General features: G+C 69.3%; 54 protein-coding genes, 1 tRNA gene and 1 pseudogene (1 of these 56 cut by a window edge). 16 read left to right on the forward strand and 40 right to left on the reverse strand.

The window, feature by feature from the left end:
* Positions 1 to 320 precede the first annotated feature (320 nt).
* From MKK75_RS19310 to MKK75_RS19325, 4 genes are all read right to left on the reverse strand, one after another.
* The gene (locus MKK75_RS19310) at positions 321 to 1,859 is read right to left on the reverse strand and encodes an aldehyde dehydrogenase family protein (protein ID WP_244044146.1); all 1,539 of its coding nucleotides are present in this window, start codon (positions 1,857 to 1,859) and stop codon (positions 321 to 323) included.
* Positions 1,859 to 2,743 (reverse strand): NAD(P)-dependent oxidoreductase, encoded by an 885-nt coding sequence (locus MKK75_RS19315; RefSeq protein ID WP_244044147.1) that lies wholly within the window; start codon positions 2,741 to 2,743, stop codon positions 1,859 to 1,861. Before MKK75_RS19315 ends, MKK75_RS19310 begins: the two co-directional genes overlap by 1 nt.
* Positions 2,744 to 2,845: 102 nt before the next feature.
* Complete coding sequence (locus MKK75_RS19320) at positions 2,846 to 3,757, reverse strand: LysR family transcriptional regulator (RefSeq protein ID WP_244044148.1); 912 nt, start codon at positions 3,755 to 3,757, stop codon at positions 2,846 to 2,848.
* Positions 3,754 to 4,992 carry an amidohydrolase gene (locus tag MKK75_RS19325; RefSeq protein WP_244044149.1) on the reverse strand — a complete coding sequence of 413 codons (1,239 nt, stop codon included), beginning with the start codon at positions 4,990 to 4,992 and terminating at the stop codon, positions 3,754 to 3,756. Before MKK75_RS19325 ends, MKK75_RS19320 begins: the two co-directional genes overlap by 4 nt.
* Before the next feature lie 649 nt (positions 4,993 to 5,641).
* Between MKK75_RS19325 and MKK75_RS19330 the strand changes: the two genes are divergently transcribed.
* From MKK75_RS19330 to MKK75_RS19350, 5 genes are all read left to right on the forward strand, one after another.
* A complete protein-coding gene (locus tag MKK75_RS19330; RefSeq protein WP_244044150.1) occupies positions 5,642 to 6,784 on the forward strand; it encodes a carboxylate-amine ligase in 1,143 nt (380 codons plus the stop codon).
* Positions 6,785 to 7,223: 439 nt separating this feature from the next.
* Positions 7,224 to 8,132: an amino acid ABC transporter substrate-binding protein gene (locus MKK75_RS19335; RefSeq protein ID WP_244044151.1), complete on the forward strand. Its 909-nt coding sequence runs from the start codon at positions 7,224 to 7,226 to the stop codon at positions 8,130 to 8,132.
* A gap of 266 nt (positions 8,133 to 8,398) precedes the next feature.
* Positions 8,399 to 8,677 carry a DUF485 domain-containing protein gene (locus tag MKK75_RS19340; RefSeq protein WP_244044152.1) on the forward strand — a complete coding sequence of 93 codons (279 nt, stop codon included), beginning with the start codon at positions 8,399 to 8,401 and terminating at the stop codon, positions 8,675 to 8,677.
* Positions 8,674 to 10,215, forward strand: coding sequence for a cation/acetate symporter ActP (gene actP / locus MKK75_RS19345; RefSeq protein WP_244044153.1), 1,542 nt, complete (start codon positions 8,674 to 8,676; stop codon positions 10,213 to 10,215). The genes MKK75_RS19340 and actP overlap by 4 nt, the downstream gene beginning before the upstream one ends.
* 16 nt (positions 10,216 to 10,231) lie before the next feature.
* A complete protein-coding gene (locus MKK75_RS19350) occupies positions 10,232 to 10,864 on the forward strand; it encodes a glutathione S-transferase N-terminal domain-containing protein (protein WP_244044154.1) in 633 nt (210 codons plus the stop codon).
* Positions 10,865 to 10,936: 72 nt separating this feature from the next.
* On the opposite strand, the pseudogene MKK75_RS19355 reads toward MKK75_RS19350, so the two are convergent.
* The 3 genes and pseudogenes from MKK75_RS19355 to MKK75_RS19365 form a co-directional block, all read right to left on the reverse strand.
* Positions 10,937 to 11,079, reverse strand: a pseudogene (locus MKK75_RS19355) (IS5/IS1182 family transposase); the annotation flags it as partial.
* A gap of 38 nt (positions 11,080 to 11,117) precedes the next feature.
* Positions 11,118 to 11,282 carry a hypothetical protein gene (locus MKK75_RS19360; RefSeq protein ID WP_244044155.1) on the reverse strand — a complete coding sequence of 55 codons (165 nt, stop codon included), beginning with the start codon at positions 11,280 to 11,282 and terminating at the stop codon, positions 11,118 to 11,120.
* A gap of 20 nt (positions 11,283 to 11,302) precedes the next feature.
* Positions 11,303 to 11,851 carry a GlcG/HbpS family heme-binding protein gene (locus MKK75_RS19365; protein ID WP_244044156.1) on the reverse strand — a complete coding sequence of 183 codons (549 nt, stop codon included), beginning with the start codon at positions 11,849 to 11,851 and terminating at the stop codon, positions 11,303 to 11,305.
* Positions 11,852 to 12,154: 303 nt separating this feature from the next.
* Here MKK75_RS19365 and MKK75_RS19370 point away from each other — a divergent pair, with 303 nt between their 5' ends.
* Positions 12,155 to 12,409 (forward strand): hypothetical protein, encoded by a 255-nt coding sequence (locus MKK75_RS19370; RefSeq protein ID WP_244044157.1) that lies wholly within the window; start codon positions 12,155 to 12,157, stop codon positions 12,407 to 12,409.
* Positions 12,410 to 12,718: 309 nt separating this feature from the next.
* Here MKK75_RS19370 and parC read toward each other — a convergent pair whose 3' ends face one another.
* Together parC and recO are read right to left on the reverse strand one after the other, a co-directional pair.
* On the reverse strand, positions 12,719 to 14,965 hold the full coding sequence (gene parC, locus MKK75_RS19375; protein WP_244044158.1) for a DNA topoisomerase IV subunit A: 2,247 nt from the start codon (positions 14,963 to 14,965) through the stop codon (positions 12,719 to 12,721).
* Between the two features lie 107 nt (positions 14,966 to 15,072).
* Complete coding sequence (gene recO / locus MKK75_RS19380; protein WP_244044159.1) at positions 15,073 to 15,792, reverse strand: DNA repair protein RecO; 720 nt, start codon at positions 15,790 to 15,792, stop codon at positions 15,073 to 15,075.
* A gap of 116 nt (positions 15,793 to 15,908) precedes the next feature.
* Here recO and MKK75_RS19385 point away from each other — a divergent pair, with 116 nt between their 5' ends.
* Both MKK75_RS19385 and MKK75_RS19390 read left to right on the forward strand, forming a co-directional pair.
* Positions 15,909 to 16,310, forward strand: a complete 402-nt coding sequence (locus MKK75_RS19385; RefSeq protein WP_244044160.1) for a hypothetical protein — start codon at positions 15,909 to 15,911, stop codon at positions 16,308 to 16,310.
* A 20-nt stretch (positions 16,311 to 16,330) separates the two neighbouring features.
* The gene (locus MKK75_RS19390; RefSeq protein ID WP_244044161.1) at positions 16,331 to 17,032 is read left to right on the forward strand and encodes a gamma-glutamylcyclotransferase; all 702 of its coding nucleotides are present in this window, start codon (positions 16,331 to 16,333) and stop codon (positions 17,030 to 17,032) included.
* Between the two features lie 173 nt (positions 17,033 to 17,205).
* Here MKK75_RS19390 and MKK75_RS19395 read toward each other — a convergent pair whose 3' ends face one another.
* Positions 17,206 to 17,349 carry a hypothetical protein gene (locus tag MKK75_RS19395; protein ID WP_244044162.1) on the reverse strand — a complete coding sequence of 48 codons (144 nt, stop codon included), beginning with the start codon at positions 17,347 to 17,349 and terminating at the stop codon, positions 17,206 to 17,208.
* A gap of 174 nt (positions 17,350 to 17,523) precedes the next feature.
* Here MKK75_RS19395 and MKK75_RS19400 point away from each other — a divergent pair, with 174 nt between their 5' ends.
* Positions 17,524 to 18,144, forward strand: a complete 621-nt coding sequence (locus tag MKK75_RS19400; protein WP_244044163.1) for a hypothetical protein — start codon at positions 17,524 to 17,526, stop codon at positions 18,142 to 18,144.
* Here the strand turns inward: MKK75_RS19400 and dnaE are convergent.
* A complete protein-coding gene (dnaE, locus tag MKK75_RS19405; protein ID WP_244044164.1) occupies positions 18,141 to 21,659 on the reverse strand; it encodes a DNA polymerase III subunit alpha in 3,519 nt (1,172 codons plus the stop codon). The two genes, MKK75_RS19400 and dnaE, sit on opposite strands and share 4 nt — an antisense overlap.
* A gap of 537 nt (positions 21,660 to 22,196) precedes the next feature.
* On the opposite strand from dnaE, the gene MKK75_RS19410 reads away from it, so the two are divergent.
* On the forward strand, positions 22,197 to 23,444 hold the full coding sequence (locus MKK75_RS19410) for a glycosyltransferase (RefSeq protein ID WP_244044165.1): 1,248 nt from the start codon (positions 22,197 to 22,199) through the stop codon (positions 23,442 to 23,444).
* 191 nt (positions 23,445 to 23,635) lie between these two features.
* On the opposite strand, the gene MKK75_RS19415 is transcribed toward MKK75_RS19410, so the two are convergent.
* The 4 genes from MKK75_RS19415 to proS all read right to left on the reverse strand — a co-directional run bounded on the left by MKK75_RS19415 (position 23,636) and on the right by proS (position 27,492).
* On the reverse strand, positions 23,636 to 23,896 hold the full coding sequence (locus tag MKK75_RS19415; RefSeq protein WP_244044166.1) for a hypothetical protein: 261 nt from the start codon (positions 23,894 to 23,896) through the stop codon (positions 23,636 to 23,638).
* A 232-nt stretch (positions 23,897 to 24,128) separates the two neighbouring features.
* On the reverse strand, positions 24,129 to 24,842 hold the full coding sequence (locus MKK75_RS19420) for an ABC transporter ATP-binding protein (protein WP_244044167.1): 714 nt from the start codon (positions 24,840 to 24,842) through the stop codon (positions 24,129 to 24,131).
* Between the two features lie 14 nt (positions 24,843 to 24,856).
* Positions 24,857 to 26,155, reverse strand: coding sequence for a lipoprotein-releasing ABC transporter permease subunit (locus MKK75_RS19425; protein ID WP_244044168.1), 1,299 nt, complete (start codon positions 26,153 to 26,155; stop codon positions 24,857 to 24,859).
* Between the two features lie 11 nt (positions 26,156 to 26,166).
* Positions 26,167 to 27,492 (reverse strand): proline--tRNA ligase, encoded by a 1,326-nt coding sequence (gene proS, locus MKK75_RS19430; protein ID WP_244044169.1) that lies wholly within the window; start codon positions 27,490 to 27,492, stop codon positions 26,167 to 26,169.
* 556 nt (positions 27,493 to 28,048) lie between these two features.
* On the opposite strand from proS, the gene MKK75_RS19435 reads away from it, so the two are divergent.
* On the forward strand, positions 28,049 to 28,246 hold the full coding sequence (locus MKK75_RS19435; RefSeq protein WP_244044170.1) for a hypothetical protein: 198 nt from the start codon (positions 28,049 to 28,051) through the stop codon (positions 28,244 to 28,246).
* 6 nt (positions 28,247 to 28,252) lie between these two features.
* On the opposite strand, the gene MKK75_RS19440 is transcribed toward MKK75_RS19435, so the two are convergent.
* The 21 genes from MKK75_RS19440 to MKK75_RS19540 form a co-directional block, all read right to left on the reverse strand.
* The gene (locus MKK75_RS19440; RefSeq protein ID WP_244044171.1) at positions 28,253 to 28,579 is read right to left on the reverse strand and encodes a DUF1467 family protein; all 327 of its coding nucleotides are present in this window, start codon (positions 28,577 to 28,579) and stop codon (positions 28,253 to 28,255) included.
* A 4-nt stretch (positions 28,580 to 28,583) separates the two neighbouring features.
* A complete protein-coding gene (gene mce, locus MKK75_RS19445; protein ID WP_244044172.1) occupies positions 28,584 to 28,988 on the reverse strand; it encodes a methylmalonyl-CoA epimerase in 405 nt (134 codons plus the stop codon).
* Positions 28,989 to 29,197: 209 nt separating this feature from the next.
* Positions 29,198 to 30,871, reverse strand: a complete 1,674-nt coding sequence (locus tag MKK75_RS19450) for a ribonuclease J (RefSeq protein WP_244044173.1) — start codon at positions 30,869 to 30,871, stop codon at positions 29,198 to 29,200.
* Between the two features lie 16 nt (positions 30,872 to 30,887).
* Positions 30,888 to 31,691, reverse strand: a complete 804-nt coding sequence (locus tag MKK75_RS19455) for a biotin--[acetyl-CoA-carboxylase] ligase (protein ID WP_244044174.1) — start codon at positions 31,689 to 31,691, stop codon at positions 30,888 to 30,890.
* 7 nt (positions 31,692 to 31,698) lie between these two features.
* On the reverse strand, positions 31,699 to 33,144 hold the full coding sequence (gene nuoN, locus MKK75_RS19460) for an NADH-quinone oxidoreductase subunit NuoN (protein WP_244044175.1): 1,446 nt from the start codon (positions 33,142 to 33,144) through the stop codon (positions 31,699 to 31,701).
* Between the two features lie 10 nt (positions 33,145 to 33,154).
* Positions 33,155 to 34,675 carry an NADH-quinone oxidoreductase subunit M gene (locus tag MKK75_RS19465; RefSeq protein WP_244044176.1) on the reverse strand — a complete coding sequence of 507 codons (1,521 nt, stop codon included), beginning with the start codon at positions 34,673 to 34,675 and terminating at the stop codon, positions 33,155 to 33,157.
* Between the two features lies 1 nt (position 34,676).
* The gene (gene nuoL, locus MKK75_RS19470; protein WP_244044177.1) at positions 34,677 to 36,776 is read right to left on the reverse strand and encodes an NADH-quinone oxidoreductase subunit L; all 2,100 of its coding nucleotides are present in this window, start codon (positions 36,774 to 36,776) and stop codon (positions 34,677 to 34,679) included.
* A gap of 82 nt (positions 36,777 to 36,858) precedes the next feature.
* A complete protein-coding gene (nuoK, locus tag MKK75_RS19475; RefSeq protein ID WP_010686008.1) occupies positions 36,859 to 37,164 on the reverse strand; it encodes an NADH-quinone oxidoreductase subunit NuoK in 306 nt (101 codons plus the stop codon).
* A gap of 34 nt (positions 37,165 to 37,198) precedes the next feature.
* Entirely contained in the window at positions 37,199 to 37,819 is a 621-nt protein-coding gene (locus tag MKK75_RS19480; protein WP_091715436.1) for an NADH-quinone oxidoreductase subunit J, read from the reverse strand.
* A 119-nt stretch (positions 37,820 to 37,938) separates the two neighbouring features.
* Positions 37,939 to 38,427: an NADH-quinone oxidoreductase subunit NuoI gene (nuoI, locus tag MKK75_RS19485; RefSeq protein ID WP_007560744.1), complete on the reverse strand. Its 489-nt coding sequence runs from the start codon at positions 38,425 to 38,427 to the stop codon at positions 37,939 to 37,941.
* A gap of 25 nt (positions 38,428 to 38,452) precedes the next feature.
* Positions 38,453 to 39,475, reverse strand: coding sequence for an NADH-quinone oxidoreductase subunit NuoH (gene nuoH, locus MKK75_RS19490; protein WP_007560745.1), 1,023 nt, complete (start codon positions 39,473 to 39,475; stop codon positions 38,453 to 38,455).
* 14 nt (positions 39,476 to 39,489) lie between these two features.
* Positions 39,490 to 41,571 (reverse strand): NADH-quinone oxidoreductase subunit NuoG, encoded by a 2,082-nt coding sequence (nuoG, locus tag MKK75_RS19495; protein WP_244044178.1) that lies wholly within the window; start codon positions 41,569 to 41,571, stop codon positions 39,490 to 39,492.
* Between the two features lie 10 nt (positions 41,572 to 41,581).
* A complete protein-coding gene (locus MKK75_RS19500) occupies positions 41,582 to 41,791 on the reverse strand; it encodes a hypothetical protein (RefSeq protein WP_244044179.1) in 210 nt (69 codons plus the stop codon).
* A gap of 4 nt (positions 41,792 to 41,795) precedes the next feature.
* Positions 41,796 to 43,097, reverse strand: a complete 1,302-nt coding sequence (nuoF, locus tag MKK75_RS19505; RefSeq protein ID WP_244044180.1) for an NADH-quinone oxidoreductase subunit NuoF — start codon at positions 43,095 to 43,097, stop codon at positions 41,796 to 41,798.
* A 13-nt stretch (positions 43,098 to 43,110) separates the two neighbouring features.
* Entirely contained in the window at positions 43,111 to 43,365 is a 255-nt protein-coding gene (locus tag MKK75_RS19510; protein ID WP_244044181.1) for a hypothetical protein, read from the reverse strand.
* 5 nt (positions 43,366 to 43,370) lie between these two features.
* On the reverse strand, positions 43,371 to 44,732 hold the full coding sequence (gene nuoE, locus MKK75_RS19515) for an NADH-quinone oxidoreductase subunit NuoE (RefSeq protein ID WP_244044182.1): 1,362 nt from the start codon (positions 44,730 to 44,732) through the stop codon (positions 43,371 to 43,373).
* 10 nt (positions 44,733 to 44,742) lie between these two features.
* Positions 44,743 to 45,933: an NADH-quinone oxidoreductase subunit D gene (locus MKK75_RS19520; protein ID WP_244044183.1), complete on the reverse strand. Its 1,191-nt coding sequence runs from the start codon at positions 45,931 to 45,933 to the stop codon at positions 44,743 to 44,745.
* 71 nt (positions 45,934 to 46,004) lie between these two features.
* On the reverse strand, positions 46,005 to 46,388 hold the full coding sequence (locus tag MKK75_RS19525; protein WP_313901876.1) for a four helix bundle protein: 384 nt from the start codon (positions 46,386 to 46,388) through the stop codon (positions 46,005 to 46,007).
* 40 nt (positions 46,389 to 46,428) lie between these two features.
* On the reverse strand, positions 46,429 to 47,076 hold the full coding sequence (locus MKK75_RS19530) for an NADH-quinone oxidoreductase subunit C (RefSeq protein WP_244044185.1): 648 nt from the start codon (positions 47,074 to 47,076) through the stop codon (positions 46,429 to 46,431).
* A gap of 9 nt (positions 47,077 to 47,085) precedes the next feature.
* A complete protein-coding gene (locus MKK75_RS19535; RefSeq protein ID WP_161393000.1) occupies positions 47,086 to 47,673 on the reverse strand; it encodes a NuoB/complex I 20 kDa subunit family protein in 588 nt (195 codons plus the stop codon).
* Positions 47,674 to 47,717: 44 nt separating this feature from the next.
* Complete coding sequence (locus MKK75_RS19540) at positions 47,718 to 48,083, reverse strand: NADH-quinone oxidoreductase subunit A (RefSeq protein ID WP_007560754.1); 366 nt, start codon at positions 48,081 to 48,083, stop codon at positions 47,718 to 47,720.
* 326 nt (positions 48,084 to 48,409) lie between these two features.
* On the opposite strand from MKK75_RS19540, the gene MKK75_RS19545 reads away from it, so the two are divergent.
* Positions 48,410 to 48,486: transfer RNA gene (locus MKK75_RS19545), tRNA-Asp, on the forward strand.
* 278 nt (positions 48,487 to 48,764) lie between these two features.
* On the opposite strand, the gene MKK75_RS19550 is transcribed toward MKK75_RS19545, so the two are convergent.
* Together MKK75_RS19550 and MKK75_RS19555 are read right to left on the reverse strand one after the other, a co-directional pair.
* Positions 48,765 to 49,151: a RidA family protein gene (locus MKK75_RS19550; protein WP_244044186.1), complete on the reverse strand. Its 387-nt coding sequence runs from the start codon at positions 49,149 to 49,151 to the stop codon at positions 48,765 to 48,767.
* Between the two features lie 57 nt (positions 49,152 to 49,208).
* Positions 49,209 to 49,502, reverse strand: coding sequence for a DUF1127 domain-containing protein (locus tag MKK75_RS19555; protein WP_244044187.1), 294 nt, complete (start codon positions 49,500 to 49,502; stop codon positions 49,209 to 49,211).
* Positions 49,503 to 49,615: 113 nt separating this feature from the next.
* Between MKK75_RS19555 and MKK75_RS19560 the strand changes: the two genes are divergently transcribed.
* Positions 49,616 to 51,007, forward strand: a complete 1,392-nt coding sequence (locus tag MKK75_RS19560; RefSeq protein ID WP_244044188.1) for a PLP-dependent aminotransferase family protein — start codon at positions 49,616 to 49,618, stop codon at positions 51,005 to 51,007.
* A 141-nt stretch (positions 51,008 to 51,148) separates the two neighbouring features.
* Here MKK75_RS19560 and MKK75_RS19565 read toward each other — a convergent pair whose 3' ends face one another.
* Positions 51,149 to 52,492, reverse strand: a complete 1,344-nt coding sequence (locus MKK75_RS19565) for a sensor histidine kinase (protein ID WP_244044189.1) — start codon at positions 52,490 to 52,492, stop codon at positions 51,149 to 51,151.
* Positions 52,492 to 53,157: a response regulator transcription factor gene (locus MKK75_RS19570; RefSeq protein ID WP_244044207.1), complete on the reverse strand. Its 666-nt coding sequence runs from the start codon at positions 53,155 to 53,157 to the stop codon at positions 52,492 to 52,494. The genes MKK75_RS19565 and MKK75_RS19570 overlap by 1 nt, the downstream gene beginning before the upstream one ends.
* Positions 53,158 to 53,420: 263 nt before the next feature.
* Here MKK75_RS19570 and MKK75_RS19575 point away from each other — a divergent pair, with 263 nt between their 5' ends.
* The 3 genes from MKK75_RS19575 to MKK75_RS19585 all read left to right on the forward strand — a co-directional run.
* Positions 53,421 to 54,101, forward strand: coding sequence for a DNA-binding protein (locus MKK75_RS19575; RefSeq protein ID WP_244044190.1), 681 nt, complete (start codon positions 53,421 to 53,423; stop codon positions 54,099 to 54,101).
* A gap of 100 nt (positions 54,102 to 54,201) precedes the next feature.
* A complete protein-coding gene (locus tag MKK75_RS19580) occupies positions 54,202 to 54,492 on the forward strand; it encodes a hypothetical protein (protein WP_244044208.1) in 291 nt (96 codons plus the stop codon).
* Between the two features lie 79 nt (positions 54,493 to 54,571).
* Positions 54,572 to 54,748: the 5' end (the start) of an ABC transporter ATP-binding protein gene (locus MKK75_RS19585; protein ID WP_244044191.1), read on the forward strand. Its footprint extends 1,575 nt past the window's final position; only the first 177 of its 1,752 coding nucleotides appear in the window; its start codon is at positions 54,572 to 54,574; its stop codon lies beyond the right edge, outside the window.

Raw genomic sequence — 54,748 nt, forward strand, 5'->3', positions numbered from 1 at the left:
CCGCCGGCAACCCCAAGGCCGAGCCCGTAGTCACGGGCGACCGCAAGCGCCTCACCACCCTCAACGCCATGATCCGGGACAAAAACACATGGCAAACCGCTTAACCCGAAACACCGTCGCTGAGGTGCCGGGGCGCAGAGGAGGCCTCGAAGGAACCCCCCACGAACCGGCACGATCCCTGGAACTCTCCGTCGAGGCCCGCTGACGCGGGCAACTCAGGATGAGGGGGTGGGTTGGATGAGGGGCGTGCACAGAGATCCGCCGGAGGCTTCGTACGATGTCGTCCCTGGTCGATCGCCGGTTCTCGTCGCGAGACCGGCCTAGCCCACGTAGCCGAAGGCCACGGCCGGCGCGGCGGCGGTCTCGACCCAGACGCTCTTGGTCTGGGTGTAGGCCATCAGCGCCTCGCGGCCCGAGGAGCGGCCGAAGCCCGAGCGGCCGAATCCGCCGAACGGCGAGGCCACGTTGATGGTCTTGTAGCCGTTGACCCAGACGGTCCCGGCCCGCAGAGCCGCCGCAACCCGGTGGCCGCGCCCGCCGTCGCGGGTCCAGACCGCGCCGGCGAGGCCGTAGGGCGTGCCGTTGGCCAGCGCGACCGCCTCGTCCTCGCCGTCGAACGGCAGGACCGCCAGGACAGGGCCGAACACCTCCTCCCGGGCGATCGCCGCGTCCGGCGCGACGCCGTCCACGATGGTCGGGCCGTAGTAGAAGCCGCCCGTGTCCCGCAGGGCGGCGGGGCAGGCCCCGCCGGTCGCGATCGTGGCGCCTGCTCCCGCGGCGGCCTCGACCATCGCGGCGATCTTGTCCCGCTGGCGCCGATTGTTGATCGGCCCGATCTGCGTCGCCGTGTCGGTCGGCGCGCCCACCGGGATGCGCGCGGCGGCGTGGGACAGGCGCGCGACGAAGGCGGCGTGGATCGAGCGGTGCACGAGGAGCCGGGAGCCCGCCACGCAGCTCTGCCCGGCGCCGCCGAAGATCGCGGCCTGCGCGCCGACCAGCGCCCGGTCGAGGTCGGCATCGGCGAACACGATGTTGGCCGACTTGCCGCCGAGTTCCAGCACGCTCGGCACGATGGCGCGGGCCGCCGCGGCGGCGATCTGCGCGCCGGCCTCGGCCGAGCCGACGAACACGACGAGCCGGGTCTCAGGATGGGCCACCGCGGCGGCGCCTGTGGTCGGGCCGGCGCCCGCCAGCACCGAGACGAGGCCGCGCGGCATCCCCTCGGCGCGGTCGCAGAGCACGCCCAGCGCCAGCGAGGTCAGGGGCGTCAGCTCGGAGGGCTTCAGCACAACGGCGTTGCCGGCGCAGATCGCCGGCGCGATCTGCCAGCCCGCCGTGAAGATCGGCGCGTTCCAGGGGGTGATCTGCACCACGGTGCCGAAGGGCTCGTGGCTTGTGTAGTTCAGGTGCGAGGTCGGGACCGGGATGACGTCGCCGTGCAGCTTGTCGCACCAGCCGGCGTAGTACTCGAACATCTCGGCGACCTTGGCGACCTCGCCGCGCGTGTCGCGGATCGGCTTGCCGGCCGAGAGGGTCTCCAGCTCCGCCAGAGCCGCGGCGTGCTGCCGGACCAGGGCGGCCACGGCCCAGAGCGCCCGGCCGCGGGCGGCGGCGCTCATCCCCCACCACGCGCGCTGGGCGTCGCGGGCCGCCGCCATGGCGGCCTCGACCACGGACGGACCGGCATCGGCGAAGCTTGCGAGCACGCATCCGTCGGCGGGGTTGACGAGATCGAGGGCGGCGCCGGTCCCGGCGAGGATTGCGCCGGCCACGACGCTGCCGATGCGGCCGCCCGGCAGCAGGTCGGCCAGGAGGGTGGCGACCCGGTCGGCGGCGGGCGCGTGCGGCGTGCCGGACATCAGTTTGCTCCCTTGCGATCGCGGTAATCGGCCATGCGGGTGAAGTCGGCCGCGTCGGGGATGGCGGCCTGCGTCGCCTGCCAGATCCGCCTCACCTCGGCGGAGAGCGGCAGCTCGATCCCGCATTCGGCGGCGAGTTCGAGGGCGAGGCGCACGTCCTTGCGCATCAGGCCGGCCGAGAAGCCGCTGTCGAAGGTGCCGGACTGGACCCAGCGTGGGACCATGACCTCGCTGATCGCGCTGCGGCCGGTCGCGGTGTTGACGACCTTGACCGCCTCCTCGGCCGAGAGGCCCGCCGCCTCGGATAGGCGCAGGGCCTCGCCGGTGGTCACGAGATGGGCCGCCACCAGGAGGTTGTTCACGAGCTTGACGATGTTGCCGGCGCCCGACGGCCCGACATGCGGCGCCCGGGCCGACATCGCCTCCAGGACCGGCCGGGCAAGCGCGTAATCCGCCTCCGCCCCGCCGACCATCATGGTCAGGGTGCCCTCGGCGGCACCGGACGGCCCGCCGCTCACCGGCGCGTCGAGGAGCGCGTGACCGGCCGCGGCGAGGCGCTCGGCGAGGCGCCTAGTCGTGCCGGGATCCGAGGTCGAGGTGTCGATGACGACCACCTTCCGGTCGGTCCGGGATAGGAGGCCGCCCTCGGCGGTGACGACCGCCTCCACGTCCCGCGCCAGCGGCAGCGAGAAGACCAGGGCGTCGGCCCGGCGCAGCACGTCGTCGAGGGCGTCGCGGGTGGTCACGCCGGCCGCCTCGGCGGCGGGACGCCGGGCCGGATCGAGGTCGTAGCCCAGGACCGCGAAGCCCTTGCGGGCCAGGGTCGCGGCCATGCCCAGACCCATGTTGCCGAGCCCGACGACCCCTACCATTGCGATGGTCATGCCGATCCGTCCCCACGAAGCGGCACGAGAGTTCCGGCAAACGAGCGTTGCGACAATCGCTGATTTCCGCACATCATGTGCGGGAATTCAGAACGGTACCGGTCAGCCCGGCGGCGGCCGGAACGCCACCATGTGGTCGGCCAGCCAGCCGAGCAGCCGCGCCGCGCCCTCGGGCAGCCGCCGTCCGGCGCGGATGACGAGATGGGCGCTCGCCTCGGACAGGATGGCGTCGCGCAGCGGCACCGCCGCGAGGAGACCGTCGCGCAGCTCGGCCGCGACCACGAAACGGGGCAGGAACGCGACACCCATCGCCGCCATGACGAAGCGGCGGTGCAGCTCGAAGGCGGCCGTCTCCAGCCGCGGCACCAGCCGGAAGCCGCCATCCGCCTCGACGCGGCCGAGGAGCTGGCGCACGCCGTGGTCGGGCGGCAGGAGGACGGCGGGCTCGGTGGCGAAGCTGCGCAGGGGGACGGGCGCCGCCCCGTCGGCAAGGGGAAGCCCTTTCGGCAGGATGGCGAGCAGCGGCTGCCGGGCCGAGACGATTCCGCGGACATCCGGATGCGCGGGCGGGTTGTAGACGAGGCCGATATCCGCGTCCCCCCGGGCGATCGCCGCGAGGATCCCGTCGGTGGTGCCGATCTCGACCTGATAGGCGATGCCCGGATGGTCCTGCGCGAACCCCGCCAGCGCGTTGTCGAGGAGATCGATCAGGAAGCCGGCGCCGCAGCGCAGGCTGACCGTGCCCCGCTGCACGCCGCGCAGGCGCTTCAGCTGATCCTCCAGCAGGGCCGCCTCGTCGGCCTGCCGCTGCGCGTGCGCGGCGACCAGACGGCCGGCCTCGGTGGGGACTACGCCCCGGGGCAGGCGTTCGAGCAGGGTCTCGCCGATCTGCGCCTCAAGCTCGATGATCTGCCGGCTCACCGCCGAGGCGGCGACGTTCAGGCCCTCGGCGGCGGCCCGGACCGAGCCCGCGCGTACGACGGCGAGGAGGTAGCGCAGCGCACGGTCGTTCACGGCGCGGGCACCGTGCTGGCGGCGCGCCGGTCGATCGCGACGGCGCCCCGCGCGACGACGAGCATGGGCTCCTGGCGCTCCACGATCACCTGCGGCACGCCGCCGGCCACGAAGGCGATCAGGTCGGCCCGCGCGCCGGGCGCAATCACGCCTGGGCCGAGGCCGAGAACCCGTGCCGGGGTGACGGTGATCGGGTCGAGGAGCCGCGCGAGATCGGCGTCGCCGCGCAGATCGAACCGGTAGGCGGCTAGCTGGGCGCGGGCCATCATGCTGGTGACCGTGGCGGGGTTCCAGCAGTCGCGGACGTTGTCGGTGCCGAAGCAGACCGGGACGCCGAGGTCCCGCAGCCGCGGGATCGGCGGACATCGGCGCCCGCCCGGGACGCTGCTGAGGATGGCGACGCCGGCCCGGTTCAGGGCCTCCGCGAGCCGGCCGAGGTCCAGGTCGTCGGCCTCCGCGAGGGCGAAGGCGTGGCTGATCGTGACCTGCCCGCCGAGCCCAGCCGCTTCCGTGCGGGAAGCGATCGCCGCGATCGTGTCGAGGCCGGCGGCGCCGCCGTCGTGGAGATGAATGTCGATGCCCCTTCCGTGCCGCTCGGCCAGGGCGAAGACCACGTCCAGGTGACCGTCGCGGTCGCCGTCGATGCCGACGGGGTCGAGACCGCCGACGAGGTCCGCGCCCATCCGCAGGGCCGCGTCCAGGTCGGCGGCGACTGGCGGGCAGCCCAGGATCCCGCTCTGTGGGAAGGCGACGACCTGAATCTGCAGCCGGTCGGCCCAGCGCGCCCGCAGGTCGAGGATCTGGGCGAGGTGGTCGAGCCGCGTGACGTCGTCGATGTCGACATGGGTCCGCAGGCTCGTCGTGCCGCCGCCGAGCATGCGTTCGAGCAGCGCCTCCGCACCCTGCGCGGCGAGCGGGATCCGCGCGGCCCGGCGGAACGCCTTCTCGTCCGCGATGATCGCGCGGACGGACCCCGCCGCCGCGTGCGGGCGCCACGGGAGGCCGAGCAGGCACTTGTCGAGATGGACGTGCCCGTCCGAGAGGCCCGGCAGCACCAGGGCGCCGCCGAGATCGATCGTGCGGCCGGCGGGCGGCCGCGGCGCGCCGGGATCCCGCAGGGCCGCCACGCGGTCGCCCAGGATGTCGACGATCGCCCGGCTCCCGTCGGCGAGCGTGGCGTCGGACAGGCGCAGGTCGCAGGGGGCGCCCGCGTGGGGTTCTGTACGCGGCGTCATGGGGGCTCTCCTCGGATCCGTATCCGCGCCGCTCAGAGAGGCCGGGCCGCCGCCACGACGGTCCGGCCCCCGGAGATCACGCGAGCCGGCGCTCGATCGCTACGCCGCGCGCGCCGGCTCGTGTGATCGACCGGACATGCTGCCGTGCCGCTTACCGTGAAAGGCTGCAAACGTCCGCCGTTTCGTATCGCTGGTTCCGCGTCGCGGTTCCAACCGGCTCGGGCACATCGTCGGCCGTTCCTCGGCGACCGGGTGCCGATCCCGGAGCCACGGGGACCGAGGACGCTCCCCGATCCACGGGTTCTTCGACGGCGACACCAGTCACGGACGCGCCGCCTGCCACCGGGCAGGATGGACGGCTCCGACCCTCAACCCTGCTGCACGATCGGGCGAAGCCGCGTCCTCAGGCGTCGCGCCGATCCGGATACCGCAGGAGCCGACGGGGCGTCCCGTCGGCTGAGACCGCGCGTGCCAGCGCCTGCCGGCTGACAAACGCGCCGGGCGTCGCGCGTTGGCGAACGCGCGTCGACGCGTTTTGGCGCAGATCGCGCATGCTGAGGTTGAAACTGCGCTTCACCGCGTCAGAGGGCACAGGGACGCCCCCGGCGGACAGGTCGGCCGCGGCACCTCCGGGGATCGGAAACACATCATGGCGCGGCAATCGGGACACGACTACAAGTTCGGGATCGAGGAAGAGTTCTTCCTGGCCAGCGCCCGCTCGCGGGGGGCACCGCGCAGCGCGATCCACGGCTTCCACGATGCGGCCAAGCGCCTGGGTTCGGTCGAGCGGGAACTCCTGGAAAACGAAGTCGAGATCTGCTCGAAGCCGACCGCCAGCGTCGACGAAGCGCGCTCGGCGCTCGGCGCTCTGCGCGGCAAGCTCCAGGCGACCGCCCGCACGCACGGTCTCAAGCTCTTTGCCGCCGGGACGCATCCCACCGCCGTCTGGTCCGCACAGAAGGAGACCGAGAAGCCGCGCTACCGCGGGATGATGGATGACCTGCAGATCACGGGCCGTCGCTCCGTGGTCGCCGGCATGCACGTCCATGTCGAGGTGCCGCGACCCGAGAGGCGGGTCGACATCATGCGGCGAATCTACCCTTTCCTGCCGCTGCTGCTCGCCCTCTCGACATCCTCGCCGTTCTACGATCGGCGCCGGACTGGCCTGCACGGCTATCGCCTGCGCGCCTACGCCGAGCTGCCGCGGACCGGCCTTCCGGAATTGTTCGACGATGCCGACGACTATGCCCGGTATGTGCGGGTGATGACCGCGGCCGGCGCCGTGCCCGATCCGACCTATTTCTGGTGGCATATCCGGCCCTCGATCCGGTACCCGACCCTGGAACTGCGCGTCGCCGACAGCTGCACGCGGCTGGACGACACCCTGACCATCGCCCAGCTCTACCGCTGCCTCGTCCGCCTGATCGACCGCCGCCCGGACATCCATGCCGGCCTGACCGGCGCCTCCCGGGGATTCGTGATGGAGAACCTGTGGCGGGCCGAGCGCAACGGCACGGGCGCCTCCCTGATCGACGAGGCGTCCGAGCGCGCCGTGCCCGTGGCCGAGGCCGTCGATGCCCTACTCGATCTCATCGCCGAGGATGCGGCCGCGCTGGGCTGCACCTCCCAGATCGCGCACGCCAAGGTGATTGCGCACACCGGATCGAGCGCGGCCCACCAGCTGTCTGCCTACGCGGCCGCCATAGACAGAGGCGCGACCGACGGCACGGCGCTGAAGGCGGTCATCGATTGGCTCGCGGGGGAGACGAGCCCGGCAGCCGAGTCGATCTGACGATCCCCGTCTGCACGCCGGATCCATCCTTCACCGTCTGGGGCAGCGTGGTGCAGCGGGCCACCGGCCGGGCCACGAGGGCGGCTGGACTGTGTTCGGCTCGTCCTGGGGTGGCGACTTCTGGGGTGGCGCCTCCTGGGGTGGCGACGCCCTGCCGAACCGGGCAGGTCACCGGCTCCTCCGCGGCACCGGACCGGAGGGTTGGAACGGCTGGCCAACGGACGCGCCGCTTGCTCTGCCGCGTCAATCGCGGATCGACGCGGCTGCGCAAGCCCGGCGGCGCGTCATCGGCCGGGCTTGTTGATCGCCATGCAAGATCGGGAACGGCGCAGAACTTGCCCCGGGTCATTCACCCGCTGCCGTGCCGTATCGGAGCGGCCGCAATGTCCGTCCCGGACTCGCCCGGAAGCGCGGCACCCTGTGTGGCTGGAGGATCTTTATGTCGCGCAAGTCCTGGCTGATCCTGTCGGCGATCCTCCTCCTCGGTACTCACGCCGCCGGGGCCGAAGAACTCACCGGTACGCTGAAGAAGGTGAAGGACAGCGGCGAGATCGCGATCGGCTATCGGGATGCGTCGATCCCCTTCTCCTATCTCGACGGTGATCAGAAGCCGGTCGGGTTCGCGATGGACATCTGCTACAGGATCACGGATGCGGTCAAAGCCGAGCTGAAGCTGCCGAAGCTGGCGGTCAAGCTGGTCCCGGTGACCGCTTCAACGCGCATTCCGCTGATGGCCAACGGCACGATCGACCTCGAATGCGGCTCGACCACGAACAACGCGGATCGACAGAAGCAAGTCTGGTTCACGAACACCCACTTTCTCACCGCGACGCGGTTCGCCTCGAAGAAATCGGCGCAGATCGACAAGATCGACGACCTGAAGGGCAAGACCGTCGTGTCGATCCCGGGTTCGACGAACATCCTTCAGACCCTTGAGGTCAACACCGCGAGAAACCTCGGGATGACGGTCCTGCAGGCCAAGGACCACGGCGAGGCGTGGTTGATGGTCGAGAACGGCCGTGCCGCCGCCTACATCATGGACGACGTGCTGCTCGCCTCGCTGATCGCCTCCTCGAAGGAGCCGGGCGCCTACCGGATCTCGTCGGACGCCCTCTCCCGTCCCGAGCCCTACGGGATCATGGTGCGCAAGGACGATCCGGCGTTCAAGAAGGTGGCGGATGCCGCGACCGCCAAGCTCTACACCAGCCCGGAGGGCAAGGTGCTCTACGACAAGTGGTTCACCAAGCCGATCCCGCCGCGCGGGATCAACCTCAACTTCCCAATGAACGCGGCCATGAGCAAGACCATGATGCATCCGAGCGACAGCCCGGACCCGGCAATGTACTGAAGAGCCCTGTCGGACATGGCGCGGCCGGACAGAGCGCCGCCGTCCGAGCGGCCTGCCCGCGCCACGATCGGTAGCCCATGCCGTCCGGCCGATGGTGCGCCACAGGCCGCATTGTCCCCGCCCGGCCGGTCCGGCGGACACGGCCGGGCCGCTTCGGGAAACGCCTCCGGCTTGGAACAGGGACGCGCCGAACGGCACAGCTCTCGGACCGGGACTGGCACGAGCCGTGCAATCGGCTCAGGGCGAACGAGGGACCGGAATCTGCTGTGAGCTCCGAACCGTCCACGACAGAGCCGCTCGGTCTCGGCCTCCTCCTGCTGGGCCTGCTCGCCGCCGCGTTCTTCGGCTTCATCGGGCTCTGCGCCTTCGCGCCGGCCTGGAGCGCCGCGCCCCTCGTCCGGGGGGGCAGCGTCAACGTCGCCTTCGTCCTCGGGCTGGGCGTGATCGGGCTCGGGGTCGCCCTCACCGGCCTTTACGTCGTGGTCGCGAACCGTGCCGAGGCGCGGGCCATCCGCGCCCGCACCGGACCCGGGATACGACGATGAACCGCGTGGCGATCGGCCTCTTCCTCGTCTTCGTGGCACTCACCCTAGGGATCACGTGGTGGGCCGCGCAGCGCACCCGCTCGGCCGAGGATTTCTACGCCGCGGGCGGACGCATCACGGGTTTTCAGAACGGACTCGCCATCGCCGGCGACTTCATGTCGGCCGGCGCTTTCCTCGGTCTGACCGGACTCGTCCTCGCCAACGGCTTCGACGGTCTGATCTACGCGGTGGGCTACACCACCGGCATGCCGATCGTGGTGTTCCTGCTGGCCGAGCGACTGCGCCGGCTCGGCCGCTTCACCTTCACCGACGTGGTCTGCACCCGCCTTGCCGAGCGGCCCATCCGGGTGTTCGCGGCCTGCGCCTCCCTCGTGGTGGTGGCGTTCTACCTCATCGCTCAGATGGTCGGCGCCGGTCAGCTGATCCAGCTTCTGTTCGGCCTCGACTACCTCTACGCCGAGTTCGTCGTCGGCGTGCTGATGGTCTGCTACGTCATGTTCGGCGGCATGGTGGCGACCACCTGGGTGCAGATCGTCAAGGCGGTGCTGCTCCTGATCGCCGGCTTCGCGATCGGCGGCCTGCTGCTCGCCCGCTTCGGTTTCGACCTCAACGCCCTTCTGGCGCGGGCTGCCGCCGTTCACCCGAAGGGCGCCGCGATCCTCGCGCCGCAGTTTCCGGCCAAGGATCCGCTCTCGGCCTTCTCGCTCGGCCTCGCGCTGATGCTGGGCACGGCTGGGCTGCCGCACATCCTGATGCGCTTCTTCACCGTGCCGGATGCCCGCTCCGCGCGCCTCTCGGTGTTCTGGGCGGCGACCTTCATGAACGCCTTCTTCGCCCTGATCTTCGTGCTCGGCTTCGGCGCCGTGGCGCTGACGGTCGGCAATCCCGCCTATGTCGATGCGGCCGGGATGCTGCGGGGCGGCGGCAACATGGCTGCGATCCATCTCAGCCACGCGGTGGGGGGCGACGCCATGATGGGCTTCGTCTCGGCCGTGGCCTTCGCCACCATCCTGGCGGTCGTGGCCGGGCTGACGCTCGCCGGTGCCAGCGCGGTCAGCCACGATCTCTACGCCAGCGTGGTTCGACGCGGGCACGTCGATGAACGCCGGGAGGTGCAGGTCTCGCGCATCGCGACCTTCGTCCTCGGCCTCGTGGCGATCGGACTGGGCATCGCCTTCAAGGGGCAGAACGTCGCCTACATGGTCAGCCTCGCCTTCGCGGTCGCCTGCTCGTCGACCTTTCCGGTTCTGATCCTGGCGTTGTACTGGCGCGGGCTGACGACGCTCGGCGCCGTCGCCGGCGGGACAGCCGGCTTGGTGAGCGCGTTGGTCCTCACGGTGGTCGGCCCGGCGGTTTGGGTGAAGGTGCTGGGGCATGCCGCCCCGCTCTTCCCGCTCGATCCGCCGGCCCTCGTGACCTTGCCGCTCGCCTTCGGAACCTGCTGGCTGGTCTCGCGCCTGGATCGCAGTCGGCAGGGCGCCACCGATCGGGCGCGATTCGATGCGCAGCACCGCCTCGACGCCGTGCCGGCCGAGTGATCCCAGAGCCTCGACGATGTTCAAGCTGATCAGCGCGACCCCGAGCCCCTACGCCCGCAAGGTGCGCATTGCCCTCGCCGAGAAGGGCCTGCCCTTCGAGTTGCTGACCGAGGTGCCGTGGGATTCCACCACGAGCCTGCCGCGCCACAACCCTCTGGAGAAGCTGCCCGTGCTGCTGCTGCCCGATGGCGGCAGCGTCTACGAATCAAGCTACATCCTGCAGTACCTCGAACTCATGCACCCCGAGACGCCGATGCTGCCCGACGATATCGCCGGCACGCTCGCGGCGCGCAAGCTCGAAGTCCTGTGTGACGGCGTCTGCGACGCCCTGGTGCTCACCTTCTTCGAGCGCCAGCGCGGCGAGCACGCGAGTGCCCCCTGGTTGGCGCGCCAGCGCCGCAAGATCGAGGGCGGCCTGGCCGAGATCGCCCGCCTTGCCGGCAACCGCGAATGGGCGGTGGGCGACCGCTTCAGCCTCGGCGACATCGCGGCCGGCACGGCGGTGGGCTATCTCTCGGTCCGCTTCGCGGAACTGCCCTGGCGGGACCTCCACCCGAACCTTGCGGCACTCAGCGACCGCCTGGAGCAGCGGCCCTCGTTCCGAGACTCGGTGCCCTACGCCCAGACCATCGCCGACCGTGTGATGTAGGCCGGTCGCACTGCTCGCCGCCGATGGCCTGGTGCCCTCGCAGGTGCCCTCCAAGGTGTTGGGCCGTCCCGCAAGGACCACGATGATGCGGGCCGGCGCCGCCCGGTCCGACGCACGCGGCCGACCCCCCTTCGGCTTCGCCGGCCTGGGGGCAGACGCGGCGCGATCGCTGCCCAGAGGTCATCGGGTACGCGGGCGCCTGGGAGGGCGTCCATGCCCCGTCAATTTCCCCCACCCAGGTCCTGTCCCGCGCTCAGGGCGCCTCGATCTCCGCGTCCGTCATCTCGGACTTGCGGCGCAGGTCGCCGACGCTCCGGCTGTCCTCGGCCATGGCGGAGAGCCCCCCTGCCCCGTCCATCGCGGCGCGCCAGGCTGCCGCAGCTTCGCGACCCGCCGGGCTCTTCCAGCGGAGACGCACCCGCCACATCGGGTTGTCGCCTACTTCAATGCCTCGGCCCCCGCCTGACAGATCGTTGCATCCTGATCCCCGGTGCCGCCACTACAGCCGATCGCGCCGATGACCTTGCCGTCCACGATCAACGGGATGCCGCCCGGCGAGGCTGCCAGATCCGGATCGAGGGTGCCGTAGTAGGTCGAACCTGCAGCATAGAAGTTGAAGAATACCCGGCTCTCGCGCCGCCAGCGTGCGGCCGTGCGCGCCTTGTTCTGGGAGATGCGGATCGAGGCCAGTTGCGCGCCATCAAGCCGGGCGAAGTGCACGAGTTCGCCGTGGGTGTCGACCACCGCGATATTCATCGGCCATCCGCGCTTCTTCGCCTCCGCTTCCGCCGCTGCCAGGATCGTTTTGGCCTGCTCGTAGGTGACCGGGGCACCGTACGGGAGCCCGAAAGGGATTTTCTCCGGCGTTCCTCCGGCCGGCGCCTGGGGGGGACCTGGTGGCTTGGGGGGCTCGGTGGTCTGCGCCAGTACCGGTGCGCCGATCAGCGCAAGACATAAGGCCAGGAGGGGCGTGGAAAACGGCTTCATGTTTCTCCTCCAGCGCATCGACCTCTACCGGGCCGTCGCGTGCAGTGAACCTAAGCCATCATCGATGAAGCGCCCATTCCGGCGACCGTAAGCTGAGACAGAGTCGGCGTTTCGTAGGCGAAGCCGCTCGCGTGGCGTCCCTGGCAACGGGCCTTGGCCCGCCTGGCACGGGCAATCAGCGTTTCATGCGCAGCAATCGCCGCGCGTCCCGTCCCCGATGCGCGGTTCGAGGGATCTGATCGTGTCGCGCCACGTTCACGAGGCGCCCCCTCCTTCGCAGCTATGGATCAGGAGAACGCACCGATGCCGCCCAAGCTGACGAAGACGATCATCGGCGCCGTCGTCGCCATCGCCTTGGCCGCAGCCGTCTCTTACGGCCTGATCAGCCAGCAAACCGCCGATCAGATCCAAACCAAAGCGAACCAGACCCTGCAGGACGATCGGACCTCCCCCACCTCCGGCCAGCAGCCACCGCCTCCACCCCAGAATTCGATCCCGCAGGCACCTGCGCAACCCGGTTCATCGCCACAGAACCCGGCCCCCGCTCCTCGGCCATGAGGACCTCGCGAGCCATGAAGGGTCGGTGACCGCGACCGTGATCACGCGCCGTCGTCCGGAGCGCCGCGACGGCATCATGGTCGCGGTCGAGCTTCCCCGACGGGCCGGAACGCAGGATCCTCATCAATCATGCGTCGGCAGGCCAACGCGTCGCCTGATCTGGTCCCTGGTGTATCGCAGTCTTTCGTCGCAAAACCGGAGGCCGATTTTGATCAACCTGGTGAGAGCCGTTTCGAGGCCTTCCCAACGCTCCGGCGCTTCTGGATGAAGGGGTAGGTTGGAGGTCCGTGACCTTCTCATCGCCTTGCTTCACCGCCCGAACCGCTCGAACTTCGGGAAACTCCGCGCCATCATCAGACCGACCTCGGCGCGGTGGCCGAGCCATTTCTCCAGCACCGACGCATTGGCGAGCCGGCCCTCCGACGAGCCGTCCTGCCAGGGCAGGCCGTCGGCCAGCTTGAACACGTGCGCGTCGACCAGGCCGCCGCTGCGGCAGCGCTGGAGGCGGACGCCCTTGCCGCGGGCCAATTCGGCCACCTCCGAGAGCGGGAAGACCAGCAGCAGTTTTTCCGTATTCGTCACGGCCACGGAGTCGCCGTCGGCCGGGATCAGCACCACCGCCGTCGCGTCGCCGTCGAGGCCGAGCACGCCCTTGCCCTTGCGGGTGTTGGCCACCAGCGCGTCGGCGGGCGCCACGAAGCCGCGCCCGTCCGAGCCCGCGATCAGCAGCTTGGTCTCCGGCCTGTAGGGCAGAGCCGCCACGATCTCGGTGCCGTCGTCGAGATCGGCCATCAGGCGCACCGGGTCGCCGAAGCCGCGGCCGCCCGGGAGCTTCGAGGCCTCCAGGGTAAACACCTTCCCGTTCGTGGCGAGCAGCAGGATTTTTTGGGTCGTCTCGGTCGGGAAGGCGATCTTCAGGGTGTCGTCACCCTTGAACGCCACCCCCGAGAGGTCGGCGACGTGGCCCTTCAGCGCCCGGATCCAGCCCTTGGTCGAGACGATCACGGTGATCGGCTCGCGCTCGACGAGCGCCGCCGTGAAGTCGATGCCGCCGACATCCGGCGGGCTCGCCAGCGTCGTACGGCGCCGGCCCAGCTTGGTCTCCGGCCCAAACGTCTTCTTCACGGCGCGGATCTGCGCCTGAATCGCCTTCCACTGGGCCGGCTCTGAGGCCAGCAGCGCGTCGATCTCGGCCTTCTCGGCGGTGAGCGCCTCGAACTCGCGCTTCAGCTCCATCTCCTCCAGCTTGCGCAAGCTGCGCAGGCGGGTATCGAGGATGGCGTTGGCCTGCAACTCGGTCAGCTCGAACCGGGCCATGAGGGCGGCCTTCGGCTCGTCCTCCTCGCGAATGATGCGGATCACCTCGTCGAGGTCGAGATAGACGATCAGCAACCCGCCCAGGATCTCCAGGCGCCGGTCGATCTGGCCGAGCCGATAGCGCGAGCGTCGCTGGAGCACCACGCGGCGATGGTCGACCCATTCCCGCAGGCACTCGACGAGCCCGATCACCTTCGGCACGAGACCGCCGACGAGGACGTTCAGGTTGAGCGGGATCCGCGCCTCCAGCTCGGTCAGCCGGAACAGCGATTCCATCAGGATCACCGGATCGACCGTGCGCGAGCGCGGCTCCAGCACGACCCTCACGTCCTCGGCGGATTCGTCGCGCACGTCGGCGAGCAGCGGCAGCTTCTTCTCCTGCAGCAACTCGGCCATCTTCTCGATCAGCCGGCCCTTCGGGATGCCGTAGGGGATCTCGGTGACGACGATGTTCCAGGTGCCGCGGCCGAGATCCTCTTTGGCCCAGCGGGCGCGGACCCGGAAGGCGCCGCGGCCGGTCCGGTAGGCCTCGGCGATGGACTCGGCCGAATCGACCAGGATGCCGCCGGTCGGGAAATCCGGCCCCTGCACGAACTTGGCGAGATGCGCCGAGGTCGCCTCGGGATGGTTGATCAGGTAGAGCGCCGCGTCGCACAGTTCGGCGGCGTTGTGCGGCGGGATCGAGGTCGCCATGCCGACCGCGATGCCCTGGCTGCCGTTGGCCAGCAGGTTCGGGAAGGCCGCCGGCAGAACGATCGGCTCCTCCTTCTCGCCGTTGTAGGAGGGGCGGAAATCGACCGTGTCCTCGTCGATCCCGTCGAGCAGCAGGCGGGCGACCTCGGTGAGCCGGGCCTCGGTGTAGCGGTAGGCCGCCGGGCCGTCGCCGTCGATGTTGCCGAAATTGCCCTGGCCATCGACCAGCGGGTAGCGCTGGGCGAAGTCCTGGCTGAGCCGCACCAGGGCGTCGTAGATCGCCTGGTCGCCGTGCGGATGGAAGTCACCCATCACGTCGCCGACGATCTTGGCGCATTTCTTGTGCGCGGTGTTCGGATCGAGCCGGAGCAGCCGCATGCCGTACAGGATGCGCCGGTGCACCGGCTTCAGCCCGTCGCGGGCATCCGGCAGCGCCCGGTGCATGATCGTGGAGAGCGCATAGGCGAGGTAGCGCTCCTCCAGCGCGGATTTCAGCTCGACGCTCTCGATCCCGTCGCCGGACGGCGGCTCGAAGGGCTGGCCCATGACGGCTCCTTAACTTCTAATCGCCCGTGCCGACCGGACCATCGGTCCGGGCTTCGCCGGCAATCGCAGGATCGATGAACGGCGGCGCGCAGAACAGAGCGTGAACATTACCCGGCCTCGCGGCCGAGCGCAACGAATCGCGCCCGCTCCTCGGACGGCCCGAGGCCGCGTGGACCCCAGACGTGCCTATCGAGGAAGTATCCCGTCAAGGTAAACCCCTGGGCAACGCCGTCCGGGCCGGGGGATCCGCCGGCATGCAGGAAGGTCGGGAGCGCCAGGAGGCGGTCGCGATACGGCTCGCCCGCCGAGGCGCTGACCGCCCGGCCGCTCTTCGGCGAGACGTAGGCCAGGGCATCGTTGCCGCCGGTGGCCGCGCAGGCGGTGAGATCGAGCCCGAAGCCCAGTTCCGTCAGGATCGCCAACTCGAACCGCACCATCAGCGGCGGGGCGATGGCGGGATCGTCGAGATGATCCACCAGGATACCGGCCGCCGCGTAGAGTTCCGGATGCGGGTCGCGCTCCGGGAGAAGCCGCAGCAAAGCCGCGAGGTGGCCGATGCCGTAGAGGGCGAGGCTCGACCCGATCAGCCGCGAGACCTGCGAGTCGAGGGGTTCCACCGCGAAGGCGCCGAGGCCCTCATCGAGCCGCGCGCGCCACGTCAGACGGACCCGGTTGCCGGGCTGAAGCACCGGCTGCATCCGGCGCGAGCGCCCGCCATGCACGAGGCCGAGATGGCGCCCGTGGGCCTCGGTCATCGCCTCCAGGATGACGCTGCTCTCCCCGTGCCGGCGCAGGCCGAGCACCAGGGCGTCGTCGGTCCATTGCATCGGGAATCGCGTCGCGGGGGTGAGAGGTGCGCGGGGCGCTGGAACCTCACATATAGGGAGCCGCGGCGCCGGGTGCTGTCCAGCCCCAGGCAGCCTCGGCCGGGTAGCCAGGGACGATGTCGATCCGTGCCGCCCTCGCCGTTGTCCTTGTCCTCGCCGTCGTCGGGGCACAGGCTGCGCCACGCAAGACCGCCGGCGGATCGGAGGGCGCGCCCTCCCCGGCCCTCCTCCAGCGGATCGCCGCCCTGGCGCTGAAGCAGGTCGATTTCGGTTCGGTCTCGTTGCTGCCGGTGCGATTCGAGGGCAGCCGGATCGCCGGGCCGATCGCGGATGGTGGCCGGGTGATCTTCTGCGTGTCGGGGCGGATGTACGGCCGGACCTTCGGCAAGCCCGAGAAGCCGAAGGTGGCTTTGCGCTACGCGGACGACCGGCTCACGGTGCTCGACGACGACGAGGTCTGCACCGGGCACCGCACCCGCCCCTTCCCCGAGCTCGACGCCTCGGGCAACGCCCGCTGAGGCCTCTGCGTTGATGGGCCATGCCCCCCGACCGCCCCCTCGCCCGCACCCTCGATCTCAGCCTCGACCTGATCGCCCGCGCCCATTCCGTCCCGGTGCCCGACGACCCGGACGCCCTCGCCGTGCTGTCGGACGCGGAGCTGCGCCCGGGGCTGGACGCCATCATCGCGGGGCGCGCGGGCAGCGACGTCTGGGTCTTCGCCTACGGCTCGCTGATGTGGAATCCGGAATTCCCGGTGGCCGAGCGCCGGATCGGGACGGTCCGCGGCTTCCACCGCCGGTTCTGCCTGCTCCAGCGGCGCTTCCGTGGGACGCCGGAGCGGCCGGGCTTCGTCCTGGCGCTCGATCGCGGCGGCCTGTGCCGGGGCGTCGCCTTCCGCCTGCCCGACGCGGAGATCCGCGACGCCCTGATGCCGGTCTGGCGGCGGGAGATGCGTGGCCGGGGCTACGTCGCCCGCTGGCTCCCGGTGGCCACCGCAGCGGGCACCGTCCCGGCGCTGACCTTCCTGGCCAACCGCGCCAGCGACCGCTACGCCGGCCGCCTCTCGGATGCCGAGCTCGCGGACAAGATCGCGGCCGCCTGCGGCCACAAGGGGCCGAGCGCTGAGTATCTATTCCGGACCGTCGAGGCCTGCGAGCGCCTCGGCATCCGCGACCGGCACCTCTGGAATCTCCAGAGCCTGGTGGCCGACCGGCTCAGGGCCTGCGCGCCAGAGTCCTGATATCGTCCCCCTCGATGACGGCTGCTGCACCGCCGTCTTTGCGCGCGCAGCGAAGCAACCCAGGGTTGCGCCGCGCTCCCCGACGTCCCGCTGTCCTCAGTCGCTTCGCTGCGCTCGCGATGACGTTTTGCAGCCTGCATCGACCGAGGGCCGCACCCGAGACCCGCCGCGGCTCACGCCCAGGCGCGCTTCATCACCATGGCGACGCGCCCGCCCGCATGCTCCGCGTCCGGGTTGCGCGGCTCCCGGATGCCGGGGGCGCGGCCGGTGGTGACGTAGACCACAAAGGTGAGGACGAGCAGGATCTTCGTGCGCATCGCGACGCTCAAGCTTGAGCATCGGTGCATAGGATCGATCGGTTTTTACGGAGTTGCTGCAACGCAAACGTCTGTCGATGCGGTGCAGTTCGCGTGATCGTGGTGAACGAAGGGTTGCGACGTTGGCTTGATCGTCTATGCCCCCGGCCCGGGATCTCCACAGACGAGGACAGGATGCGGCTTCGGATCGGCGTGGGCTTGGGCGTCGTGATCATCGCGGCCGCGGCCCTCCTGGCGGGACCGTTGAGCCGCGGCGAGCGGCTGTCCGACATCATGACCGGGCGGACGCCGCTGCTGGGCGGAAGCCGGGCACCCGGGGGCAGTGCGGATCTCACCGGCGCCGCCGACCTGGGAACCGATCAGAGGGACGCGACCCTGCACCTCGCCTGCGATCCGGGCGGCACCGGCCTGTCGGCGGCGCTGACCGTGCCGCGCTTCGCCGAACTGGGGCCGCGCTTCGACTTCGCGGGGCTCGAAGGTGCGGCCAGCGAGACGCCGCTCACCGGCATCCTGGTGTCGAGCGCAGGAAGCGTGCGCTCGGTACGCATGCCGGTCCAGGGGGCCGCGAGCGGGGCGGAGTCGGGCTTCACCCTGACGGTGACGGGCGCGCGCCGGGGCGAGGATCCGCTGCGTGGGGTCGCCCTGGCGCTGACCCAGCCCGGGACGAAGCTCACCTGGACACAGGCCAGCCCGCGCTCCGGCGATCCGACCCTGACGGCGGTGTTCATGCCGTCGGAGAGCGACGTGGCCGCGCTGAAGGCGGCGCTCGGCGGGTGTCTGGCGACGCCGTTCTAGCTCACCTCCACCTGCACCACCCCCGGCACGGTCCGGAGCTGACCGGCGAGCGCCGGGCTAGCCTGGAACTTGCCGGGCAGCCGGATCTCGACCTCGCGCTCGCCGCCGTCGAGCTTGAGGATCAGCGAGACCTCGCTCTCGCCGCGCATCGACAGCCGCTGCTGCACCGGACCGACCCCGCGCGGGTCGCTCAGATGAATGCGGATGCCCTTCTGGTGGCGGGCCACCGCCTGGTCGAGGGGTTCCGCGGTGAGGATGCGGGCGCGCACGTCCTCGCCCTCCAGGTTCGCCTGAAGCTGCAGCACCAGCGGGCGGCCCGGCTCCAGGATGTCGCGGTATTGGCCGAGCCCCTCGGAGAAGATGATCGCCTCGAAATGCGCGGTGCGGTCCGACAGGGTGACGATGCCCATCTTGTTGCCGGTCTTGGTCCGCCGCTCCGCCCGGTCGAGCACCGAGGCCGCGACCCGGCCGACGCTCGAGGTCCCGGCCCGCACCGCGCGGCAGAAATCCGCCCAGCTCTGCACGCGCAGCTTGTCCAGGAGGTCGCCGTACTCGTCGAGCGGGTGGCCCGAGACGAAGAAGCCGATCGCCGCGTATTCCCGCTTGAGCGTGTCGGCCATCGGCCAGATCTCGTGCGGCGGGATGCGCAAGCTCACGTCGTCCGCCACCACGCCGCCGAACATGTCAGTGACGCCCGTGGACTCCGCCTCCGCCGCGCTGGCGGCGAGCTTCATCATCGGCTCCACCGCCGCGAAGGCCCGGGCGCGATCCGGCTCGATGCAGTCGAGCGCCCCGGCCTGGACGAGGCTCTCCAGGGTGCGCTTGTTGATCATCCGCGGATTGAGGCGCCGGGCGAGGCAGGCGAGATCCTTGAACGGCCGGTCGCCGCGGGCCTCCACCAGCGCCCGCACCGCCTCGCGGCCGACGCCCTTGATGGCGGCGAGCGCATAGAAGATCTTGCCGTCGCGCACCTCGAACACCTCGCCCGAGGTGTTGATCGAGGGCGGCTCGACGGTGATCTTGAGCCGCTGCGCGTCCTGGCGGAATTCGGCGAGCTTGTCGGTGTTGTCGATGTCGAGGGTCATGGCGGCGGCCAGGAACTCGACCGGATAATTCGCCTTCAGGTAGGCGGTTTGATAGGTCAGCAGCGCGTAGGCCGCCGCGTGGCTCTTGTTGAAGCCGTAATCGGCGAACTTGGCGAGCAGGTCGAAGATCTCGTTGGCCTTGGCCTTGGTCAGCCCGCGCTCGGTGCAGCCCTTGAGGAACCGGTCGCGCTGCGCGTCCATCTCGGCGCGGATTTTTTTACCCATGGCGCGCCGGAGCATGTCGGCCTCGCCGAGCGAGTAGCCCGCCAGGACCTTGGCGATCTCCATCACCTGTTCCTGGTAGACGATGATGCCGAACGTCTCCTTCAGCATCGGCTCGAGCTTCGGATCCGGGTACCACGCGGCCTCGTTGCCGGCATCGCGGCCGAGCTTGCGCTCGCAATAGACCGGGATGTTGGCCATCGGGCCCGGCCGATAGAGCGCCACCAGGGCGATGATGTCCTCCAGCCGGTCGGCCTGCATCTCGCAGAGCGCCTTGCGCATGCCGGCCGATTCCACCTGGAACACGCCGACCGTCTCGCCCCGGCCCATCGGCCCGTAAGTCTTTTCGTCGTCCAGCGGCAGGGCGGCGAGATCGATGTGGATGCCGCGCTGCATCAGCAGATCGGAGCAGCACCGCAGCATGGTGAGGGTTTTCAGGCCCAGAAAGTCGAACTTGACCAAGCCCGCCTGCTCGACCCACTTCATGTTGAACTGGGTCACCCGCATGCCGGTCTTCGGGTCCCGGTAGAGCGGGACCAGTTCCTCCAGGGGCCGGTCGCCGATCACCACGCCGGCGGCATGGGTCGAGGCGTGGCGGTGCAGGCCCTCCAGCTTCTTGGAGATATCGATCAGCCGGCCGACGACCGGCTCCTCCTCCATGGCCTGCTGGAGCTTGGGCTCGCCCTCGATCGCCTGGGCGAGCGTCACCGGGTTGGCCGGGTTCTGCGGCACCAGCTTGGTCAGCTTGTCGACCTGCCCGTAGGGCATCTCCAGCACGCGGCCGACGTCGCGCAGCACGCCGCGGGCAAGCAGGGTGCCGAAGGTGATGATCTGCCCGACCTGCGCCTCGCCGTAGCGTTGCTGCACGTAGCGGATCACCCGCTCGCGGCCCTCGACGCAGAAGTCGATGTCGAAATCCGGCATCGAGACGCGCTCGGGGTTGAGGAAGCGCTCGAACAGCAGGCCGAAGCGCAGCGGGTCGAGGTCGGTGATCAGCAGCGACCACGCCACCAGCGAGCCCGCGCCCGAGCCGCGGCCCGGACCCACCGGGATGTCGTGATCCTTGGCCCACTTGATGAAGTCGGAGACGATCAGGAAGTAACCCGGGAACTTCATCTTGACGATGACGTCGAGCTCGAAGGCGAGGCGCTTGCGGTAATCGTCCTCCGAGAAGCCCGGCGCGGTGCCGTGCTGCTTCAGGCGTAGCTCCAGCCCGGCCTCGGCCTGGCGGCGCAGCTCGGTCGGCTCGTCGGCCGAGACCGCCTGCGCGCCGGCCTCGGAGGCTTCGGCGAGGGTATCCGCCATGGGCGGCTTCTCGCCCGCTGCGACCTTCGAAAAGTTCGGCAGGATCGGCTTGCGGGTCCGAGCCCGGACGGCGCAGCGCATGGCGATCTCGACCGAGGCCTGGAGCGCGTCCGGCAGGTCGCGGAACAGCTCGGCCATCTCGGCCCGGGTCTTGAAGGCGTGGCTCGGCGTCAGGCGGCGGCGGCGCTCGTCGGAGACGATGCGGCCTTCGGCGATGGCGAGGAGCGCGTCCTGGGCATCGTAATCGTCGGGCTTGGCGAAGTAGGGCTCGTTCGTCGCCACGACACCGAGGCCGTGGCGGCCGGCGAGGTCGAGGAGCGCGGTCTCGATCCGCCCCTCCTCGGGCAGGCCGTGGCGCTGCAGCTCGACATAGAGCCGATCCTCGCCGAACGCCTCCTTGAGACGCCCGAGGCGGGCGAGGGCCAGCTCGGGCCGGCCGGACCGGAAGGCGGCGTCGAGGGGGCCGGAGGGGCCGCCCGTGAGCGCGATCAGCCCGTCGGACGATCCCGCCAGGGCCGCCGCGTCGAGGCGGGGGGATTCACCGAGCGCCGTGTCGAAATAGGCGCGGCTCGCCAGCCGCAGCAGGTTCGCGTAGCCGGTCTCGTCCTGCGCCAGCAGCACGACGCCGTGGCTCGTCGGCGCGTTGCGCTGGTGCGGATCCGCCGCCTCGAACGCCACCGAGAGCTGCACGCCGGCGATCGGCTGCACGCCCTCGCCCGCCGCCTTCTCGGAGAATTCGAGCGCCCCGAACAGGTTGTTGGTGTCGGTGAGCGCCAGCGCCGGCTGCCGGTCGGCCAGAGCGGCCTTGATCAGGGAGCCGACCTTCAGCGCCCCTTCGAGCAGGGAATAGGACGAGTGGACGTGGAGGTGGACGAATCCGACCTCCTTCAGCTGACGTGGCATGGACGACCTTGTTCCGGGGACGGACAGCATCCCCGCTCGGCCGGTTCGAGTCGACGGATCCGGAGCATTGGCTGCACGATATCCACCGGTCGTGCCCCGGAAGCACCAGTTCCGGCCGCCCCTGTGGACAATCGGCGCCGACGGACCGATCGCCTGTGCATAACGTCGCTGGGACGGGAACCGGACGTGATTCCGCAGCGGCGGGCTAACGGACCGGTGCCAAGGCTATCGCCCAGGCGCCCACCGCCGCGAACAGCATCCCGAACGCCATGAACTCGAGCATCCCGGTCAGGACCAACCGCTTGAGCATCGCCGCGCCTCCGTGCCTCTGGACCAGAATGTTCGTGTTTTGTTCTTAATACAGGGCTGCCGCGCAACACGTCTATCGACGCTTCTAGTTATGGTAAAAAGTATCTTGATGTGGATCGGGTGGGCTGGCATGCCCCGCGCCGAGAACGCGCCCGTCATCCGAACGGGGGTTCGAAGGAGCAGGCCATTCCCGCGCACAAGACGGCCGAGCGATGCGACGTCGCCCTCGTGGCCGTCGGCACACACGGCGACGTCCTGCCGTTCATCGCGCTGGGTCACGAACTCGTGCGGCGCGGCCATGGCGTCTCGCTGGCCGCCCCGGCGCCGTTCGAGGCGATGGCCCGCCGGGCCGGCCTCGGCTTCGAGCCCCTGGGCACGGTGGCCGATTACGAGGCCGTGATCCGTCAGCCGGATCTCTGGCACCCGCAGCAGGGCTTCCGGCCCATGTTCGACTACGCCCTGCGGGTCGCGGAGGCCACCTGCCTGTGGCTCGGCGCGACCCGCGCGCAGGGTGTCGACCTGCGGGTGGTCGCCTCGCCCCTCGGCTGGGGCGCGCGGCTCGCCCAGGATCTCTACGGTCTGCCGACCGCGACGCTGCACGTGATGCCGTTCCTGATCGAGAGCCGTTCCGATCCGCCCCGGCTCCCCGGCCTACCGCTGCCGCGCTTCCTGCCGGCGGCTTGGCGTGCCTACGTCAACCTCGGGGTCGATGCCGTGGCGGTCGGCCCGTTCACGCTGCCGCCCTTGAACGCCCTGCGCGCGCGCCTCGGACTCGATCCGGTCAACCGGCTGCGGCACTGGTGGAACAGCCCGACGCGCATGCTCCTGATGTTCCCCGACTGGTACGCGGCCCCGCAACCCGACTGGCCGGCCCAGGCCGTGCAGCTCGGCTTCCCGCTGGTCGACCGGTTCGGCGACGTGCCGGCTATGCCGCCGGAACTCGACGCCTTCCTGGCGGCGGGGGAGCCGCCGATCGTGTTCACCTACGGCTCGGCCATGCGCCAGGGTGCGCCTTTCTTCGACACCGCGGTGGAGGTCTGCCGGCGCATGGGTCGACGCGGCGTCCTGCTCGCGCCCCAGGGTGGGCAGATCCCGAAGCCGCTGTCGGGCGGGCTGATCCACCTGCCCTACGCGCCGCTGAGCACGCTGCTGCCGCGCAGCGCCGCCCTGGTCCATCACGGCGGCGTCGGGACGGTGGCGCAGGCGCTGGCCGCGGGGATCCCGCAACTGGTGGTCCCGGTGGCGTTCGATCATTTCGATGAGGGGCGGCGGCTCAAGGATCGGAACCTCGGCGCGACGCTGAGCCGCCGGTCCTTCCGGCCCGCCCGGGGCGCGCGGGTCCTGGGACGGCTGCTCGCCGATCCCGTGGTCGCCCGCGCCATCGCGGCGGCCCGGGCGCGGATGGCGGAGGGCGGCGACGCGATCGCCGATGCCTGCGATCAGGTCGAGGGGCTGGCCGCCGGGCGCGGCGTGTAGCATCTCCGCGCGCGACGGGTCGGAGCCGGCTGCCGCTCCGGGGGCCGGCGGCCGGCCCCGGAGCGGCGACCCGAAATCACGGGCCGAGCAGCACGCTCGCCGAGCCGACCAGGGTCATGAGGATGCCGCTCACGAAAGCGCCGATCATGACGTAGGAGAGGGGCTTGAGCTTCATCCGTCGTTATGCCGGATCAGCAGCGGTAGCCACCGGCGGTCTGGCCGTACTGCTTGACCGGGCGAGTCTGCTGGTTGGCGTTGCCCTCTGCGGCCGAGCTCATCGGGCAGCCGTCGTAGAAAGGCATGTCGTGGACGCCGAGGCCGAGCGAACCGGTCGTCTCCGGCGCGTTGGCGTTGAAGCCGGTCCAGCGGCCCTCGTTGGCCGCGAAGGCGGGCGACAGCGGCGCGGTGGCCAGGACAAGCGCGGTGACGGCGGCGGAAAAACGGTTCTTCATGAATAATCTCCGATATTGTTCAGCAAGATCTGGTTGATCTGCCGTGGTTTTTCTTCCACGAGAACAATATAGAGAACGAAAACATTCCGCGACGTGACGCCCCGCACGCGGCAGGACGGATTAAAATTTTACCGGGGTAAGGGCGTTTCGGGTTGATCGGATTGGTCGGATAAGGCGCAGGCCGGCTGCCGGAGGATGCACCGCGGGTGCCTGTCGACGGAAAGGCCCGTGTTCAGTCGAGCGGCGTGATCAGCCCGTCCCGGATCGTCACCCGCCGGTCCATGCGGGCGGCCAGATCCAGGTTGTGGGTCGCCACCAGTGCGGCGAGGCCCGAGGCGCGGACCAGGGCCATCAGCACCGAGAAGACGTGGCCGGCCGTGCCCGGATCGAGGTTGCCGGTGGGCTCGTCGGCGAGCAGGAGGCGCGGCCCGTTGGCCACCGCCCGGGCGATGGCGACGCGTTGCTGCTCGCCCCCCGACAGTTCGGCGGGGCGGTGCGGCAGCCGCTGCTTGAGGCCGAGGAAACTCAGGAGTTCGGTGGCGCGGGCTTTCGCCTCCGGGGCCTTCAGGCCGCGGATGAGCTGGGGCATCACCACGTTCTCCAGGGCCGAGAATTCCGGCAGGAGGTGGTGGAACTGGTAGACGAAGCCCATCTCCTCGCGCCGCAGCCGCGTGCGCTCGGCATCCGCCATGGCGGCGGTCGGCTGGCCGCCGATATAGATCTCCCCCCCGTCCGGCTTCTCCAGCAGCCCGGCGAGGTGCAGCAAGGTCGACTTGCCGGCGCCCGACGGCGCCACCAAGGCCACCAGTTCCCCCGGCCAGATCGCGAGGTCGGCACCGCGCAGGATCTCCAGCGCGCCCTCGGCCTGGGCGTAGCGACGCTCGACGCGGGAGAAGAACAGGGCCGGGACCGGCTGGTCGCCGGCGATCTGGCTCGAATCGGTCATCGATGCGCGGCCCGTCAGCCGTAGCGGAGGGCCTGCACCGGATCGAGCCGGGCGGCGCGCCAGGAGGGATAGAGCGTCGCCGCGAGCGACAGCAGCAGCGTGGTGATCACCACGGCGGTGATCTCCTTCGGGTTCATCTGGGCTGGGATCTCGGCCAGGAACCGCACGGTCGGGTCCCAGGCGCCCGGAAACAGCACGTGCTGGATCGGCTTGATGTTGAGCGTGATCAGGATCCCGAGCGCCAGCCCGCCGAGGGTGCCCACCACGCCGATCAGCGCGCCGTTGATCAGGAACACCCGCATGATCGTGCCGGGCGTCGCCCCCATGGTGCGCAGGATCGCGATGTCGCTCGACTTGTCGCGCACCAGCAGGATCAGGCCCGAGACGATGTTGAGCGTCGCCACCACGACGATCAGGCTGAGGATCAGGAACATCACGTTCCGCTCGACCTCCAGCGCCCCGAAAAAGGTCCGGTTGCGCTGGCGCCAGTCGGTCAGGAGGATCGGGCGCTCGGCCGCCATCTCCAGAGGCTCGCGCATCTCGCCGACATGATCGGGGTCGTCGACGTAGATCTCGATCATGCTGACGTCGCCGTCCTTGTTGAAGAACGCCTGCGCCTCGGTGAGCGGCATGAACACGAAGGTCTGGTCGAACTCGGTCATGCCGACCTCGAAGACCGCCTTGACGGTGTAGCTCTTCGTCCGCGGCGCGGTGCCGAACGGCGTCGACGAGCCTTTCGGCGTCACCAGCGTGATCGTGTCACCGGCCTGGAGACCCAGCGTATCGGCCAGCCGCCGTCCGATCAGCACGCCGGTGCCGTCGTCGAACCCCTCCAGGGTGCCGCCGCGGATCGAGCTGGTCACCGCGGCGAGCGCGTCGAGGTCGCCCGCCCGCACGCCGCGGATGATCACGCCGGAGCCGCCGTACTGCGAGGACGCGAAGGCCTGCCCCTCGACCAGCGGCACCGCCGCGCGCACGCCCGCCACCTTGGACAGGCGGTCCGACAGGTCGGTCCAGTCGTTGAACGGCCGGTCGATCGGTGTCGCGAACAGGTGGCCGTTGATGCCGACGATCTTCGACAGCAACTCCGCCCGGAAACCGTTCATCACCGACAGGACGATGATCAGGGTGGCGACGCCGAGCGCGATGCCGAGCACCGAGAAGAACGCCACCACCGAGACGCCCCCGCCCCGGCGGCGCGCCCGCAGGTAGCGGCCCGCGATGATCCACTCGAACGGCGCGAAGGGCGCGGTGCCCTGGCGGAACGAGGCTGCGAGGCCCCTCACCCGGTCGATCGCCGCGGATCCCGCCATTGTGTGGGGTCTCAGACGCGCTTGATGCGCGCGAGCAGGTCGACGATCGCGAGGCTCTCGCGCTCGCCGCCGGCGCGCCGCTTCAGCTCGACCTTGCCCTCGGCCAGACTCTTCGGGCCGACGATCACCTGCCAGGGCAGGCCGATCAGATCGGCGGTGGCGAACTTGGCGCCGGGCCGCTCGTCGCGGTCGTCGTAGAGCACCGACAGGCCGGCGGTCTCCAGGTCGGACTGGATCTGCGCACAGGCGGCGTCGGTGGCGGCATCGCCAGTCTTGAGGTTGATCAGCGCCACGTCGAAGGGCGCGACGACATCCGGCCAGATGATCCCGGCCTCGTCGTGGCTCGCCTCGATGATCGCCGCCACCAGCCGGCTCGGGCCGATGCCGTAGGAACCCATATGGACCGGCCGCTCGATCCCGTCCGGCCCGGCAACCTTGGCGCCCATCGGCTCCGAATACTTCGTGCCGAAATAGAAGATGTGCCCGACCTCGATGCCGCGGGCCGCCAGACGGCTCTCCTCCGGCACCTCGGCGAAGGCCGCCGGCTCGTGCATGTCCTCGGTGGCGGCGTAGTGGGAGGTCCAGGCATCGACGATGCCCTGGAGGCCGGCGACATCGTCGAAATCGACCGTTTCCGGCGGGGTGTCGAAATCGAGATAGGCCTTGTCGCAGAAGACCTCGCTCTCGCCGGTGTTGGCCAGGATGATGAACTCGTGGGACAGGTCGCCGCCGATCGGGCCGGTCTCGGCGCGCATCGGGATCGCCTTGAGGCCGAGACCCGCGAAGGTGCGCAGGTACGCCACGAACATCCGATTGTAGGCATGGCGGGCGCCGGCCTGATCGAAGTCGAACGAGTAGGCGTCCTTCATCAGGAACTCGCGCGAGCGCATCGTGCCGAAGCGCGGCCGCACCTCGTCGCGGAACTTCCACGAGATCTGATAGAGGTTCTTCGGGAGATCCTTGTACGATCGGGCGCTCGCGCGAAAAATCTCGGTCACCATCTCCTCGGCGGTGGGGCCGTAGAGCATCTCGCGGTCGTGCCGGTCCTTCAGGCGCAGCATCTCCTTGCCGTAGGCGTCGTAGCGGCCGGACTCCCGCCACAGCTCGGCGGATTGCACGGTCGGCATCAGGATCTCGATCGCGCCGGAGCGATCCTGCTCCCGGCGGATCACCGCGCAGACGCGCTCCAGCACCCGCAATCCGAGCGGCAGCCACGCGTAGATCCCCGCGGCCTCCTGGCGGACGAGGCCGGCGCGCAGCATCAGCCGGTGCGAGACGATCTCGGCTTCCTTGGGCGTCTCGCGCAAGGTCGGCATGAAGTAGCGGGAGAGACGCATGTCGCCAAAGTCTTGCAGGTGGAGCCGGCCGGGAGGAGCCGCGGCGCGCGGGCACACAACACGCCGGAGCCGTAAATTACAAGCACTGCGCGACCACGACGCGGCGTAATCGCGGCGAAGCCGTGGCGCGGGGCCGTCGGCCAGCCGGCCCTGCCCACCGGGAGAGCGGCCTGCCTATTTGCCGGCAAGAAAGCGCAGTTTTTTCTCGCAGACCCGGTGACAACACGAATTGTTGTTCCTATAAGCGGGCGGCGATGTTTGCGACACCCGGAAGAGGTGGCGCAAGGTCCGAGTCTCGGGAGGAAAAACGACCGCCCCGCAGCCAATGCGGAGGATATTCAAGGTCGAGCCACTGAAGCTTGAAAGCAAGGCCTTGGGCCTTGCTTTTTTTGTTTGCCGATCCGGGGGCTGCGACGTCCCGGCCCCCTGTGATCAGTGTCGATTGCGCAGACAACCGGCGCAGTGGTCCGGTTTCTCTTCGGCGCCGGCAAGCCCTTAACATCTCTCGTCTTTTTGCGGTGCAGGGTGGCCTCGGACTTGCCCGGGTGAGCCTGCCATGCACTTCGAGATCCGCCAGGCCGACACGCACTGGGCCTGGGTTCTGCTCAACGATGCCAACGAGACGATCGCGGAGTCGGACCAGACTTTCCCGTCGGCCGCGCAGGCCTCCACGGCGGCCCTGGCCTTCGCCCATCTGGTGGCGCGGGCCGGCAAGTCGCTGACGGTGGCGTCGCCCTCGGGCACCCTGCTCTGAGCCGCGTCACAGACCCGTCAGCGGGAACACCGCCAGGGCGATCAGGAAGGCGGCGCCCGCCACCAGCGTCGTCCAGATCGCCTTCTCGCGCAGCCGCGGCGCTGCGGGCGCGCCCGGATCCTGACCCGGCACGACGTGGCTCGGCCGGGTCTCGGGCTGGTTGCGCAGGGGCAGCACCGCGAAGAGCAGCGTCCACCACACCACGAAGTAGAGCGCGATGGCGCCGCCGATCGTGAGCTTGAACAGGCCCACGCCGGCCGCCACGAAGGCGGCGACCAGCACCGTGATGACGCCGAGGGTGATCGGCGTCGAGCGGACCAGCGTCGTCATCATGCGATCACACCTGCTCCAGCTCGACCAGGGTACCCAGGAAATCTTTCGGATGCAGGAACAGGACCGGCTTGCCGTGGGCGCCGATCCGCGGCTCGCCGCTGCCGAGCACCCGGGCGCCCTGCTGTTTGAGCTTGTCGCGGGCGGCCAGAATGTCGTCCACCTCGTAGCAGACGTGGTGGACGCCGCCGCCGGGGTTGCGCGCCACGAAGGACTCGATCGGCGAGTTCTCGCCGAGCGGCGCCATCAGCTCGACCTTGCTGTTCGGCAACTCGACGAACACGACGGTGACGCCGTGCTCGGGCTGCGGCAGGGGCGGCGTCACCGTCGCACCCAGCGTGTCGCGATAGATCGCGCAGGCGGCGTCGAGATCCTGCACGGCGATGGCCACGTGATTGAGACGGCCGATCATTCTTGCTTCCTCCCCGTTCGCGCACCGACCGGCAGGTCGCTCCTCTCCAATCCGCAGACCTCATCCTGAGGTGCTGCGCAGCAGCCTCGAGGAGGGCTCCAGGGATCGCAGCGCTTTCTGGAGGGCTCCTTCGAGGCCCGCTTTGCGGGCACCTCAGGATGAGGGGGATGGGTGGGATCTGCCTCGGTGTGTCGTGGCGGTTTCGTACCCTAAACTTCCACAACCTGCACGTGGCAGGCAGGCTTCTTGCCCCAGACCTCGTTGACCGCGGTGCGCACGGCCCGGTCGACCGTCTTCTCGACGCTCTCCGAGTCCTTGAGCTTGCCCCGCGACAGGCCCGACAGGGTGCGGGTCACCGCATCGATCACCGTCTCGATCAGCGGCTCGCCGGACCGGCCGCGGTTCGGCAGGCCGATGATGTCCACCGCCGGCTCGCCCAGCACCGCGCCGTCCTCGTCGATGGCGATCGCCACCGAGACCAGCCCGGCCTGCATCAGCTTGCGCCGCTCGGGGATCGCCCGGTCCTTCTCGTCGATCAGGACGTCGCCGTCCTTGAACAGGCGGCCGGCCTTCACGTGGTCGATCACCTCGGGCTTGCCGGGGCTGAGGCGGATCAGGCTGCCGTTGCGGGCCTTGACCACGTTCTGCACCCCTTGCGCGCGGGCGAAGCGGGCATGCTCGTCGAGGTGCAGCGCCTCGCCGTGGACCGGGATCGCGGTGCCGGGCCGCGTCCACTTGTACATCTCGACCATCTCGTCCCGGCGAGGATGGCCCGAGACGTGGACGAGGGCGGTGCGGTCGGTGATGACCTCGACGCCCTGCTCGATCAGGTCGTTGATGATGGCGCCGACATCGCGCTCGTTGCCGGGGATCGCCCGGGAGGAAAAGATCACCCGGTCGCCCGCGGTCAGGCTGATATCCGGGTGGTCGCGGCGGGAAACCCGGGCCAAAGCCGCCCGGGGCTCGCCCTGCGAGCCGGTGAGCAGGGCCACGACCCGCTCGCGGGGCAGGCTCTTCCACGAGTCCGCCCGGCGGAACTCGGGCAGGCCGTCGAGGTAGCCGCACTCGCGGGCGACATCGATCACCCGGTCCATGGCCCGGCCGACCGCCACGATCTCGCGGCCGCAGGCGACCGCGGCCTCGGCCACCGCGCGGATACGGGCGACGTTCGACGCGAAGGTGGTCACCGCGACCCGGTGGGGCGCGTCGGCGATCAGGGTCTTGAGGGTCGCGGCGACTTCGCGCTCGCTGGGGGAGAAACCCTCGCGGACCACGTTCGTGGAATCACAGACCAGTGCCAGGATCCCCTCGTCGCCGAGGGCGGTGAAGGCCTCGGGCGAGGTGACTTCGCCGGCCACCGGCGTCGGGTCGATCTTCCAGTCGCCGGTGTGGACCACGAGGCCCGCGGCGGTGCGGATCGCAATGGCGTTCGACTCGGGGATCGAGTGCGAGACCGGAACGTATTCGAGCTCGAACGGGCCGACGGTAATGCGCCGGCCGGGCTTGATCTCGCGCAGGTCGACCTTCGGGGCACCGGGATCCGAGAGGCGGCGGGTCTCCAGCAGGTTCTTAGCGAAGCGCGTCGCGTAGACCGGCGCCTTGATGCGCGACCATAGCTCGGAGATCGCCCCGATATGGTCCTCGTGCGCGTGGGTGATGAAGATCCCCAGCAGGTCCTTGCGCTTCTCCTCGATGAAGGAGAGGTCCGGGAACATCAGGTCGATGCCCGGCATGTTCTCCTCGCCGGCGAAGCCCATGCCGCAATCGACCATGATCCACTTCCGGCCCTTCTCCGGCCCGAAGCCGTAGAGCGCCGCATTCATCCCGATCTCGCCCACGCCGCCGAGCGGCAGGAAGACCAGCTCCTCCTGTCCTGTTGCCATCTGTGATCGTCCAAACTCAGGCCGCCGTCGCGGCCGATCCGAAATGCACCTCGCCCGCCGTCACGGTATGCCGGTTCCCATCGGGGGCGAGGATCACGAGCCGCCCCCCCTCGTCGATCGTCTCGAACACGCCGTTGAGGGTGTGTCCGCCGCTGCGCACCGCGATCTCCGATCCGAGACCTGCGGCCCGCGCCAGCCAGTCGGCGCGCAGGGCAGCGAAATTCCGTCCCCGATCCCAGAGGCGCGCCCGCGCCGCCATCCGGTCCGAGAGATGTTCCAGTAGCGCCTCGGCGTCCCCCGCGTAACCCGCTGCCGCCAAGCTCGTGGCGCGCAGGCCGTCCGGAGCCGCCGCCACGTTGACGCCGAAGCCGATCACCGCGGCGCGCCGGCCGCCGGGCAGCGTCTCGGCCTCCAGCAACAGACCCGCGAGCTTGGCGCCGCCGAGCAGCACGTCGTTCGGCCATTTGAGCTGGAGAGATCGGGCGATGCCGGCGGATCCGGTATCCGGCAGGGTGCCGCAGGCCGCCTCCAGCGCCTCGATCAGGGCGAGCCCGGCCACGAAGCCGAGTTCGGCGAGATGGTCGGGCGCTACCCCGGCGACGGGCCAGAGGACGCTCGCCGCGAGGTTCCCCACCAGGGAGGCCCAGACGTTGCCCCGCCGGCCGCGGCCCGCCTCCTGGCGGTGCGTCACCACCCAAAGCGGCCCGGTCTCACCGGCCCGCGCCTGCGCCATCGCCTCCGTGTTGGTGGAGCCGAGGGTATCGTGGACATGGAGGCGGTGGCCTTGGGCACGCGCCTCGGGCCCGAGTCGGTAAGGCAAAGTCGTCCTAGAACAGCGACTTGGCGGCCCGGCCGGCGGCGCCGACCAGCGGCCCGGGCAGCAGGAAGAACAGCACCACCACGACGCTCGACAAAGCGAGCACCACGCGCAGGCCCGGCGGCATCGCCTCGTAGGGCTCCTTCGGCTCGTCGAAATACATGATCCGCACGATCCGCAGGTAGTAATAGGCGCCCACCACGCTGGTCACCACGCCGATCACCGCGAGCGTCACGAGGCCCGCCTTGATGGCGGCGGCGAAGACGTAGAACTTCGCGAAGAACCCGGCGAGCGGCGGGATGCCGGCCAGCGAGAACATCATCGCGGCAAGGCAGAAGGCCAGCCACGGATGGGTCCGCGACAGGCCCGACAGATCGTCGATCTTCTCGAACATCACGTTCCGGCGCCGGAGCGACAGGATGATCGCGAAGGAGCCCAGCGTCATCGCGAGGTAGATGATCATGTAGGTGACGAGCCCGCTGATCCCCTCCTCCGAGCCGCAGGCCAGGCCGATCAGCGCGTAGCCGATATTGGCGATCGACGAGTAGGCCATCAGGCGCTTGATCGAGCTCTGGCCGATCGCCGCGAAGGAGCCGAGCGCCATCGACACGACCGAGACGAAGATGAAGATCTGCTGCCAGACCGCCGTCACCTCCGGCAGGGCGCCGATGAAGACCCGCACGGTCATCGAGACGGCCGCCATCTTGGGCGCGGTGGCGAAGAACGCCGTCACCGGGGTGGGCGAGCCCTCGTAGACGTCGGGCGTCCACATGTGGAACGGCACCGCCGACATCTTGAAGCAGACGCCCGCCGCCACGAACACGATGCCGAGCACGATGCCGAAGCCGGCGTTCTCGTTCAGCGCAGAGACGATACCGGGGAACGAGACCGTCCCGGTGAAGCCGTAGATCAGCGAGGCACCGTAGAGCAGCATGCCCGAGGAGAGCGCGCCGAGCACGAAGTATTTCAGGCCCGCCTCGGTGGACTTGATGTCGTCCCGGTGGAAGGCCGCGATCACGTAGGCGGCGAGCGATTGCAGCTCCAGGCCGAGATAGAGCGCGATCAGGTCGTTGGCCGAGACCATCACCATCATGCCGATGGTGCAGAGCACGATCAGTACGGGGAACTCGAACCGGTCGATGCGTTCGCGCTTGAAGTAGTCGTGCGCCAGCAGGATCGTCGCCGACGAGCCGAGCAGAACCAGCGACTTCATCACCTTCGAGAAGGAGTCGGACACGAAGGCGCCCGAGAGGGTCGTGATCCGCCCGTGGACCGGCTGGGAGATCACCACCGACAGGGCGACGAGCAGGAGCGCGAGGGCGCCGATGCTCACGGTCTCGGCCGAGCGGTCCCCGCGCCACGCGCCGTAGAGGATCAGGAGCAGGACGCCGACGCCGAGGATCAGCTCGGGCAGGAGCGGCGCCAGCGAGGGCAGGACGGAGTGGACATTGGTCATGGTGTCCGCCTCAGCGCGGGATCGGCAGCGCCGCGGCGGCCGTCTGGGTGTTCGAGAGGGCGGTCTTGATGCTTGCCATCAGCGCGTCGGTCGAAGGCGCGAACACGTCGAGCACGGGGGCCGGGTGCACACCGTAATAGATTGTCAGCACCACCAGGGGGGCGAGGATGATCTTCTCGCGCAGATCCAGATCGAGGATGCCCTGGAGGTTCGGCTTTTCCAGCTTGCCGTAGATCACCCGGGCGTAGAGCCACAGGGCGTAGCCCGCCGAGAGGATGATTCCGAAGGTCGAGAAGAACGCGACGTTCGGGTTCGCCTTGAAGGCGCCGAGCATCGACAGGAATTCGCCGACGAAGCCCGAGGTGCCCGGCAGGCCGACATTGGCCATGGTGAACACCATCATGGCCACCGCGTAGAGCGGCATCCGCTTCACGAGACCGCCATAGGCGGCGATCTCGCGGGTGTGCATCCGGTCGTAGACGACGCCGACGCAGAGGAAGAGCGCCCCCGACACGATGCCGTGGGAGATCATCAGGAACAGCGCGCCCTGGATGCCCTGCTCGTTCAGGGTGAACAGGCCGAGCGTCACGAAGCCCATATGGGCGACCGACGAGTAGGCGATCAGCTTCTTGATGTCGGTCTGCATCATCGCGGTGAGCGAGGTGAAGATGATCGCGATCACCGAGAGGGCGAAAACCAGGGGCGCGAAATCGTGGCTCGCCACCGGCAGCATCGGCAGCGAGATCCGGATGAAGCCGTAGCCGCCCATCTTCAGCAGGATGCCGGCCAGGATCACCGAGCCGGCGGTGGGCGCCTCCACGTGGGCGTCGGGCAGCCAGGTATGGACCGGCCACATCGGCATCTTCACCGCGAAGGAGGCGAAGAAGGCGAGCCACAGCCAGGTCTGCATCTCCACCGGGAAGCGGTACTGCAGCAGGGTCGGGATGTCGGTGGTTCCGGCCTGCCAGTACATCGCCATCACGGCGAGGAGCATCAGCACCGAGCCGAGCAGGGTGTAGAGGAAGAACTTGAAGCTCGCGTAGACCCGGCGCGCGCCGCCCCAGATGCCGATGATCAGGAACATCGGGATCAGGCCGGCCTCGAAGAACAGGTAGAACAGCAGCAGGTCGAGGGATTCGAACACGCCGATCATCGTCGTCTCGAGGACGAGAAAGGCGACGAAGTACTCCTTCACCCGGAAGTGGATCGAGTGCCACGAGGCGCCGATGCAGAACGGCATGAGGAAGGTGGTCAGCAGGATCAGCGGCATCGAGAAGCCGTCGACCCCGAGCTTGAACCGGATCGTGTCGGTGAGCCACGCGTGGCTCTCGACCAGCTGGAAGCTCGCCGAGGCGGCGTCGTAGCGGCCCCAGGCCACCAGCGAGAGCACGAAGGTGACGATCGTGGTGGCGAGCGCGGCCCAGCGGCTGTTGCGCGCGACGGCCTCCTCGTCGCCGTTCAGCGTCAGGAGGAAGGCCGCGCCGCAGAGCGGCACGATCAGCAGGCCGGAGAGGATGCCGAGACCGAGCATGTCAGTGAGCACCCTTGGGCAGGCCGGACATCAGGTACCAGCTGATCAGGCCGGCGACGCCGATGAGCATCACGAAGGCGTAGTGGTAGAGGTAGCCGGTCTGGAGGCGCACCACCCCGCGGGTCACGTCCACCACGCGCGCCGCGATGCCGTTGGGACCGAGCCCGTCGATGATCCGGCCGTCGCCCTCCTTCCAGAGGAACAGGCCGAAATCCTTGGCCGGGCGGACGAAGATCCGGTCGTAGATCTCGTCGAAGTACCACTTGTTGAGCAGGAACCGGTACAGCGACGGCTGCTGCGCGGCGAGCTCGCCCGGCAGCTCCGGCCGGCGGATATACATCCAGTAGGCCAGGACGAAGCCGAGGATCAGCATGATCAGCGGCGAGTAGGAGACCAGCGCCGGGACCTCGTGGATCTCGTGCATGATGTGGTTGTTCGGCCCGTGCGCCAGGGCGTGGCCCCAGAACGCGTCCATCCCCTCGCCGATGAAGCGGCTGTGGAAGATGATCCCGGCGAACAGCGCACCGAAGGCGAGGATCGCCAGCGGGACCGTCATCACGAGCGGGCTCTCGTGGGGTGTGTGGTCGCCGTGCCCGTGATGGTCGTCGGCGACCACGTCGCTCTTGTGCGCCGGCTCGATGTCGTGGCCCTTGTCGTCGTGGGCCGCGCCCTCTGTGTGGCCGGGAGCCCCGTCGGCCTCGTGGGCCATCGTGGACTGCACGACCGCGGGAGCCGCGTGATGATCGTGGGCGGCGTGCGCACCCCAGCGCTCCGGCCCCTCGAAGGTCATGAAGAACAGCCGCCAGGAATAGAACGACGTGAAGAACGCCGCCACCACCACGCACAGGAAGGCCAGCGTGTGGCCCGGGCGGGTCGACGCGTAGGCCGCCTCGATGATCGCGTCCTTCGAGTAGTAGCCGGCCGTGTAGGGGAAGCCGATCAGCGCGAGCGAGCCGATCGCCATCATGGCGCTGGTATAGGGGATGTAGCGGCGCAGGCCGCCCATGTTCCGCATGTCCTGCTCGTGGTGCATCGCGTGGATGACCGAGCCGGCCCCGAGGAACAGCAGCGCCTTGAAGAAGGCGTGGGTGAACAGGTGGAACACGCCCGCCGAATAGGCGCCGACCCCGAGCGCCACGAACATGTAGCCGAGCTGCGAACAGGTCGAGTAGGCGATCACCCGCTTGATGTCGTTCTGTACCAGCCCGATCGTGGCCGCGAAGAAGGACGTGATGCCGCCGATCACCGTCACGACGACGAGGGCGTTCGGCGCCTCCTCGAACAGCGGCGACAGGCGCGCGACCATGAACACGCCGGCGGTCACCATGGTGGCGGCGTGGATCAGCGCCGAGACCGGGGTCGGGCCCTCCATGGCATCCGGCAGCCAGGTGTGCAGCAGGAACTGCGCCGACTTGCCCATGGCGCCCATGAACAGCAGCAGGCAGGCGAGCGTCAGGGCGTTCCAGTCGTAGCCGAGGAAGTGGAAGCTCAGCGTCTTGATCGCGTCGACCTTGCCGAAGATCGCGTCGAACGCCACCGAGCCGGTCAGCGCGAAGACCAGGAAGATGCCGAGCGAGAAGCCGAAATCGCCGACGCGGTTGACGATGAACGCCTTCATGGCGGCGGCGTTGGCCGAGGGCTTCTCGTACCAGAAGCCGATCAGCAGGTAGGAGGCGAGGCCCACCCCCTCCCAGCCGAAGAACATCTGCACGAGGTTGTCGGCCGTCACCAGCATCAGCATGGCGAAGGTGAACAGCGACAGGTAGGCGAAGAAGCGCGGCCGGTGCGGATCCTCCTCCATGTAGCCCACGGAGTAAAGGTGCACGAGGGTCGAGACCGTGGTGACCACCACCAGCATCACCCGGGTCAGGGTGTCGACCTTGAAGGCCCAGTCGACCTGCAGGTCGCCGGCCGAGAACCAGGAGGCCACCTGCACCCGCTCGGCATGGCCGCCGTCGAGGAACACGCCCCAGGCGATCAGTGCCGTGAAGGCCAGGAACGCCGTGGTGATGTACTCGCAGGCCCGCGCCCCGATGTACCGGCCGAACAGGCCGGCGATCAGGAAGCCGATGAGCGGGAAGAAGACGATCGCGTGATACATCGCTCTCTTGCATTCCGTCCTCCGGGCCGGCCGCGAAGCGGCGGCGTCCGGATGTGAATCGGGGCGGCGGGGTGGGGTAGCCCTAGCCCTTCATCATGCTCACGTCTTCCACCGCGATGGAGCCGCGGTTGCGGAAGAACACCACCAGGATGGCGAGGCCGATCGCCGATTCGGCTGCCGCGACCGTCAGCACGAACAGGGCGAAGACCTGGCCGGTGATGTCGTTCAGCTGCGTCGAGAAGGCGACGAGGTTGATGTTGACCGAGAGCAGGATCAACTCGACCGACATCAGGATGACGATGATGTTCTTGCGGTTGATGAAGATGCCGAGCACGCCGAGCGTGAACAGAATCGCCGCGACGGTGAGATAGTGGCTCAGGCCGATCATCGTTCGAAACCTCCGGCTTTCATCGGACCTCGCATCAGACCTCGACACCCTGGCGCGAGGGGACCTTGCGGGTCTCCACCGCCATGGCCTGGGTGCGGGCGTTCTGGACCGCGATGTCCTGGCGCTTGACGCCCGGCCGGTCGCGCAGGGTCAGCACGATCGCGCCGATCATGGCGACCAGCAGGATCAGGCCGGCGAGCTGGAAGAAGTAGGCGTAGTCCGTGTAGATCACCCGCCCCAGTGCCTGGGCGTTGGTGAGGTTCTCGGCGGAGGCCACGTTGCCGAGCGGCGCCTGGACGAGGCCCGGATCGATGCTCCACGAGCCCACCACCAGCAGCAGCTCGACCAGGAAGATCGCGCCGATCAGCGCGCCCACCGGCAGGTATTGCTGGAAGCCCTGGCGCAGCTCGGCGAAGTCGACGTCGAGCATCATCACCACGAACAGGAACAGCACCGCCACCGCGCCGACGTAGACGACGACGAGGATCATCGCCAGGAACTCGGCGCCCATCAGGACGAACAGCCCGGCGGCGTTCACGAAGGCGAGGATCAGGAACAGCACCGAGGCCACGGGATTGCGCGAGGCGATCACCATGAAGCCCGACGCGACCGTGATGCTCGCGAACAGATAGAAGAAGGCGGCTGCTGCGGTCATGCGCTGGTCGGGATCGGCCGCCGGAGCGGCCCCTTCTGCCGTGCGTGAAGACGGTCCGCAGCGGGCGGGCCGTCTATAGAACCCGGTCGGCGGGGGCACAACCGCGCCCCCGACATGAGTCAGCGATAAGGCGCGTCCATCGCGATGTTGCGGGCGATCTCGCGCTCCCAACGGTCGCCGTTCAGGAGAAGCTTCTGCTTGTCGTAGAGAAGCTCTTCCCGGGTCTCCACCGAGAATTCGAAGTTCGGCCCCTCGACGATGGCGTCAACCGGGCAGGCCTCCTGGCACATGCCGCAATAGATGCACTTCACCATGTCGATGTCGTACCGGGTCGTCCGGCGGGTGCCGTCGTTGCGGCGTGGACCGGCCTCGATCGTGATGGCCTGGGCCGGGCAGATCGCCTCGCAGAGCTTGCAGGCGATGCAGCGCTCCTCGCCGTTCGGGTAGCGGCGCAGGGCGTGCTCCCCCCGGAACCGGGGTCCGCGATGGCCCATCTCGAAGGGGTAGTTGATCGTGGCCTTCGGCTTGAAGAAGTAGCGCATGCCGAGGATCATCCCCGACACGAATTCCTTCAAGAGAAGGCTCTTGGCGACCTGATCCAGCTTCATGCCGTGATCTCCAGATGTCTTGGGGTCACGCGCCCGGGGCCAGGCCGGTGAGCTTCAACACGAAGGCCACGACCACCACCGAGACGAGCGAAATGGGCAGAAAGACCTTCCAGCCGAGGCGCATGAGCTGATCGTAGCGGTAGCGCGGCACGATCGACTTCACCATCGCGAACAGGAAGAACAGGAAGCTGGCCTTGAGGATGAACCAGATCACCCCGGGCACCCAGGTGAACGGCGCGAACGGGATCGGGGACAGCCAGCCGCCCAGGAACAGCACGGTGCCGAGCGCGCACATGCTCATGATGGCGACGTACTCACCGAGCATGAACAGCAGGTAGGGCGTGGAGGAGTATTCCACCATGTAGCCCGCCACCAGCTCCGACTCGGCCTCCGGCAGGTCGAAGGGCGGCCGGTTGGTCTCGGCGAGCGCCGAGATGAAGAACACCACGAACATCGGGAACAGCCACAGCCAGTACCAGCCGAACAGGCCGAGGCTGGTGTCCTGTGCCATCACGATGCGCGAGAGGTTGAGTGAGCCGGCGCAGAGCAGCACGCAGATGATCACGAAGCCGAGCGAGACCTCGTAGGAGATCATCTGCGCCGCCGAGCGGAGCGCGCCCAGGAACGCATATTTCGAGTTCGACGCCCAGCCGCCCATGATGACGCCGTAGACGCCCAGGCTGGAGATCGCGAAGATGTAGGTGATGCCGACATTGATGTCGGCGATCGCCCAGCCGTCGGCGAGCGGGATCACCGCCCAGCTCGACAAAGCGAGCATCGCGAAGACCAGCGGCGCCAGCAGGTAGATCGCCTTGTTGGCGCCCGCCGGGATGACCGGTTCCTTCAGCACGAACTTGAGCAGGTCGGCAAACGACTGGAACAGGCCGAACGGCCCGACCACGTTGGGACCCCGCCGGAGCTGCACCGCCGCCCAGATCTTCCGGTCGGCGAGCAGCGCGTAGGCGATGAACACGAGGAGCGCGGCCAGGAGCACGAAGCTCTTCAGCACGATCAGGAGCACGGTCCCGAGGATTTCGAGCGGCGTCATCGGTCAAACAGCTCCTACTCGGCCGCCGCCAGGGGCCGCGCCTCGGCGGCGCGCTCCCGGGCGAGGCGCGAGCACTCCGCGAGGATGCGCGAGGCGCGGGCGATCGGGTTGGTGAGGTAGAAGTCGACCACGGGCGAGGCGAAGGCCGGTCCCGTGGCCGTGCCGCTCAGGCCCGCGAGCTTGTCCACCGCCTCCGCGACTTGGCTGGGCTCAATCGCGCCGATCGCCGCGAAATGCGGGTGGGCCGCGTAGAGCGCCCGACGCAGCGCGCTCAGCGAATCGAACGGCAGGCGCTTGCCCAGCACGTCCGACAGGGCGCGCAGGATCGCCCAGTCCTCACGGGCATCGCCCGGCGGGAAGGCGGCGCGGTTGCCCATCTGGACCCGGCCTTCCGTGTTCACCCAGGTCGCCGACTTCTCGCTGTAGGCGGCCCCCGGCAGGATCACGTCGGCGCGGGAGGCGCCGCGGTCGCCGTGGCTGCCCTGGTAGACCACGAAGGCGCCCGGGGCGACGTCGCGCTCGTCGGCGCCGAGGTTGAACAGCACGTCGAGGGCGCCGGCCTCCAGCATCTGCGCGAAGGTCAGGCCGCCCTCCCCCGGCACGAAGCCGAGATCCAGCGCGCCGACCCGGCCCGCCGCCGTGTGCAGAACGCCGAACCCGTTCCCCTCGGGAGAGACGGCGCCGACCGCCTTCGCGAGGGAGGCGGCTGCTGCCAGCACGCCCGGCGCGGCATTGGCGCCGACGATCACGAGCGGCGCCTTCGCTTCCTTGAGGATGTGGAAAAAGCTGTGCTCGCCGCGGGCCAGGGCGGCCAGCGAATCGGGGCCGGCGCCGATGTAGTGGCTCGGATAGGTCAGGTCGACCGGTTCGCCGATCACGCCCACGGCCAGCGGCGCCATGCGCCAGCGCTTGCGGATTCGTACGTTCAGCAGCGAGGCCTCGGTGCGCGGGTTGGCGCCGACGATCAGGATCGCGTCCGCCGCCTCGATCCCCGGAATGGTCGGGTTGAAGATGTAGGCGGCGCGGCCGAGCGCCGGGTCGAGGCCGGCATCGGTCTGGCGGCAGTCGAGGTTCGGCGAGCCGAGGCTCCTGATCAACTCGCGCAACGCAAACGTCTCCTCGACGCCCGCGAGGTCGCCGACGACCGCGCCGATGCGCTTCGGATCCGCGCCCTTCACCTTGGCGGCGATGGCCTGGAAGGCTTCAGCCCAGGAGGCGGGACGCAGCCGTCCGTTCTCGCGCAGGTAGGGCCGGTCCAGCCGCTGCATCCGCAAGCCATCGATGTGGTAGCGGGTCTTGTCGGAGATCCATTCCTCGTTGATCTCCTCGCTGATCCGCGGCTCGATCTGCATGACCTCGCGGCCGCGGGTATCGATGCGGATCGACGAACCCACCGCGTCCATCACGTCGACCGATTCGGTCTTGTTCAGCTCCCAGGGGCGCACGTTGTAGCTCTGCGGCCGGTGCACGAGGGCGCCCACGGGGCAGAGATCGGCGACGTTGCCCTGGAGCTCCGACGCCATCGACTGCTCGAGGTAGCTCGTGATCTCCATATCCTCGCCGCGGCCGATGGCGCCGAGGTCCGGCACGCCCGCCACCTCGGCGAGGAAGCGCACGCAGCGGGTGCAGTGGATGCAGCGGTTCATCGCGGTCCGCACCAGCGGGCCGATATGTTTCTCTTCGACCGCGCGCTTGTTCTCCTGGTAGCGGGTCGAATCGACCCCGTAGGCCATGGCCTGGTCCTGTAGGTCGCAATGGCCGCCCTGGTCGCAGATCGGGCAATCGAGGGGGTGGTTGATCAGGAGGAACTCCATCACCCCCTCCCGCGCCTTCTTGGTCAGGCCGGAGCGGGTCAGCACCTCCGGCGGCTCGCCGTTCGGGCCGGGGCGGCAATCCTTCACCGCGTAGGCGCAGGAGGCCACCGGCTTCGGCGCACCCTTCAGCTCGACGAGGCACATCCGGCAATTGCCGGCGATCGACAGGCGCTCGTGGAAGCAGAAGCGCGGGATCTCGGCCCCCGCGGCCTCGCAGGCCTGGAGCAGGGTGTATTCGGCCGGAACCTCGACCTCGGTGCCGTCGACGAGGATCTTTGTCATCGGTGCAATCTCAGTGCGGGGCGTCGGCGAGATCGAGGCGGCGCTCGATGCGCTCGACGCGAAGCTCAATGCGATCAATGCGGCGATGTACGCCGGCCAGGTTCTCCTCGACCGCCGACATCCGGGCCTTCACGTCGTTCACGTCGTCGATCAGGCGGTCGACCTTCCCGTCGATGCGTCGCAGGAGGACGAGCACGAGGTTGTCGGGTTGGTCGACCATCGGATCACTCCGCGGCCATCGGCACAGGCTCGCTGTGCGGGTTGGCGGTGTAGCGGTCGATCCGCTTCTCGATCTCGGGGCGGAAATGCTTGATCAGACCCTGGATCGGCCAGGCCGCCGCGTCGCCGAGCGCGCAGATCGTGTGACCCTCGATCTGCTTGGTGACCTCGAACAGCATGTCGATCTCGCGCTTCTGGGCGCGGCCCTCGGTCATGCGCTGCATCACCCGCCACATCCAGCCGGTGCCCTCGCGGCAGGGCGTGCACTGGCCGCAGGACTCGTGCTTGTAGAAGTACGAGATCCGCGTGATCGCCGCGACGATGTCGGTGGACTTGTCGAGCACGATCACCGCCGCCGTGCCCAGGCCGGAGCCGAGGTTACGCAGGGTGTCGAAATCCATCTTGGCGTCGACGATTTGTTCCGCGGGAACAAGGGGAACCGAGGATCCGCCGGGGATGGAACACAAAAGATTGTCCCAGCCGCCACGCATGCCGCCGCAATGACGGTCGATGAGCTCGCGGAAGGTGATGCCCAGCTCCTCCTCGACGTTGCACGGCGTGTTGACGTGGCCGGAGACGCAGAAGAGCTTGGTGCCGGTGTTGTTCTTGCCGCCGAGCCCCGCGAACCACGCGCCGCCGCGCCGCAGGATCGTGCCGGCCACCGCGATCGACTCGACGTTGTTCACGGTCGTGGGGCAGCCGTAGAGGCCCATGTTGGCCGGGAACGGCGGCTTCAGCCGCGGCATCCCCTTCTTGCCCTCAAGGCTCTCGATCAGCGCCGTCTCCTCGCCGCAGATATAGGCGCCGGCGCCGTGGTGGACGTAGATGTCGAAGGGATAGTCGTGCACGTTCGACTGGCCGACGAGGCGGGCCGCGTAGGCCTCGTCCACGGCCTTCTGGAGGGCGTGCTTCTCGGCGACGTACTCGCCGCGGATGTAGATGTAGCAGGCATGCGCCGCCATGGCGAAGCAGGCCAGCATGCAGCCCTCGATCAGGAGATGCGGATCGTGCCGCATGATCTCCCGGTCCTTGCAGGTGCCCGGCTCCGACTCGTCGGCGTTGACCACCAAGTAGTGCGGGCGCCCGTCGGACTTCTTGGGCATGAACGACCACTTGAGGCCGGTGGGGAAGCCCGCACCGCCGCGGCCGCGGAGCCCCGAGGCCTTCATCTCGTCGATGATCCAGTCGCGGCCCTGCTCCAGCAGGAACTTGGTCCCGTCCCAGGCGCCGCGCTTCTTCGCGGCTTCCAGGCCCGGGGACTGCAGCCCGTAGAGGTTGGTGAAGATGCGATCCTGATCCGACAGCATGTCCAAAAATCCCTCAGCTGACCGGAGCGTCGGTGATGTCGAGGCGGCGCTCGATGCGGGCGAGCCGCGAATCGAGAGCGCCGAACGCCTCGTACAGGTTACCCACGTCCGTCTGCACGGCGTTCATCTGAACCTGCTGCGCCTGCAGACTGATGCGCATGCCTTTCAGCTCGCCACGCACTTCCCGCAGGCCTTCATCCACGGTGCCCAGGCGCGTCTGCATCGCCTTTAGCACCTCGTAGATCAGGTCGTTCGACACCTCGGCCATGGCGGTCACGCTCCGGTGCCCGACAGAGTCTTGGCTTGCCCCACCCAGTCCTCCCGGTCGATGCGACCCGGGAACGCGAGGTAGGTGCCAACCCAGGTGATTTCGTCGCGGCTCCAGGCGGCGATCTGGTCGAAATGATAGATGCCGAGCCCGTTCAGGCGCTGGCTGTTGCCCGGGCCGACGCCCTTGATCCGGGTCAGATCGTCGGGCTGACCGGCCCGGGCGGCGTCGAGGCCCGGGGGCCGCCTACCGACCGCGTCGGCCTTCTGCTCGGCGCTGGCATCCTTCGGCAACGCCGCCAGCGCCCCGGCGACGCGGGCTTCCTCGGCCTCGGCCGCAACCTCGGCGTCGCTGGCGCCGGAGGCCTCCGGCTGCTGCGGGACCGAATCGCGGTCCGGCACGTCCTGCTTGCCCTGCTCGCCCGCGGCGGGTTCACCCTCGGCGATGCGCTTGGCCGGCGAATCGAGCACGTCGGCGTCGCCAGGGCGGGCGGCGCCGTGCTTGGCGGTGGACCGGCCCCGTTCGGCGGCGTCCGCGCGGTCCTCGGGCTTGATCGGAGTCTCGCCCGCGGCCGCGCGCTGGGCCGGGGCGTCGCTCACGGTCCGCTCGACCGGGCGGCCGGCATCGGGCCGGGCCGGCTTCGGGTTCTCGGCGGCCTGCTGCGCGCCGGAGGCGGCCTCACCGGTCTTTGCAGCCGGATCCTCTGCCTTGCCGGCCTCTTCGAAGCGCTTGCGCCACGCGCCGACCCGCGAGCCGTCGTAGAGCGTCGGGTCGGTGAGCGTGTTCACGGCGCCCTGGGGCTCGGACGAGACGCGCCCGGTCTGCGAGCCGACCTTCACCGGCCGGCCGGCGGCAAGGTCGTCCATCAGCTGGCCCAGCGATTCGGGCGTCAGGTCCTCGTAATAATCCTGGTTGATCTGCACCATCGGCGCGTTGCAGCAGGCGCCGAGGCACTCGACCTCGAGCCAGGAGAAGGTGCCGTCCGCCGAGACGTGACCCGGCGCGCCGAGCCGCGCCTGGAGCATGTCCTTAAGTCCGCGCGCACCGCAGGAATCGCACGGCACCGTGCCGCAGACCTGGATCCAGAAGCGGCCCACCGGCTCCAGGGCGAACATCGTGTAGAAGGTCGCCACCTCCAGCACGCGGATGTTCGGCATGCCTAGTTCGGCCGCCACAGCCTCGATCGCCGCCCGCGGCAGCCAGCCACCGTTCTGCTCCTGCGCCTTCCACAGGAGCGAGATCACCGCGGAGGCCTGACGGCCCTCCGGGTACTTGGCGATCTGAGTCTTGGCCCACTCGGCGTTCTCGGGCGAGAACGCGAAGGTCTGGGGCTGCTCGGAGGCGGGGGCGAGTCTGCGGTTGGCCATCGCGTCTGTCTTACCGATCCACTTCGCCGAACACGATGTCGAGCGTGCCGAGCACGCAGGAGACGTCGGCGAGAAGGTGCCCGCGGCACATCCAGTCCATCGCCTGCAGATGCGCGAAGCCCGGCGCGCGGATCTTGCAGCGATACGGCTTGTTGGTCCCGTCGGACACGAGATACACGCCGAACTCGCCCTTGGGTGCTTCCACGGCGGCGTAGACCTCGCCTTCCGGCACGTGGAAGCCCTCGGTGTAGAGCTTGAAGTGGTGGATGAGCGCCTCCATCGAGCGCTTCATCTCCCGGCGCGGCGGCGGGGCGAACTTGCCGTCGATCGAGGCGATCGGCCCCTGGCCGGCGGGCTCGCGCAGCTTGGCGACGCACTGCTTCATGATGCGCACCGACTCGCGCATCTCCTCCATGCGGATCACCTGGCGATCGTAGGTGTCGCCGTTCTTCCCCACGGGGATGTCGAACTCCATCTCCTCGTAGCACTCGTAGGGCTGCGCCTTGCGCAAATCCCAGGGGATGCCGGAGCCGCGCACCATCACGCCGGAAAAGCCCCACTGCATCGCCTCATCGACCGACACGATGCCGATGTCGACGTTGCGCTGCTTGAAGATGCGGTTGGCCATGACGAGGTCGTCGAGATCCTGGACGACCTGCAGGAACGGGTCGCAGAACGCTTCGATGTCATCGATGAGCTTCGGCGGCAGATCCTGGTGGACGCCGCCCGGCCGGAAGTAGTTGGCGTGGAGCCGGGCGCCGGAGGCCCGCTCGTAGAAGATCATCAGCTTCTCGCGCTCCTCGAAGCCCCAGAGCGGTGGCGTGAGGGCGCCGACATCCATCGCCTGCGTGGTGACGTTGAGCAGGTGCGACAGGAGGCGGCCGATCTCGCAGAACAACGTGCGGATGAGCTTCGCCCGGCGCGGCACCTCGATCCCGGCGAGCTTCTCGATCGCCAGGCAGAAGGCGTGCTCCTGGTTCATCGGCGACACGTAGTCGAGCCGGTCGAAATAGGGCGTCGCCTGCAGGTAGGTCTTGTGCTCGATCAGCTTCTCGGTGCCGCGGTGCAAGAGGCCGATATGCGGATCGACGCGCTCGACCACCTCGCCGTCGAGTTCCAGCACGAGGCGCAGCACGCCGTGCGCCGCCGGATGCTGCGGGCCGAAGTTGATCGCGAAGTTGCGGATGTTGTGTTCGGTCATCGGCCGGCTCCGCCGGAAAGCGAATAGGGAGTAGCGAGTAGCGAGTAGGGATTCGGTATCATCATCTGTCCCTATCGGCTCGCGTCGGTTTTTTGGATCGCGCGGATCAACGCGCGCAGCATTTTTCCGATCTCTTCGCCGCGTCCGAGAAGCGAATCGGCTGCCGTTGTGGAGACGAATCCGATGCGGTTCGACAGAATGATGTGTGTCTCCAATTCCTTCAGGGAGCCCTGCGCGATGCGCAGGAACTGAACGAAGGCTCCACCTGTCTCACGGCCATGACCCTCCGCAATGTTGGCAGCGATCGACGTGGCGGCGCGCCGGATCTGTGCGGTTAGACCGAACATCTCCTCGCGCGGGAACGCCCGCGTCTCCCGGTAACATGCCTCAGCCAGCGCCATGGCGTCCTGCCAAACCTTCAAATCCCGATAGGAAACAATCGCAGATCGATCCACGATAGCCCCCTATTCGCTACTCACTACTCGCTATTCGCTCTCATGCCGACTTCTTCTCGTCGCCGGGCAGCACGTAGTCGGTGCCTTCCCACGGGGACAAGAAGTCGAAGTTCCGGAATTCCTGCGTGAGCTTCACAGGCTCGTACACCACGCGCGCCTGGTCCTGATCGTAGCGGACCTCGACGAAGCCTGTGAGCGGGAAATCCTTGCGTAGGGGATGCCCCTCGAAGCCGTAGTCGGTGAGCAGGCGGCGCAGGTCGGGATGGCCGGAGAACAGGATCCCGTAGAGGTCGTAGGTCTCGCGCTCGTACCAGTTGGCGGCCGGGAAGACCTCGATCACCGAGGGGACGGGCGTCACCTCGTCGGTCTGCACCTTCAGCCGGATACGCAGGTTATGGCGCAGCGACAGCAGGTGATAGACCACGTCGAAGCGCTTCTCGCGCTGCGGATAGTCCACGCCGCAGATGTCGATGAAGTTGCGGAACGCGCAGGCCGGATCGTCGCGCAGGTAGGTCAACGCGTAGACGATGTCGGAGGCCTGCACTACGAGGGTCAGCTCGCCGAACGTGATGGCGTGCGACACCACCGCCGGCCCGAGGGCGCCGACGACCCGCTCGGCCATCGCCGCCACGGCGTCGTCGCCGTAGACCGGCTGGGTGTGCGAGAGGATCGAGATGCCGTTCGTCATGGCGGCTCCTCAGCGCTCGATCGTGCCGGTGCGGCGGATCTTCTTCTGCAGCAGCAGAACGCCGTAGAGCAGCGCCTCGGCGGTGGGCGGACAGCCGGGCACGTAGATGTCCACCGGCACCACCCGGTCGCAGCCGCGCACCACCGAATAGGAGTAGTGGTAGTAGCCGCCGCCGTTGGCGCAGGAGCCCATCGAGATGACGTAGCGCGGCTCCGGCATCTGGTCGTAGACCTTGCGCAAGGCCGGGGCCATCTTGTTGGTGAGCGTGCCGGCGACGATCATCACGTCCGACTGGCGGGGCGAGCCGCGGGGCGCGAAGCCGAATCGCTCGCAATCGTAGCGCGGCATCGACATCTGCATCATCTCGACCGCGCAGCAGGCGAGACCGAAGGTCATCCACATCAGCGAGCCCGTGCGGGCCCAGTTGATCAGCTCGTCCGTGGTGGTGAGCAGGAAGCCCCGGTCGGCCAGCTCGTCGCTGATCGACAGGAAGGTCGGATCGTCCGCGCCGATCGGGCGGCCGGTGTTGGGATCGATGATCCCCTTCGGCTGGGGGGCGATCGCGGGGGCGCGGTTGGTTTCGGTGATCAGGGCCATCGGCGACTCGACGAAATCCGGTGCGGGCGGGGGGCTGACGGAGCTCAATCCCACTCGAGGGCGCCCTTGCGCCACTCGTAGACGAAGCCGACGGTCAGCACGCCGAGGAAGACGATCATCGACCAGAAGCCGAACCACCCCAGATCCCCGAAGGTGATCGCCCAGGGGAACAGGAACGCGACTTCGAGATCGAAGATGATGAACAGGATGGCGACGAGGTAGAACCGCACGTCGAACTTCATGCGGGCGTCGTCGAAGGCGTTGAACCCGCACTCGTAGGCGGAGAGCTTCTCCGGATCCGGGCTCTTGAACGCGACGAGGAAGGGCACGACCAGCAGAGCCGTGGCGATAAACAGTGCCACGCCGATGAAGACGATGAGCGGCAGGTAATCCGCCAACAATCCGGTCATGCCAGGGCCTCGCGAGACAAGGAAAACCGCGGTGCGACGCCGACCCGGATTCGCCCGTGGAATTGTTCTTATGCCAGGATGCGCGCGGCCGGAGGCTTAGTCGAGCCGCCGGCCCGTGACAATGGCTTGTCGCGTCGCACAAAGAGGGCTGTCCGTCTTCCCCAGAGATGGGCATGGGCGGCATGCCTGCAACACGACGGAAGCGCGCAGGGGCATCGACGGGCCGCCGCACGAAACCCGGTCGGACGTGCTTGACAGCCCCCCGGCCGCCCCATAAACCCCGCCCCGTCGCCGGGCGAAACACCCCTTCGAGGCGACCACGCCGTGCGGGCGTAGCTCAGTTGGTTAGAGTGCCGGCCTGTCACGCCGGAGGTCGCGGGTTCGAGCCCCGTCGCCCGCGCCACGCCCCCCTGGACATGTCCTCAGATCGAATGCCTCGCCCGGGATGACGGTCCCTGGCCAGATGACGGATCTGCGGTCCGACGGATCTTGCACATCAGTTCTGGCATGTCAGTTCCGGACCGCGCCGAACGCATGCGGTCAGCGATCCGGGAGGGCTCCGGGCGGTGACCTTCGGGATCGGTTGCTGCCGAGCACCCGATGGTTGTCGGCCACCGGTGAGCCGATGCCGATCGAGCGGTGCTGCGCATTTCGGCGCGCTCGCACCCTCGCGACTGTGCGTCAGGGGCGTGGGACAGACGCGATTATCTCGATCTCGACCTGTGCCGCAAGGGGCAGCGCCGCCACGCCGATCGTCGTGCGTGCCGGATAAGGCTCGGCGAAGTACTCCGCGTAGACTTGGTTCATGGCGGCGAAGTCGCCCATGTCGGTCAGGAACACGGTGCACTTCACGACGTCTCCGAAGCCGAGCCCGGCCGCTGCCAGCACGGCGCCGAGGTTTCGGAAGCACTGATGAACCTGCGCCGCGATCCCACCCGCGACCAACCGGCCGGTCGCACCGTCGATCGGCGTCTGGCCGGACAGGTAGACGGTGTCGCCGACACGGACACCGTGCGCATAGGGTCCGACCGCCGTCGCGCCCGGGGCCATCACGGGACTTCTGCTCATCGGTGGGATCTCCGTGATGGCGCTTGAGGCAAGGGCCGGCGCGCGCAGACCGTCCTATCACCAATGCCGTGTCGCGCCGCGTGCGGACCGGCGCTCGTCGCGGCGGCCGTTCAGCAGGTCGATGGCGTCGAAGACGCCAGACCCGCAGGCATCCGCCACGTCCTGCGGCGTCAACCCGATATCCTTCAGCTCCCGTGCCGACAGGGTCGACAGGCGGTGCAGCACGCGCCGGTTCATGGCCGCACGCGACAGGCCGGCCCGGATCCCAGCGGCGACCAAGGCGATGGCCCGTGCCGCCCGGGCGATCCAGCGGGGTCGGGCGACGGCGGTCTGTGAAAGGCACTGATCCATGATCCCCTCCTCCATATCTCCGGGGTGGGTCGATCCTGTCACCGCAGGGCTGGCGGTGACAGGCACAATTCGGTACGGTTCGGAAGAATTGTCCGGCGAAACGAGCAGTACGGATGTCGATCACCGCCCATGTCCCCGGGACCCGCGTCGAGGCCGTGGCCGGCGAGATCCGCGCGCGGATCGCGGCCCGGCGGCTCGTCCCCGGCGTCCGGATCCCCTCCGTGCGGGTCTTCGCCGATGCCATGGGCGTCTCGAAGTCCACGGTGGTGGAGGCCTATGAGCGGCTGGCCGCCGAGGGGGCGGTGGTGGCCCGGCCGGGCTCCGGCTTCTACGTTGCCGGCAAGACCCGGCCGCTCTCGCTCCAGGCGATGGGGCCGCGGCTCGACCGGATCGTCGATCCGCTCTGGATCACCCGGCAGGCGCAGCAGGCGGGGGCCGAGCAGCTCAAGCCCGGGGCCGGCTGGCTGCCCGAATCGTGGATGCCGCACGAGGCGATCCGGCGGGGCCTGCGCCGGGTGGCCCGGGCCAACCTTTTCGAGATGACCAATTACGACCGGCCGCTCGGCTACGAGCCCCTGCGCCGTCAGATCGCCCGCAAGATCGGCGAGAAGGGCGTCGGCGCCGAGCCCGACCAGATCGTGCTGGTCGAATCGGCCACGCAGGCGCTGGACTTCGTCTGCCGCTTCCTGCTCCAGCCCGGCGATACCGTGCTGGTGGACGACCCCTGCTACTTCAACTTCCTGGCGCTGCTGCGGGCCCACCGGGTCGCCGTGGTCGGCGTGCCGATGACCCCGGACGGGCCGGACCTCAAGGCGCTGGCGGCCCTGCTGGAACAGCACCATCCGCGCTTCTACCTGACCAACGCGGCGCTTCAGAACCCGACCGGCACGAGCCTCACCCCCGCGGCGGCGCATCGGCTGCTGAAGCTGTGCGAGGCGCACGACACGCTCATCGTCGAGGACGAGATCTTTGGCGATCTCGAGCCGGATGCGGCCCCGCGGCTCGCGGGCTTCGACGGGCTGGAGCGGGTGATCCAGATCGGCAGCTTCTCCAAGACCCTCTCGGCCGCCGCGCGCTGCGGCTGGATCGCGCTCCGGGCCGACTGGGTCGAGCCCCTGGTCGATCTCAAGCTGGCGCTGAGCCTCGGCAACGGCCACGTCACCGCGGCTCTGGTGCATGCGCTGATCACCGAGGGGGCCTACCGCCGCCACCTCGCCGAGACCCGCCGCCGGCTCGCCTCCGCGATGGTGAAGGCTTCCGCGGAGCTCTCCGCTTGCGGCCTGGAGCCCTGGGCGCAGCCCCGGGGCGGGTTCTTCCTGTGGATGCGCCTGCCGGATGGCCGCGACGGGGCCGCGGTCGCCCGCCGGGCATTGGCCCGCGGCATGGTCCTGGCGCCGGGGACGTCGTTCAGCCTGTCGGATGCCTGGAATGGCTACATGCGCTTCAACGTCGCCCACTGCACCGACCCGCGCATCCGCCCGATCCTGCGGGAAGCCCTGGGCTGAAGGGCGGGGTTTCCAAAGGGCTCAGCCCTTTGGCGGGGTGTCGGGCCGGAGCCCCGATATCGGGCTTCGCACGAGCCCAGCAGGGTTCCACCCTGCACCCGCAAAAGGTCCCGGACCTTTTGAAACCGGGACTTGTCCGGATCAGGCCGGCAGGACCAGGTCCGCCCGCAGGCCGCCCAGGTCCGCGCGCGCAAGGCTCAAGCCCCCACCGTAGAGCTCGGCGAGTTCCAGGGTGATCGGCAGGCCGAAGCCGTGGCCCGGCACGCCCTCGTCCAGGCGGCGGCCCCGCGCCATGACGGCCGCCGCCGCCGCGGGGTCGAGCCCCGGCCCGTCATCCTCCACCCGCACATGCACCGAGCCGTCCGGGGCTGCCGCCGAGACCCGCACCCGCCCCCGGCACCAGCGGCAGGCATTGTCCACGAGGTTGCCGAGCATCTCGTCGAGGTCCTGGCCCTCGCACGACACCGCAAGATCCTCCGGCACGGCCAGCTCGATCGCCACGCCCTTCTCGGCATAGAGCCGCGTGAGGGCATCGCGCAGGTCCGCGAGCCGCGGTGCCAGGGGCGTGCGGGTCCGGGCCGAGCCTTCGAGCGCCGCCGCCCGGGCCCGGCGCAGGTGATGGCGGACCCGGCGGTCCATATCCTCCACGTGCTGGCGGAGCGCCCCGTCCGGGTCGCGGGTGGGGGCGGCGAGCGCCATCGACAGGGTGGCCAGGGGCGTCTTCAGGGCGTGGGCGAGGTTGGCGACGTGGCCCCGGGCCCGCTCCAGATTCCGGGCGTTCTGGTCGAGGAGGGCGTTGAGTTCGGCCACGACGGGCGCGATCTCGGCGGGCTGCTCGGCCGGAACCCGTTCCCGCGTGCCGGATCGGACCGCGGCGAGGTCGGCCCGCAGGCGTCGCAGCGGTGCGAGGCCGAGTCGCACCTGAACGGCCAGCCCGGCCAGCAGGCACAGGCCGAGGATTCCCAACACCAGGGCGAGGCTCGTCAGGACCTCGCGCAGGGGCCCGTACAGCTCGCCTGCCGGGGCCGCCACCACGATCGTGGCGGGTGAGGGACCCGGCAGGCTGAGGATGCGCGCGTAGAGCGGCTGGCCGCGGGGCCCAGTACCCCAGGCTGGATGCGGGCGTCCTGGGTCGTCCTCCGGCCCGGTGTCGGACAGGCGGATGTCGCCGCCGTGGAGGGAGCCCGAGCGGATCGTCTCAGGTCCGCGCCGCACGATCCAGGCCCAGCCGGGACCCGGCCCGTCGACGGGGCCCGACCTGTCGTAGGGCGGCGCGTCGAGGTTTTCCGGCAGGATCCCGGCCTCCAGCCCGGCCCGGAGGGCGACGATCTGCGCGTCGAGCCGCCCGTCGAGCTGCCCGCGCACGAACCGGTGGAGGATCACGCCGATGGCGAGGCCCGCCACCACCAGGGCCGCCAGGACCAGCACCAGGGCGACGGCGAGCAGCCGGGTGCGCAGCGAGCGGCGCGGCGTTCCCAGCGCCATCAGGCGGGCTCCGCGTGCAGGCGGTAGCCGTGGCCGCGCACGCTCTCGATCCGCGCCGGCGCGATCTTCCGGCGCAGGCGGGTGATGATCACTTCGACGGAGTTCGAATCGACGTCCGCGTCGCCCTCGTAGACCCGCTCGATCAGATGCGGTCGCGGCACCACGGTCTCGCGGTTCAGCATCAGGCACGACAAGACCCGCCATTCGAGGCCGGTGAGCTTGAGCGGCAGGCCCTCGTGCTCGAAGGCGCCGAGACCGGTGTCGAAGCTCAGGGGGCCGCAGGTGATCCGGCTGGCACCCCCACCTTGCGATCGCCGCACCAGGGCGCGCAGGCGGATCACCAGCTCCTCCACCCGGAAAGGCTTGACGAGGTAGTCGTCCGCCCCCGCCTTGAAGGCCGCGACCTTGTCGCTCCAGCCGTCCCGGGCGGTGAGGACCAGCACCGGCAGGGTCCGCCCGGCCCCGCGCCACGCGCGCAGCACCGAGACGCCGTCGCCCTTCGGCAGGCCGAGATCGAGCACGACGGCGTCGTAGCCCTCGGTCTCGCCGAGATGCTGCGCGTCCTCTCCGGTGGCGGCGTGGTCGAGGACGAAGTTCTCCGCCCGCAGCACCTTGGCCACCTCGGCGGCGAGCGCCGTATCGTCCTCCACCAGCAGGATCTTCACCCGTCCATCCTCCGCCGCCCGAAACCGTGCTCGGACAGGCATCTAGGGCCGGCTCCCCGCGTTGCCCGCCGGTCCGGGGGCGGTCTCGACCCGCTTCAACAGCCGCGGACAAGTGCTTGATACCGCGAGAGGTTCGGCGCCTGATCGTTCTAGGTGGCTGGGTTTAACCGGGGCTGAACCGGCTGGTTCAGTCCGGATTGCCGGGGGCGCCTTACGAAGGGGCATCGGGTCGAACGGATCCGGACCTTTTGAAGGACGACATCATGACCGACATCAAGACCATCGACGGTACCGCGCGGGAAATCCCCGATCCCGCCAAGCCGGCGCTTCGCACGATCCCCCGGCGGACCTGGGTGATCGGCGCCCTGGCCGCCCCGCTGGCGCTCGGCGCCGTGGGCCTCTCCCTGGCGCAGGGAACGAGCTTCCAGCCGACGCCGGTCGAGCCGGTGGCGATCCAGGCCCTGGCCCCCTCGGGGGCGACGGCGATCCGCGGCACGGTTGCAGAGATCTATGGCAACAAGTTCGTGGTCCAGGACCCGACCGGCCGCGCCCTGGTCGAGACCGGCCGCGAGGGCGAGGACGGCACGCTCGTCGCCAAGGGCGAGGCCGTCACGGTTCAGGGGCGGTTCGAGACGGGCTTCCTGCACGCCCAGGTGCTGACCCACGGGGATGGGCGCAAGGTCGTGCTCGGCCCGGCCGGCGGCCCGCCCATGGGGAGCCTGGACTGGGCCAAGGACCGGATCGGCCTCGGGCCGACGCTCGACCTCCCCGCCCTGACGGCCTCCGTGCAGGCGGCCGGCTACAGCGACGTCCGCGTCACCGGACGCGGCCCGCGCCACCTCGACGTCGCCGCCAAGGACCGGGACGGGCGCGAGCACCAGCTCCATGTCGGCTTCGACGGACAGGTCCGGGAGCGGGCGGCGCGCGACCGGCCGCCGGTGTGATCCCACGACGGGGCGGGGTGGCATGCAACCCTTCCAGCCCTGCCGCGTCCTCCTGTCTCTCACCGCAAGGAGGATGCACGCCGTGGAGCCGATGAAACCGATGAAGCCCATGGAACCCATGAAGCCCATGGAGCCGATGAAGGGCATGGAGCCCTGGTGGCCGAAGGATCTCGGCGATCCTGCGACCAGCGGCGCGCAGAACGGGATGAAATACGCCTTCTTCCCCGACAAGCACCGCCTGCTGATCGAGCGTGACGGGCAGGTCTCGACCTATGACAGCGGCGATCATCGGATCGGCGGCGTTTCGCAGGCGGACGGGTCTTCGAAGTCCCTGACCTTCTCCAGCCAGAACGGCGACGTCGATCTCGGCTCGCTCAAGAAGCTCGACTGAGGCTGCCGTGGACAGGCCGGATCGGCGCCCTTAAGCCCGACCCGGCCATGCGAGACGCCCCGCCGAGACCCCCGACCCCATGCGCGCGCTGATCGATCTCGTGCGCGCCATGCGGGCGCCCGATCGGCGGCGCCTCGCCCTGATCGCGTTGGGCCTCGCGGGGGCGGCACTGCTGGAGGTGATCGGCGTCGCCGCGGTGATTCCGTTCCTGACGCTGGTGGGCGATCCCTCCGCGGCGACCCGCGTTCCCTATCTG

The organism is Methylobacterium sp. J-030 (assembly GCF_022829545.1).
Classification (GTDB): Bacteria; Pseudomonadota; Alphaproteobacteria; order Rhizobiales; family Beijerinckiaceae; genus Methylobacterium.

What these genes read in the sequence shown, in the direction of transcription:
- mce (WP_244044172.1), bottom strand. Translation starts at nt 28,988, where the DNA reads ATGATCGGCCGTCTCAATCACGTGGCCATCGCCGTGCAGGATCTCGAC.
- proS (WP_244044169.1), bottom strand. Translation starts at nt 27,492, where the DNA reads ATGCGTCTCTCCCGCTACTTCATGCCGACCTTGCGCGAGACGCCCAAG.
- MKK75_RS19425 (WP_244044168.1), bottom strand. Translation starts at nt 26,155, where the DNA reads ATGGCGGGATCCGCGGCGATCGACCGGGTGAGGGGCCTCGCAGCCTCG.
- MKK75_RS19450 (WP_244044173.1), bottom strand. Translation starts at nt 30,871, where the DNA reads ATGGCAACAGGACAGGAGGAGCTGGTCTTCCTGCCGCTCGGCGGCGTG.
- MKK75_RS19550 (WP_244044186.1), bottom strand. Translation starts at nt 49,151, where the DNA reads ATGAGCAGAAGTCCCGTGATGGCCCCGGGCGCGACGGCGGTCGGACCC.
- MKK75_RS19435 (WP_244044170.1), top strand. Translation starts at nt 28,049, where the DNA reads ATGCACTTCGAGATCCGCCAGGCCGACACGCACTGGGCCTGGGTTCTG.
- nuoG (WP_244044178.1), bottom strand. Translation starts at nt 41,571, where the DNA reads ATGACAAAGATCCTCGTCGACGGCACCGAGGTCGAGGTTCCGGCCGAA.
- MKK75_RS19440 (WP_244044171.1), bottom strand. Translation starts at nt 28,579, where the DNA reads ATGATGACGACGCTGGTCCGCTCGACGCCGATCACCCTCGGCGTCATC.
- nuoN (WP_244044175.1), bottom strand. Translation starts at nt 33,144, where the DNA reads ATGACCAATGTCCACTCCGTCCTGCCCTCGCTGGCGCCGCTCCTGCCC.
- MKK75_RS19365 (WP_244044156.1), bottom strand. Translation starts at nt 11,851, where the DNA reads ATGAAGCCGTTTTCCACGCCCCTCCTGGCCTTATGTCTTGCGCTGATC.
- MKK75_RS19330 (WP_244044150.1), top strand. Translation starts at nt 5,642, where the DNA reads ATGGCGCGGCAATCGGGACACGACTACAAGTTCGGGATCGAGGAAGAG.
- recO (WP_244044159.1), bottom strand. Translation starts at nt 15,792, where the DNA reads ATGCAATGGACCGACGACGCCCTGGTGCTCGGCCTGCGCCGGCACGGG.
- nuoL (WP_244044177.1), bottom strand. Translation starts at nt 36,776, where the DNA reads ATGTATCACGCGATCGTCTTCTTCCCGCTCATCGGCTTCCTGATCGCC.
- MKK75_RS19350 (WP_244044154.1), top strand. Translation starts at nt 10,232, where the DNA reads ATGTTCAAGCTGATCAGCGCGACCCCGAGCCCCTACGCCCGCAAGGTG.
- MKK75_RS19560 (WP_244044188.1), top strand. Translation starts at nt 49,616, where the DNA reads ATGTCGATCACCGCCCATGTCCCCGGGACCCGCGTCGAGGCCGTGGCC.
- MKK75_RS19500 (WP_244044179.1), bottom strand. Translation starts at nt 41,791, where the DNA reads ATGGTCGACCAACCCGACAACCTCGTGCTCGTCCTCCTGCGACGCATC.
- MKK75_RS19390 (WP_244044161.1), top strand. Translation starts at nt 16,331, where the DNA reads ATGCCCCCCGACCGCCCCCTCGCCCGCACCCTCGATCTCAGCCTCGAC.
- MKK75_RS19520 (WP_244044183.1), bottom strand. Translation starts at nt 45,933, where the DNA reads ATGACCGAACACAACATCCGCAACTTCGCGATCAACTTCGGCCCGCAG.
- MKK75_RS19555 (WP_244044187.1), bottom strand. Translation starts at nt 49,502, where the DNA reads ATGGATCAGTGCCTTTCACAGACCGCCGTCGCCCGACCCCGCTGGATC.
- MKK75_RS19395 (WP_244044162.1), bottom strand. Translation starts at nt 17,349, where the DNA reads ATGCGCACGAAGATCCTGCTCGTCCTCACCTTTGTGGTCTACGTCACC.
- nuoK (WP_010686008.1), bottom strand. Translation starts at nt 37,164, where the DNA reads ATGATCGGCCTGAGCCACTATCTCACCGTCGCGGCGATTCTGTTCACG.
- MKK75_RS19540 (WP_007560754.1), bottom strand. Translation starts at nt 48,083, where the DNA reads ATGACCGGATTGTTGGCGGATTACCTGCCGCTCATCGTCTTCATCGGC.
- MKK75_RS19580 (WP_244044208.1), top strand. Translation starts at nt 54,202, where the DNA reads ATGAAGCCCATGGAACCCATGAAGCCCATGGAGCCGATGAAGGGCATG.
- dnaE (WP_244044164.1), bottom strand. Translation starts at nt 21,659, where the DNA reads ATGCCACGTCAGCTGAAGGAGGTCGGATTCGTCCACCTCCACGTCCAC.
- MKK75_RS19565 (WP_244044189.1), bottom strand. Translation starts at nt 52,492, where the DNA reads ATGGCGCTGGGAACGCCGCGCCGCTCGCTGCGCACCCGGCTGCTCGCC.
- MKK75_RS19535 (WP_161393000.1), bottom strand. Translation starts at nt 47,673, where the DNA reads ATGGCCCTGATCACCGAAACCAACCGCGCCCCCGCGATCGCCCCCCAG.
- MKK75_RS19325 (WP_244044149.1), bottom strand. Translation starts at nt 4,992, where the DNA reads ATGACGCCGCGTACAGAACCCCACGCGGGCGCCCCCTGCGACCTGCGC.
- parC (WP_244044158.1), bottom strand. Translation starts at nt 14,965, where the DNA reads ATGGGCCAGCCCTTCGAGCCGCCGTCCGGCGACGGGATCGAGAGCGTC.
- MKK75_RS19315 (WP_244044147.1), bottom strand. Translation starts at nt 2,743, where the DNA reads ATGACCATCGCAATGGTAGGGGTCGTCGGGCTCGGCAACATGGGTCTG.
- nuoF (WP_244044180.1), bottom strand. Translation starts at nt 43,097, where the DNA reads ATGCTGTCGGATCAGGATCGCATCTTCACCAACCTCTACGGGCTGCAG.
- MKK75_RS19480 (WP_091715436.1), bottom strand. Translation starts at nt 37,819, where the DNA reads ATGACCGCAGCAGCCGCCTTCTTCTATCTGTTCGCGAGCATCACGGTC.
- MKK75_RS19465 (WP_244044176.1), bottom strand. Translation starts at nt 34,675, where the DNA reads ATGCTCGGTCTCGGCATCCTCTCCGGCCTGCTGATCGTGCCGCTCTGC.
- MKK75_RS19530 (WP_244044185.1), bottom strand. Translation starts at nt 47,076, where the DNA reads ATGACGAACGGCATCTCGATCCTCTCGCACACCCAGCCGGTCTACGGC.
- nuoI (WP_007560744.1), bottom strand. Translation starts at nt 38,427, where the DNA reads ATGAAGCTGGATCAGGTCGCCAAGAGCCTTCTCTTGAAGGAATTCGTG.
- MKK75_RS19370 (WP_244044157.1), top strand. Translation starts at nt 12,155, where the DNA reads ATGCCGCCCAAGCTGACGAAGACGATCATCGGCGCCGTCGTCGCCATC.
- MKK75_RS19335 (WP_244044151.1), top strand. Translation starts at nt 7,224, where the DNA reads ATGTCGCGCAAGTCCTGGCTGATCCTGTCGGCGATCCTCCTCCTCGGT.
- actP (WP_244044153.1), top strand. Translation starts at nt 8,674, where the DNA reads ATGAACCGCGTGGCGATCGGCCTCTTCCTCGTCTTCGTGGCACTCACC.
- MKK75_RS19420 (WP_244044167.1), bottom strand. Translation starts at nt 24,842, where the DNA reads ATGACCGATTCGAGCCAGATCGCCGGCGACCAGCCGGTCCCGGCCCTG.
- MKK75_RS19575 (WP_244044190.1), top strand. Translation starts at nt 53,421, where the DNA reads ATGACCGACATCAAGACCATCGACGGTACCGCGCGGGAAATCCCCGAT.
- MKK75_RS19310 (WP_244044146.1), bottom strand. Translation starts at nt 1,859, where the DNA reads ATGTCCGGCACGCCGCACGCGCCCGCCGCCGACCGGGTCGCCACCCTC.
- nuoE (WP_244044182.1), bottom strand. Translation starts at nt 44,732, where the DNA reads ATGGCCAACCGCAGACTCGCCCCCGCCTCCGAGCAGCCCCAGACCTTC.
- MKK75_RS19400 (WP_244044163.1), top strand. Translation starts at nt 17,524, where the DNA reads ATGCGGCTTCGGATCGGCGTGGGCTTGGGCGTCGTGATCATCGCGGCC.
- nuoH (WP_007560745.1), bottom strand. Translation starts at nt 39,475, where the DNA reads ATGACGCCGCTCGAAATCCTCGGGACCGTGCTCCTGATCGTGCTGAAG.
- MKK75_RS19415 (WP_244044166.1), bottom strand. Translation starts at nt 23,896, where the DNA reads ATGAAGAACCGTTTTTCCGCCGCCGTCACCGCGCTTGTCCTGGCCACC.
- MKK75_RS19510 (WP_244044181.1), bottom strand. Translation starts at nt 43,365, where the DNA reads ATGGCCGAGGTGTCGAACGACCTGATCTACGAGGTGCTAAAGGCGATG.
- MKK75_RS19385 (WP_244044160.1), top strand. Translation starts at nt 15,909, where the DNA reads ATGTCGATCCGTGCCGCCCTCGCCGTTGTCCTTGTCCTCGCCGTCGTC.